This window comes from Stutzerimonas sp. FeSN7 (genome assembly GCF_030263795.1).
Lineage (GTDB): Bacteria > Pseudomonadota > Gammaproteobacteria > Pseudomonadales > Pseudomonadaceae > Stutzerimonas > Stutzerimonas stutzeri.
In genome coordinates, this window is the sequence record NZ_JARPMN010000002.1 from 1 (window position 1) to 55,380 (window position 55,380).

The following is a 55,380-nucleotide window of genomic DNA, read 5'->3' on the forward strand; positions in this document are numbered from 1 at the left end:
AAATACCAATTATCGATATAACCATTAACTCGAGGGAGCACTTTGTTTCGATTTCAGCATTTTTCTTTTTAATTACGGGCGTTTATATGAATTTTGCAGTAAAACGCTGCTGTTCATTAATAACAAGAATTGAAAATGAAGAATTTGCAGATGCCGCGAAAAGCTATCCCTCGATAGTTAATTCAAGCTTTCTTTACACAATAATCATGGTTGGATCTCTTGCTGGGGTTTGGGCTGCCGCGATCACCGAGGCTTACAACATAAAAGGTTTTTATGGTGTGATATTAGCAAATATAGTTATTACACTATATATCCATGCTGCGCGAAGCAGTAAAAAAATAACACCGACACATGGCTGACAATGCGATCAATTCAAAAAAAGGGGATAGATTTTTCAGGCGGCTAGCTCCATATCCCTTGAAACGTTCTTCGTCATAGCCCTCATGCCAACAGGAAGCACCCATGCAACTAACAACCCTCCTCATCCCAACCTACACCCAAATGCTCAAAACGCTCTCAGGCTGGCTAAAGAAGGCGCAGGCCCAGCTACCGGAAGCCGAGGCGCAGGCGTTGTTATCTGCGCGGCTGGCGCCGGATATGTTTCCGTTGTCGACTCAGGTGCGCTTTGCCTGTGTGCAGGCGCGGGAGGCCGTTTGCCGGCTGAGAGGCGAGGCCTTTCCGGCGGTGATCAACGAACTGTTGGAAGAGGGGCGGCACGCTGGCGAGCGGCCGGGCACGCTGGCCGATGCCTATGCCCGCATCGATGAAACGGTGGCGTTGCTCGACGGCCTCGCCGCCGATGCGCTGGATATGGAGGCGGACAAGCCAATCGCCCATGAGCTGGCGAATGGGATGATCTTCGACCTGACTGCGCAGCAGTACGCCCGTGACTGGACGCTGGCGCAGTTCTATTTTCACGTGATGACCGCGTATTCGATCCTGCGTAAGGAAGGGATCGAGCTGGGCAAGGCGGACTACGTGGCGCATATGCTGCCCTATCTGCGGCCGGAATCGGTTCCGAAGGGGTAATGGCTGCTCTGCCGTCCGAATGTCTCGGTGTAGCCGCGCAGGGCGCCGAAGCTCGTGTCACGCGTAATCCAGGCGATGGTGCATGCCCTTGAGCCGAGGTGGCCTGGACGTGACGCGTGGAAAAGGCTTCGCCGTTTTCCACCCTACGCGCTCATCGGTCACCGCTCACCGCAGAAGCGCTGTGCGCGCTTGGCGAGAGCAGCTGGCTGCGCTGCGCTGGCTTTTCGAGCCTGAGAAAAGCCCTGAGCTCGGCTTGCTTGGCCATGGCGTCCTGGTAACCCAGTTCGATCAGGTCACTGCAGTAGCCGGGTTCGAACAACAGGTAGCTCAGCAGCCCGCCGCCGCCTTCGCGCGTGCCGTCAGGGCCGCGCAGGAACAGGCGCATGGCGGCGGGTAGCTCTTTTCGATGGCGGGCGGCGATCCTGTCCAGCGGCTGGCTGGGGAAATCACCAGCACCTCGACGGGCGTCAGGCCGTAGGCGCGCTTGCGTTTTTCGGCCGGCACCAGTTGCCCCAGCAGGTTGAGGCGCTCCAGCAGTTCGATATCACTCTCGACGTTGTCGATGAAGGTGCTGTTGAGCATGTGTCCGGAGATTTGCGCCAGGCTGGGGCTGGCGCCGGTTGGCCGCGGTGTTGGAGCGGTCTCGCTCTGATCATCCACCGGATTGCCACTGACCCCGACCACCAGCACACGTGTGGCGCCCAGGTGCAGGGCAGGGCTGATGGGTGCGGTCTGGCGTACCGCGCCATCGCCAAAGTACTCGCGGTTGATCTTTACCGGCTCGAAGATCAGCGGAATAGCGGTGCTGGCCAGCAAATGGGGTATCCCCAGGCGGGTCGGCACACCTACCCGACGATGGCGCAGCCATGGATCGATGGCCGCATGCCCCTGATAGAACGTCACCGCCTCGGCCGACTCGTAGCCAAATGCCGTCACCGCTATCGCGCGCAGTTGCCGCTGGCGGAGGGCCGCGGCGATGCCGGAAAAATCCAGTTCACGCTCGAGCAGCCCGGCCAGTGGCGAACTGTCGAGCAGCGCCACGGGCACCTGCTTGCCGATACCGAGCACGCTGTGGCCGAGGAAGCGGCTGGCCTGGCGCAACACGCCGGGCCAGTCGCTGCGGTAGACCTGATCGGTATGAAAACTGCGCCAAACGCTGCTCAACCGCCGCACCGCCTCGCGAAAATGCAGGGCGCCGCAGGCCAGGCTGACGGCATTGATCGCGCCCGCCGAGGTGCCGACGATCACCGGAAACGGATTGCCCGACGAGTCGGGCAGCAGATCGGCGATGGCCGACAGCACACCAACCTGATAGGCCCCTCGTGCGCCGCCGCCGGAGAGGATCAGCCCTGTGGTATCTGGGTTTTTTACTGCGTCCTCGGTCATCGTCGATTCCAGTTCGAGGTTTTCGGTAGTGCCTGCGCTTGCCGCAGGAACAATGAACGGCAGGTCATCGAAAGGGGTCGGTCGCCTCGCTGGCGACGGCGGCAGAGATTATCAACAGGGCAATACGCTACCAATCAAAACACGCCGGTGTGTCGCGCCGCTGGGTTTTATTGGGGCGCTGTGTTTCGAACGTTCACCCGCGGCACTGCGGATGGCTGCCTTGCAGTCAGCGCGTTGGTGAGGTTGTTAAGAACGCCGTGCGCCTCTTATCTTGCTAACCTCATTCTGTAACCCGCGTGCCAGAGCATGTGGGTTTGCCTTCGCACACAGCACCTGCGCCTCCGGGGCGCTGTTCCATCGGCCGGCTTCGGCTGTCGACCGCTACACGCCAACCGCCCGCCCCACTCGCCAGAGCAGACCGTGCCCATGTTGTTCCGCCGTTTCGAAAACCTGATCGACGTCTTCAAACCCAGCCCGGACGTTGCGCCGCCGGCCGGGATGCTGCACTTCTATGCCCATTACCTGAGGCAGGTCTGGCCGTTGATGACGGCCGTGCTGGTGGTGGGCTTTTTCGCGGCGCTGATCGAGGTGGCGCTGTTCAGCTTTCTCGGCCAGTTGATCGATATGGCCCAGGCGACCGATGACGCGCGGACCTTCTTTGCCGAGCACCGCAACGCGTTGCTGTGGATGGCAGCGGTGGCGCTGGTCATCCGGCCGCTGGTATTCGGCCTGCACAACCTGCTGACGCATCAGGCGATCAACCCGGGGCTGACCAATCTGATCCGCTGGCAGAACCATCGCTACGTGCTCAAGCAGAGCCTGAACTTCTTCCAGAACGACTTCGCCGGGCGCATCGCCCAGCGGGTGATGCAGACCGGCCCGTCGCTGCGCGATTCGGCCATGCAGGTGATCGATGCACTGTGGCATGTGGTGGTCTATGCCGGCAGCGCGCTGTATCTGTTCGCCGCCGCCGACCTGCGCCTGATCGTGCCCTTGCTGCTGTGGATCGTCGGCTACAGCGCCGCGCTCTGGTACTTCGTGCCGCGTATCCGCGCGCGTTCGGCGGCGGCGTCCGCGGCGCGTTCGAAGGTGATGGGGCGGGTGGTGGACGGCTACAGCAACGTCGCCACGCTCAAGCTGTTCGCCCACTCGCGCGAGGAGGAGAGCTACGCCCGCGAGGCGATGCAGGAGTTGCTCGGCAAATTCCGCCTGCAGTCGCGGGTGATCACCAGCCTGGATTTCCTCATCACCTGCATGAACGGCCTGTTGATCGTCGGCACCGGCGCGCTGGCGCTGTGGCTGTGGAGCGAGGCGCTGATCACCACAGGCGCCATCGCCCTGGCGCTGGGCCTGGTGATCCGCATCAACAACATGGCCGAGTGGATCATGTGGGTGGTCAACGGCATCTTCGAGAACGTCGGCACCGTGCAGGACGGCATGAAGAGCATTGTCCGGCCGCGCGACGTGCTCGACCCCGAGGACGCCAGGCCGCTGCAGGTGGAGCAGGGCGGCGTGCGCTTCGAGGATGTGCATTTCCACTACGGCAAGCAGGGCGGGGTAATTAGCGGGCTGACCATCGACATTCGCCCGGGCGAGAAGATCGGCCTGGTCGGGCCGTCGGGTGCGGGCAAGTCGACGCTGGTCAACCTGCTGCTGCGCCTCTATGACCTGGAGAGCGGGCGCATCCTGATCGACGGGCAGAACGTCGCCGAGGTCAGCCAGGAAAGCCTGCGCGCCAATATCGGCGTGGTCACCCAGGACACGGCGCTGCTGCACCGTTCCATCCGCGACAACCTGCGCTACGGCAAGCCCGATGCCAGCGAGGAAGAACTCTGGGCCGCGGCGCGCAAGGCCCGCGCGGACGCGTTCATCAAGACTCTGGACGACAGCCAGGGCGGCAAGGGCTTCGAGGCGATGGTGGGCGAGCGCGGCGTGAAGCTCTCCGGCGGGCAACGGCAGCGCATCGCCATCGCCCGGGTGCTGCTCAAGGACGCGCCGATCCTGGTGCTCGACGAAGCCACCTCGGCGCTGGATTCGGAGGTCGAGGCGGCGATTCAGGAGAGCCTGGATACCCTGATGGAAGGCAAGACGGTGATCGCCATCGCCCACCGGCTGTCGACCATCGCGCGCATGGATCGGCTGGTGGTGATCGACCAGGGGCAGGTGATCGAGACCGGCACCCACGCCGAGCTGATCGCCCGCGGTGGCCTCTATGCGCGGCTGTGGCAGCACCAGACCGGCGGTTTTGTCGGGGTGGATTGATAGGAAACGGGCAAGCCAGGGGTTTTTCGTCCACTCTGCTTGTCGGCCTGTTGGAAGGCGCGGCGCGGCGCGGCAGCGCTGAGCTGTCCCGCCGTGTTCTCAATAACCAGGGGCGGGGTGGGCGAGCCTGAATCCAGTCGAGCGCAGAGGTGCATATGAACATTTTCCTGACATCCTCCTTTGCTGAAGTCGTGGACTTGTTTGTCAGGTTCACCAAGGGCGAGTGCAGCGATCGATGAACTCGAGGTTTCAACCGCAACTCAGGACGAAATCGTCAGCAAACTGGAACGCGGCGATTACATCTATGTGTCCGGCGGCAACACCTTCTTTCTGCTGCAGGAGCTGAAGCGCACAGGCGCGGACCTGCTGATCGCCGAACACGTCAGAGCCGGGAAGTGCTACATCGGCGAATCCGCCGGCTCCGCGATACTCGCCCCCAGCATCGAATACATAACGGCGCTGGACGATGTTTCTGCCGCGCCTGATCTCGAGTCCTTTGCGGCCTTGGGGTTGGTCGATTTCTACCCGCTGCCGCATTACCGAAACGAGCCGTTTGCCGAGGCTGTCGAGCAGGTGCTGAAAGAGCATGGGGATGCGCTGGATCTCCGGCCATTCAGCAATAACCAGGCGATCGCCTTGTCGGGCGGCCATGCCGAGCTTCAAACCCGTGGTGATTGAGTTTCATACCCGGCCCGAGCCTACTTGCGGCCCACCTTGGGCGACTCGGCGCAGGGCGTTTCGTCGTCGATTCATCTGAACCCTCCCACACTGCGTCCACTCGTACCTCTAGCCACAGCCAAAGAACCGAGAGGGAATCTTCCATGACCGATAAACAAGCCAGCGTCCGCCACGATGCTGCGCAGCAGCGCTATGAACTGCTGGTGGAGGGCCAGCCACTCGGCTTTGCTGCGTACAGCGAGCAGGGCGAGCGGATGGTCTTCACCCATACCGAGGTCGACCCCAGCCTGTCCGGGCAGGGGCTGGGTAGCGTGCTGGCCAAGGGCGCGCTGGACGATGCACGGCGGCGCGGCAAGCGCGTGGTGCCGCAGTGCGAGTTCATCGCCAGGTACATTGAGCGCCACGAGGAATGGCAGGACCTGGTCGATCCGCTCTGAGGTCGATATGCAGCGGCGGGCTTCAGCCCGCCAACGGTCGCGACCGGGGTGATGGTCGTGGTGTGCCGCCGCCTGGCTTAAGCAGAGGGCAATCGCGTGGATGGTCGAGAGTTTGTCTGGGCGCATTTCAAGCTCAATGCCGAGCAGCGCCTGCGGGGCTTCAACTTCTTCGTGGTGCTGGCGATCTTTGCCGATGGCGGTGTACTGGCGGCCCTGCAGCAGGGCTTCTCGCCGGGGCTGCTGATTCTACTGGGCGCCTTCACCGTCTTGCTGGCGCAGGTGTTCTGGCTGGTGGACGCGCGCAGCCGGCAACTGCTGGAGCTGACCATCGTCGCACTCAAGGAGATGGAGGCCAACTATCCCGAGAGTTACCGGCTGTTCGCCGCCGATGCGCTGGGGCAGAGCCGGGTGATCAGTTACACCTTCGCCATCCGCGCACTGCTGCTGGCGCAGATGGGCTTCGGCCTGGGTGTGGTCGGCTACGGACTCTGGCAATGGTGATGGCGCCGCGCGACCTGTGGCGGGTCACGCGGCGATGGCGCTGTAGCTCGTTGCAGCTACGCGGGGGATGGCGGGTGGGCTGACGCCCGGCCCTACGGGGTGTCGGCCTCGTTTGTTCCGGCTTCAATCCACCCGCTGGATACGCCCTCGACGCTGGCGCTGAACGGTTGCGGCAGGGCTTCGATGTAGCCCACCAGCGCATCCAGATCCACCGGGCCGACGACGCGGTTATGGCCTTCGTTGAGGATGGTGAAGTTGTCGCCGCCGCCGGCCAGGAAGGAGTTCACCGTGACGCGATAGGTTGCCGCCGGGTTGATGGGGGCGCCGCTGGCGTCGCGCATTTCGATCACGCGGTTGCCCTCGGGGCGGTTCGCGGCCCAGCTGTACAGGATGCCGGAAGGCTTGAGCAGGCGCGGGTAGCTCTGGCCGACCCACTGCTGTTCGAGCAGGGTCTTGATCTGCGCGCCGGTGAGGTCCATCGAGACCAGGTCGTTGGCGAACGGCTGGATGGCGAACAGTTCGCCCAGGTGACCTCGCCGCCGTCGAGGTCCGCGCGGATGCCGCCCGGGTTCATGAAGCTGATCTGCGCACCGGTGGCCACGCGCTGGGCGTCGGCAATCAGGTTGCCCAGTGCGGATTCACCGGCGGGCGTCTCGGTGCGGGTGATGGCCCCTTGCGCGAGGCCGACCACCCGCGCCACCAGCGGCTCGACGCGGGCATCGGCCTGGGCCACCAGCGCGGCGACTTGCGGGTCCGGCGTGAGGCCTGCGCCCTGGTCGGCCCAGGTGGTGAGGATCGCAGCGGATTTCTCGACGACGTCGCGGCTGCGGCGGCTGACCAGAAGCTCGATGTCGGCATAGGCGGTGCCCGCCGAGAAGGCCTGCGTCACCAGGATCGGCTTGCCGTTGGCGTTGGGTAGCAGCGCGTTGGTGAAGCCGTGGGCATGGCCGGAGATGACCACATCCACCTCGTCATCCAGGCGCTTGACGATATCGACCACCGGGCCGACCACGGTGTCCGCCTGGGCGTTGGTCGGGCCGTTGTAGCTGGTCTGCTGGCCGCCCTGGTGCAGCGCGACGATGATGGCGCGCACGCCCTGGCGGCGCAGTTGTGCCACCGAACGGTTGATGGCGGCCGCTTCGTCGATGAAGCGCAGGCCGGCCACGCCGCTGGGCGAGACGATGGAGGGGGTTTCCTTCAGCGCGGCGCCGATCACGCCGATGCGTACGCCGCCGGCGTTGTAGATGGTGTGCGGTGGCAACAGCGATCGGCCGCTCGACTGATTGATGACGTTGCTCGACACCGTGGGGTAGCGCGCGCCCTGCCAGTTATCTTCGAGGTAGGGACCATCGGCATGGTTGCCACCAGTGAGCTGGCGCAGCAGCTCATTCTTGCCATAGTCGAACTCGTGGTTGCCAAGGGTGCCGACCACGTTGCAGCGCTGCTGGGCGAGGTGCTGGGCGCTGCGGGCAGCTTCATCTGCCAGCTGAATGGACGGCAGAACGGATTGGCCAGCAGGTTGAGCAGGCTGATCGCAGGCTCGTCGCGCAGCAGGGCGGAGTTGGGTGGCGAGGCGCCGACCTGGTCGCCGTCGTGAACGATGAGGGTGTACTCGCGGCTGGCCGATCTGAGGTAGGACGCCAGCACCGCCGCGCCGCCTGCCGGCCTCCCGGCAACGGTGCGCGGCGACAGCTGACCATGGAAGTCGTTGATGCCGAGGATGTTCACCGACACCACCGGCTCGGGGCGCCAGTCCGGTGCGCGCCAGCGGCGTCGCTCGCTGGCCTGCTGCCGGGCCTGCAGTCCTTCCTGGCGCTCCTCGCGGTAGTCCTGCTCGGTGGAACCGTGCTCGGGCTGATTCTGGGTCTGGGCCAGCGTTGGGGCGGCAAGGCCGATCAGGCCTGCGGCGAACAACCAATCCAATACGCGCATACGCATTGTTGTTTTCCTCGGGTGCGGTGGGATGGGCAGGGACCGAAACTAGGAAGCTCAGGTGGCAGGTTGATGACGGCCGGTTTGCGTTATGACGAGCGCCGACGTGCGGCTTCGTAGCGAAGTGCCATGTCTGTCGCGCCCTGGTGTCGCCCGTCGATGCCCGGCAGATGGCGCCGAACGCCTGCTGCCAAAGGCCGGTCGGTATTAACAACCACCGGGAGATCTGATGATGTCGACTTCGAGCAATCTGATATGGGCCGCGCTGGCGATCGGGGCGGTGACGGGCATGCGCAGCATGCTGGCGCCAACGCTGGTCAGCCGGGCGTTGAGCGAGCGCGATGATCTTGCCGGGGCGGGGGAGGCCGCGCAGTTGCTCACATCGGATACGGCGCAGACCTTCCTGCCAGTGCTCGCGGCCAGCGAGATGATCGGCGACAAGATGCCCTTCGCGCCGGACCGCACCATCGTGCCGTCGATGATGTTCCGCGCGCTTTCCGGCGGTGCGAGTGCGGCGGCGCTGGCGGGTGTGCGCCGCGAGCCCGTGCTGCTGCCCGCGTTGCTCGGTGCGACGGCGGCGCTGGTCGCCGCCAGGGTCGGGCTGGGTCTGCGCAAGCCGTATCAGCCCAGGCCGCTGGTCAATGCCGCGCTGGGTGCAGTCGAGGAGTGCCTGGCGTTGACGGTTGGTCGAGCCGGGCTGCGGCGCGCATTGGGAGACGGCCGGGCGAACGTTGAGGCGTGCGAAAGGTGGAAACGGCGTTGCCGTTTCCCACCCCTGGGCTTTTGCCGGGCCTCAGTCGGCGCGGCGGCCGGGCTTGTGCGGGTTGCTGCCTAGCAGACGCGTGTTCGCATCCGGGTAGCGATAGGCAAAGAGGGCGTGCTGCTTGGCCAGTTCGGCCTGCATGGCTTGCTGCTCGTGGGCGGGCAGCTTGGCCAGGTATTTCCGGATGATGGCGTACTTGGCGAACATCAGTTCGTCGAAGGCTTCCTGCTGTTCGATCTCGTACGCTCTGGCGCGGCGCTCGCGCAGTGCGGCCTGGTCGGTGTGCATGTTGCCGCCCTCGTGCAATACGAACGCACGCTGCGAATCGCCTTCGGTCTGCTCCATGGCAAGCCGGGCGGCCCAGGCAGTCGGGACGAAGGATAGACAGAGCAGCAGGCAGACGGTGGTTCTCGGCGCAAGCATGGCGCGGCCCTCGGCAAACACGCGGCCGACGGGCCGCTCGAGGTGCAGATTACGCCAGCCCCGAGCTGCGCTTCACTCACGCTGGCTGATGCCAATCGCCGCAGGGTGGCAGCGGCGACGACAGGGTGGGCTGCAGCCCACCCACGCCGTTCCTCGCTCACGCCTGGCGACGACCGCTTCAGCTCGGTCGCTGGATCACGCAGATCCGGTCACGGCACAGCCCGGCTTCGCGCGTGCCGACGCCGGGCGCGATCTCCGGCGCATCGCTGTTGCTGCCGTGGCCGGTGATGCCGGCACCGGTCGGGTGGCTGGTGGCGGTGGTTTCCGGGTAGTCGGTGCCGGCGCGCTTGGCCGCGCTGCCGATGTCGTAGCGCCCGGTGTCGGCGGTGTTGCTGTCGTGGTAGGCGCTGGGGGTAGAGGCGTGGGCACCGACTTCAGCCGCAGCGCCGGTGCCGGCGTTGTCACCGAAGCGTTCGCTGGCCGAGTGCAGGCCGGCGCCGGTGGTGGCGCCCGTCGTTCCGCTTGTGGGTCGGGTGAAGTGCTTGTCCAGGTGGCTGTCGCCGCCGGTAGCGCCGGCGTAGGGGCTGCTGGGGCCGGGATAGCCGTCTGCCGTGCCGCTGCCGCCGTGCTCGTCGATATCGATGGCGCCGTTGTACTCCAGCGCGTCGCGCGCCCTGGCCAGCTGATCCTCGTCGACCACATCCACCGCGATCACCAGGGCGCCGCGGCGTACCGCGTCGGGATAGGCGGTCGCGTAATGCCGGTGCTGTTCATGTGGCTCGTGGCCGAACAGCGATTTGAAGAAGTGCGCGACCTTCGATTCGTGTTCGTGGCGGTCCACCGGGACGTCCGGGCTGGTGCTGTAGGGTGCGTCGTAGGCATGGATATCGGCGCTTTCGGCGCCCACCGCATGGATCTGCTCGCGGGGAATGCCCCGCGCCATCAGGTCGCCGCGGGTGCGATTGGCATCGGTCAGCGTGGCGAACGCTGCTACCAGTGTGTGTTTCATGGTTCACCTCACGTTGTGTCGAACAACCGGGTTTGCGAGCACGGCGGGGCATCGGCCAACGCGGCGCTCATAGAGGTTGGGTCGAGGCGTACCGGTAGAGTTCAGCGGTGGGTATCAGCGGTCGGCGCTGGGGGAGAAGGACGTGCGCACGTCCGGCGCATGTGGAACAGGCAGGCCGTTGCTGACCTGCACACCGATGCGGGTGGGCGACGCCGCGCCACCCGCAGGGAAGTGATCAGTCGAGGTCGGCGGCGCTGTGACGCTCGGGCGCCTGTTCGGATTCATCGCCCCAGGTGCGGTTGACCTTGCGTCCGCGGATGACCGCCGGGCGCTCGGCAATCTCGCGAGCCCAGCGCTGCACATGCTGGTACTCGTGCACCGAGAGGAACTCGCCGGCGCCGTACAGCTCGCCCAGCACCAGCCCGCCGTACCAGGGCCAGATGGCCATGTCGGCGATGCTGTAGTCGTTACCGGCCACGTAGCGATGCTCCGCCAGCTGACGGTCGAGCACGTCGAGCTGACGCTTGACCTCCATGGCGTAGCGGTTGATCGGGTATTCGTATTTTTCCGGTGCGTAGGCGTAGAAGTGGCCGAAGCCGCCGCCGAGGAAGGGCGCCGAACCCATCTGCCAGAACAGCCAGTTCAGCGTCTCGGTGCGTGCACGGACCTCAGTCGGCAGAAAGGCGCCGAACTTCTCGGCGAGGTAGACCAGGATCGAGCCGGATTCGAACACCCGCAACGGCTCGCCGTCGATGCTGCGATCCACCAGCGCGGGGATCTTCGAGTTCGGGTTGATCTCGACGAAGCCGCTGCCGAACTGGTCGCCTTCGCCGATGTTGATCAGCCAGGCGTCGTATTCGGCACCGCGGTGACCGAGGGCGAGCAGCTCCTCGAGCATGATGTTCACCTTCACCCCGTTGGGCGTGGCCAGCGAATAGAGCTGCAGCGGGTGCTGGCCCACCGGCAGCGCCTTCTCCTCGCGCGCACCGGCGGTCGGTGCGTTGATGCTGGCGAACTTGCCGCCCGACGGGGCGTCGTGGGTCCAGACCTTCGGCGGTACGTAAGGGGTATCAGGCATGGCGATCTCCTCGAACGGGAAACGGGGATGTGCCGGGCATGCTACGCGCTCTGCCGGCATGGTCGAAATCGAGCCGGTCGATATTGGTCATCGACGGCGGATGATTCGTTCGTCGTGAAGGCGCGGGCGAGCCCTCGGTTTACCGGTCCGATCTGGCCGTTTCGCTGAACTTCCGCGCTGCTTCGCGGGCCTCAGTCAGACAGGAAGCGTCATCAATCGAGCCGGAGGCTCCTCAGACCAGAAGGGGACATTCATGTCGGATCATCACACCTACAAGAAGGTTGAAATCGTCGGTTCCTCGCGTAACAGCGTCGACGAGGCGATTCAGAACGGTATCGCCGAGGCCTCCAAATCGCTGCAGAACGTCGAGTGGTTCGAGGTCGGCGAAATCCGCGGCCATGTCGAGAACGGCAAGGTCGGGCATTTCCAGGTCACCATGAAGGTCGGCTTCCGCCTCGCCAACAGCTGACCTGCCTGCAGGCGACCCGCGGCTGGCCAGTCGGCCGCGCGGGATGCCGTCTCAACCGTGGCGGGTAGGCGCCTGGCCACGGCTGCGTTCGTAGCGCCGCAGCAGCGGCTGGGTGCTGAGGCCGTGGATCAGGATGCTCAGCGCCACCACCGAGATCACCAGGGAAATGATCACTTCCGTCTCGTCCGGCAGCAGCCCGTGGGTGACCGCGTAGCTCAGGTAGTAGAGGCTGCCGATGCCGCGGATGCCGAACCAGCCGACCGTCAGGCACTGGCCACGATCCAGGTAGCGCCGTGGCATCAGCAGCCAGACGGCGAGCGGGCGGATCAGCAGGAACAGCGCCAGCGCCAGGGGTATCGCCCGCCAGTCCCAGTGCACCGAGACCAGCACGCCGAGCATGGTCACCAGCAGCACTTCCAGGCTGCGTTCCATCTGCCCGCCGAAGGTCAGGATGTCGCCCATCATCACCCCGGCGGCGACCTTGGGCTCGGCGATCTTCTGACCCTCCAGCGGCAGTTCCCGTGGCGACAGTCCGCCTTCGACCAGGTGCGGCACGGCGTGGGCGATCAGCTCTTCGGAGGGCGTGTCCGATTCGTGGGCGGCGTCCTTTTCCGCATGGCGCAGGCCGAGGCCGGCGGCGAACACCGCGAGAAAGCCCCAGGCACCGATCAGCTCGGCGCCGACGTAGGCCAGCGCGATCAGCGCCAGGGCCAGGGAGTCGTTGGGTGACATGGAGGTGTCGGCGTGCCGCGCGCGCAGGTAGATCGCCAGCTTGCCGATCAGCCGCCCGAGCAGGTAACCGAAGCCCAGGCCCGCCGGCACCGCCCACAGCAACCGGTGCAAGGCCCAGTCGCCGACCCAGCCGGACGACAGGCTGCCCTGTTCGATCAGCAGCAGGCCGAAGACGACGAAGGGAAAGGCGGTGCCGTCGTTGAAGCCGGCCTCGCCGGACAGCCCGTAGCGCACGTGGTCGCTGTCACGCGAGTTGTTGACCTGCACCAGGCTGGCGAGCACCGGGTCGGTGGGCGCGAGGATGGCGCCGATCAGCACGGCGATGCCCCAGGGCAGGCCGAAGAGGTAATGGCAGAACGCGGCTACCCCGGCGATGCAGGCCAGCATCACCGGCCCGGCCAGCACGTAGGCGCTCTTCCAGGCCGGGTGGCGCAGCGGCATGCGCAGCTTCAGGCCGCTGACGAACAGCGACACCAGCACGGCGATTTCGGTGAGGTGCTCCATCCAGCTGGCGATGTGCAGGAATTCCATTTCCCACAGGCCGACGCCGAGCTGGCCGATCAGTAGGCCGAAGCCCAGGTAGATCAGCGAGGTGGTGACCGGCAGCCAGCGCAGATAGGCCGATGCCAGCGCGAGGATCAGCAACAGGATGCCGAGAACGGCCATCCATTCGAGAAAGCTCATGGGGGATTCCGATGGCGGGGCGTGCAGTGCCCGGAGGCTGTGTAGCCATTGGAACGGAGGCCGGCGGCAGGGTTCGCCGCCGGCACCGAGGCAGGCCGCCGTCGGTCAGGTCGCGGGCGGTTACGTGCGCAGGCCGGCGACGATCTCGAAGGCGCGGTGGCGGTCGGCGGTCTCGTAGAGGTCGCAGGTGAAGATCAGCTCGTCGGCCTGGGTCTGCTCCAGCAACACGTCGAGGCGCGCGCGCACCTTTTCCGGGCCGCCGATCAGCGCGAGGCCGAGAAAATCGCCCACGGCCTGCTGCTCGTGGGGCAGCCACAGGCCATGCATGCTCTCCACCGGTGGGCGCAGCACCAGGGACTGACCGCGGATCAGCGAGAGGATGCGCTGGTAGACGCTGGTGGCCAGGTGTTCGGCCTGCTCGTCGCTGTCGGCGGCGATCAGCGGCACGCCGAGCATCACGTAGGGTTTGTCGAGCACGGCCGAAGGCTGGAAGTTGTCGCGGTAGAGCCTGATCGCCTGATGCATGTAGCGCGGCGCGAAGTGCGAGGCGAAGGCATAGGGCAGACCCTTGGCGGCGGCCAGCTGGGCGCTGAACAGGCTCGAACCGAGCAGCCAGATCGGCACGTTGCTGTCCACCCGGGCATGGCGATCACGCGCTGATTGGGCTGCCGCGGGCCGAGCAGCAGCTCCAGTTCCTCGACGTCCTGCGGAAAGTCGTCGGCACTGCCCATACGGTCGCGGCGCAGGGCGTGGGCGGTGAACTGGTCGGCGCCCGGTGCACGGCCAAGGCCCAGGTCGATGCGGCCGGGATACAGCGCCTCCAGCGTGCCGAACTGTTCGGCGATCACCAGCGGCGCATGGTTGGGCAGCATTACCCCGCCGGCACCGAGGCGGATGCGCGTGGTGTTGGCCGCCAGATAACCGATCAGCACGGCGGTGGCGGCGCTGGCGATGCCGTCCATGTTGTGGTGTTCGGCGACCCAGAAACGCTGGAAGCCGAGCCCTTCCACGTGCCGCGCCAGCGCCAGGGCGTTGTGCAGCGCCTGGGCCGGCGTGCCGTCGTCACGGATCGGTGCCAGGTCGAGGGCGGAAAAGCGGGTCTGGGCAATGCGGGACATCGGTAACCTCATGCGGATGGCGGACCTGGACGCGCGCGTTCAGGTTCGGTCGGTTGGCGCTGGCGTGCCGGCTCTAGCGGCAGTGCTCGGCCTTGGCTTCGACCAGCACGTTGCGCTCCTCGTCGAGCAGCCAGCCCTGCGGCGTGAAGCCCAGCGAGCGGGCCTGGAACAGGTAGCGCTTGCCCGCTTCGAACTGGTCGTAGCGCACCACCATGGTGCAGCGCATGGTCTGGGTTTCGGCGAACAGGTTCGGCCCGCCGCCACTGACTTCGAATTCATAGTTGGCTTCGAGTTCATGGCTGCCCGGCGGAACCTGGAAGTAGCGGCCGTCGTGGGTGCGCTTGCCATCCAGGCGATCGGACATGAATACATCGATGGTCTGCGCGCGCAGGTCGACCCAGGCCATGTTCGGGTCGTGTTGCGGCAGGGGCCCGGCACAGCCCGCCAGAAGCAGGCTGAACAGAGCGAGGGAAAGTGGCTGGCGCATGGCTGGATTTCCTCGGCGGCTGGGCGAGGGGCTCTCGGCGCCTCACCTCTACTGCCGAGCGTGCGCCAGATGGCGGCGCATTTCAACGCGGCTCAGCGGCCGGCGAGGTCGCCGCAGCCCTTTTCCTCGGCACGGGCCAGCACGTACTGGTGCTGGTCATAGAGCTTGGCCCAGGGGCGGAAGCCGTAGCCGCCGGCCACCAGGCGATAGCGCGCGCCGGCGGTGAACTGGTCGTATTCCAAGGTCAGCTTGCAGTCGCGGGCCAGCGAGCTGCTGCCGGGGCCGATGTTGGCGCCGTCGACGTCGAAGCGGTAGCGCATCTCCAGGCGGCGGCTGCCGGGCGGGACCTGGAAGAAGCGGTCGTCGTCCAGTGTCCTGCCGTCCACGGCCACGGCCTGCAGCGTGGTTTGGCCGTTCGGGTCGAGGTCGACCCAGGCCTGTTGCGGGTCGGGCTTGGGCATCCAGGACGAGCAGCCAGCGAGGAGGGCGATCAACGGGACAAGAACGAAACCGCGCATGTGAGAAGCTCCGGCCGCAACCATCCGGCCCGGTGAGAAATCGAAGTGGAGGCGCATGCTGCCGCGGTTGCATTGCACGGCAGGGCCTTTGTAGGGTGCGCCAAGCGCGCCGGCGCCAGCCCCGACCACCGACCGGTTCATCCGATGACCAAGCCCAACGCCGCCTTGATCGACAGCCGCACCCTGCGCTGGGTTCCCCTGCTGCTTGCCGTCTGTCTGAATGGCTGCGCCTATTACACCCAGCTGGCGGTCGGCCAGGTCGAGCTGCTGCGCCAGCGGGAAGCGATCGAGACGCTGCTGGCCGACGAGTCGCGCGATCCGTCGCTGCGCCAGCGCCTGGCTGGGGTGCTCGAGGCGCGGCGCTTCGCCAGCACCGCGCTGGGCCTGCCGGACAACCGCAGCTATCGCGTCTACGCCGATATCCAGCGGCCCTATGTGGTGTGGAACCTGTTCGCCACCGAGGCCTACTCGGTCAAGCCGGTGGAACATTGCTTCCCGATCGCCGGCTGCGTCGCCTACCGCGGCTACTTCCGCCAGGGCGCCGCCCGCGGCGAGGCGGCGCGCCTGCGCATGGCCGGGCTGGACACCCACGTCGCCGGCGTCGAGGCCTATTCCACCCTCGGCTGGTTCGCCGACCCGCTGCTCAGTTCGATGCTGCGGCGCAACGACGAGCAGCTGGCCGCGCTGGTGTTCCACGAACTGGCGCACCAGCAGCTGTACCTGCCCGGCGATACAGCGTTCAACGAGTCCTATGCCACCTTCGTCGAGCGCGAAGGGCTGCGGCAGTGGCGCGCCAGTCGAGGCCTCGCCGAACCGGACGAGCAGGGTCGCGAGCGTTATCGGCAGCTGGTGCAACTGCTGCTCGACACCCGCGAGCGTCTTGCCTCGCTGTATGGCTCGGGGCGGCCGGCGGCGGAACTGGAGGGCCTCAAACAGGCCGAGTTCGCTGCGCTGCGCCAGCGCTATCGCACCCTACGTGATGGTTCGTGGGGTGGCGACGCGCGTTTCGACCGCTGGTTCGCCCAGCCGCTGAACAATGCCACCCTGGTGCCGTTCGGCCTGTACGACCGCTGGGTGCCGGCCTTCGCCGCGCTGTTCGACGCGAATGGGCGCGACTGGGAACGTTTCCACGAGGCGGTCGCGGCACTGGCCAAACGCCCTGCCGACGAGCGGGAACAGGCGCTAACGCAACTGGCCGACTGAACAAGCGAAACGGCGCGCCCGGCAACCGCGCGGGTTACGTCGCCTGATGCCCTGTGTTTCGAAAATCTGCAATTTACCGTTCATCGGCTGCGATCTGGTGACCCGCTGAACGGCGCGAATCATTTTTCAGCCCGTCCGGTCCCCTCTATAGGTCGCGCAATTTTCACGCGGCGATCCACCTATGCCTGATTCCCACGCATAACAACGGAGGCTCCATGGAGACCATTTCCGGAATTCTCGATAACAAAGGCACGCCACTGGAGAAGCAGAAGTTCACATGGAAGGAAATGGCCGGCAAGCCGATCAGCAAACTCGATGACGATGCGTTTACCCGTGTGCGCATCATCCTCATGAACGGCGTCGAGACCGACGCCCTGCGCCTCAAGCACGGCATTGCGCGCTTCAACAAGGAGCTGCGCCTGCCGCTGGCCGAGATCCGCCGCGTCGAGCAGCACCAGGCAACCATGGTCAACTGGCTGATCGGCGCCGACCACTCGCCGCTGGAAACCACGGTGGCCTACGAGCAGGTAGCCATCGAGGTGACCGCCGCCGTGGCGCAGAACGAGCCCGACCCCTACCAGGCGCAGACCTATCGCTTCGGCCTGCTGGAAGACTTCGATCACCTGTACCGCTACTCGGCGATGCTCGATCGCCTCGAGGGCAAGGATGCCAACAACATCCTGCAGGGCTATACCGACATCGTGCCCGGGCGGAAAACATCGGAGCACCATCGTCATCCGGAAAACGACATCCGTGACAACTACGAGAAGAACTCCGCCGCGCTCATCACCAAGATCCACGCAGCGCTGATCACCGGCGCGGAATACCAGACCCACGACTACTACATGAACATCGGCCCGCTGTTCGCCGACCCGCTGGCGCGCCAGCTGTATGCCGAGATCGCCTCGGTGGAAGAGCAGCACGTGACCCAGTACGGCTCGCTCTCCGACCCCAGCGAAAGCCATATGGAGAAGTGGCTGGTGCACGAGGCGATGGAGGTCTACATGTACGCGAGCTGCGCCGAGCAGGAGACCAACCCGCGCATCAAGGCCATGTGGGAGCGCTTCCTCGACTATGAGCTGGGCCACTTGAATGTCGCCTGCGAATGGTTCAAGAAGCTCGAAGGCCGCGACCCGGCCGAGGTGCTCGCCGGCCCGCTGCCGAAGATGGTCGAGTTCAAGAGCCAGCGCGATTTCGTGCGCCAGGTGCTGGCCGCCGAGGTCAACCTGCGTACCGCCGGCCCCGCCTACGTGGACAAGGCCAAGGAGCCGCAGTCCTCGCTGGATTACCGCAACCACCTCGCCTCGGAAGGGCTCGCCTCGGACATCGTCTCGGCGGGCTACCAGTGGGCGCCGGGTGGCGAACTGATGCGCAAGGCTTCCTGAGGAGACGATCATGGCTACAGCAGCGAAAGTGGGTTCCAACTTCACCGGCGTGCAGATGTCCCCGAAGGACACCAAGCGCCTGCTCGACGCGGTCAACGAGATTCATCCGGACGTGCCGGGTGATGAGCGCGGCATGCTGGTCGAGCGCACCGAACGCGCCGCCGAGGCCGACCGCATCGGCTCCGTGCCGGTGCCGGGTTCGGCCAAGGGCATGCTCAAGACCGGCTTCGACATGATGCGCGGCAAGAGCCCCGAGGTGTTTCTCGACAAGCTGGGCGAGCGCCTGGCCTACGAGCGCAACGGGGTGCGTCTTTACGAAGCGATGATCGCCAAGGTCAAGGCGCTCGACACGCCGGACACCGCCCTGGTCGATACGCTCATGCACATCCGCAACGAGGAGCACGAGCACATGATGCTGGTGCACCAGGCGATCGAAACCCTCGGCGCCGACCCGACCGCGCAGACCCCTTGCGCCGATGTCGTCGGGGCCATGTCCCTGGGAATCGTCAACGTGCTGACCGACCCGCGGACTAACGTCGACCAGTGCCTGAATGCGCTTCTGACCGTGGAGCTGACCGACAACGCGGCCTGGGAGCTGTTGATCGAGCTGGCGCAGGCGGCGGGACATCCGAACATTGCCGATAGCTTCACGAAGGCCAAGACCCAGGAAGACGACCATCTGGTGAAGATCAAGACGCTGATGCGCCGCGATCTGATCATGCAGACCAAGTAATAGCGTGCGAGCGGGACGCTTTGGCGCACACCACCGAAAGGGGTGTGCGTCTTTTTTATGGGCTCAGGAATGTGGTGAATGAACGTTTTTAGCCCTTGCCGATTAGCGAGCTGCTTGAGGGTTTAGTTTCGCCCTGCTGGGCGAGTTTCTTTGGCAGTCGCCCCAAAAGAAACCAAAAGGTCTTGCCCCTCCATCCGGGTCTCGCTGCGCTCGACTTCCCTCGTTCCATCGTTGCTCCGGGGGCCGGCGTACAAGGGCCATCCATGGCCCTTTACGCCTCTCGCGGCATCCATGCCGCTCGCTCCCTCCGCAACGATTCCACTCGGCCTCCTGAAAGGGGCGAATGGCATCGCCTGATAGCGTGTGCACAGGAAACCAAGTAAAGCGGACGACGGTGGTCACGCTTCTGCCTGAGCATGCCGTAGAGATGTTCGCGCCCTTGATGCAAGTACGAGGGTGAGCCCGCGCACGCATATGAACGTGGAGCTTTGGAGCCAAGTGAACATCTGAACGCCGGGTAAATCGGTCCATCTGTTCATCTTGCACAGCCTACCAGACGACTCCAAACGCCCCTTCAGGAGGGTGAACGGAGCCGTCGCGCAGAGGGGCGAGCCGCAGGGATGCGGCGAGAGAACTGGGCGTCCCCCCGTAAAGGGCCATGGATGGCCCTTGTACGGCGACCCTCGGAGCGGCGGCGTAGTGAACGCACCCGGAGCGAAGCGCAGGGCCGGATGCAGGGGCAAAGCGTTTTTGGTTACTTTTTCGGCGTTTGGAAAAAGTGACTCGCCCATCAGGGCGAAACCAGGCCTTCAGGCGACTCGCCAATGATCATGAAGCAAAAAATTTCATTCAACGCAGCATGTCGCTGATGAAATGGTGAAAAACCAAAAGAAAAAGGGGTGCCGCCTGCGCGAACACCCCTCCTCAACGATCACCGGCGAGCCGGTCAATCGTTCCCGACACTCGCCGTTTGCACGGTACAGCCCCAGACTTCCAGCGCCGGCTGGTCCGCTTGTGGCGGGCCGAGCCATTCGCTCATGGCGTGGCAACGCTGGTCAAAACACAGTTGGTAATCCCCTGCCTCGGGGGTTCGCCCCAGGCGCAGGAGTGGCAACGCAGGCATCTGGCGCTGGTAGTGCCAGGCCCCGTCGCGCAGTCCGGCGTCATCCGGGATTTCCATCCGGCACCAGAACCCTTGACCCGCGCTTCGCCGAGCAGCAGCCCGTCCGGCGTCACGCGGTAATCCTCTTCCCAGCGGATCTTCTCGATGGTGTGGTTCCACGCCAGGGTGAAGGCGGGGGTGGGCACTTCGGCCCACACCACGCCTGCCAGCCCCAGGCACAGACCGATCACGCCGCCGCCGGCTCGGCGCGACGGGCGCGCCAGAAGTGCTGGATAAGGAACAGCGCGCCCAGGCCGAAGCCGATTTCATCGCTGATCGGCATCGCCAGCACCATCGAGGCGGCTGCGGCGAAGGCGAGGACCTTCTCCCACAGCGCCATGGGCCGTTGCAGGTAACCGGTGAACACGGCACCCACAGGCCGACGGCGAAGGCCGCCTTGAACAGCATGTACAGCGTGGCGCCCCAGTCGCCGCCCTGCATCATCAGCGCCGGGTTGTACACCGCCATGAACGGCACGATGAAACCGGCGATGGCGATGCGGATGGCCCACATGCTGATCTTCAGGCCCCTCTCCTTGGCGATCGGCGCGGCGGCGAAGCAGGCCAGCGCCACCGGCGGGGTGAGGTCGGCCATGATGCCGAAGTAGAAGACGAACATGTGCGAGACGATCAGCGGCACACCCAGGTCCAGCAGCGCGGGCGCGGCAATCGAGCTGGTGATGATGTAGTTCGGGATCGTCGGGATGCCCATGCCCAGCACCAGGCAGGTCAGCATGGTCAGCAGCAGCGAAAGGAACAGGTTGTTCTCGCCGACGGCCAGGATGTAGCCGGCGAAGGTCGAGGCCACGCCGGTCAGCGAGACCACGCCGATGATCACGCCGACCAGGGCGCAGGCGATCCCCACCGGCACCGCATGGCGCGCGCCTTCCACCAGCGCGTGCAGGCAGATGACCAGGGTGTCGCGACCGCCCTTGATGAACCAGCACACCACCACCAGCGCGGCGATGACGCCGAAGATCACCCCGATGCCGAGCTGGAAGAACCCGGCGCAGAGCAGGCCGAGGGCGATCCAGAAGGCAATGCGCAGGCCGAACGACGAGACCTTGAGGATGATCGCCGAGCCGAGGATGACGATGGCTGTCAGCGACAGGCCAATGGTGCCGGCGAACATCGGGGTGCGCCCGGAGAACAGCAGCCAGACCAGTACCAGCAGCGGGATCAGCAGGTACCAGCGCTCCTTCACCGCGGCCCAGGCACTCGGGCACTCGTCTTTCGGCAGGCCCTTGAGACCGGCGCGCTTGGCTTCCAGATGGACCATCCAGAACACCGAGCCGAAGTACAGCAGCGCCGGAATCAGCGCGGCCTTGGCGATCTCGACGAAGGGCACGTTGATGGTCTCGGCCATGATGAAGGCCACCGCACCCATCACCGGCGGCATGATCTGGCTGCCCATCGAGGACGTGGCCTCGACGCCGCCGGCGAAGGCCGGGCGATAGCCGAAGCGCTTCATCAGCGGGATGGTGAACTGGCCGGTGGTGACCACGTTGGCCACGCCGGAACCGGTGATGGTGCCCATCAATGCCGAAGACACCACCGACACCTTGGCCGGGCCGCCCAGCTTGTGGCCGAACAGGCCCATGGCGAAGTCGGTGAACAGCTTGATCATGCCCGCCTGCTCGAGGAACGAGCCGAACAGGATGAACAGGAAGATGTAGGTCGCCGAAACGTAGGTCGGGTGCCGTACAGGCCTTCGGTGCCGAACGACAGCTGGTTGACGATCTGATCCAGGTAATAGCCGCGGTGCGCGAGATCACCGGGCAGGTACTCGCCGAACAGGCCGTAGGCGAGGAACAGCCCGCAGATGATCGGCAGCGCAATGCCCATGACGCGGCGTGCGGCCTCGAACACCAGCACGATCAGCGTCAGGCCGACCACCATGTCGGTGGTGGTCATGTCGCCGGAGCGCTGGATCAGGTCCGCCTCGAAATACCACTGGTAGAAGAAGGTGGCGAAACCGGCCAGGCCGAGCACCCAGGCCACTGGCTGGAACGGCTTGCCGGTGCCGCGCGCCGGGTAGCAGAGAAACACCAGCAGCAGCAGGAAACCGACGTGACCGGCGCGCAGCACCTGGCTGGACACCGGATGGAAGGCGGCGGTGACGATCTGATAGATGGAGAACAGCAGGGCGACGTAGAACAGCGCCCTCGGCCATTCGCTGGGGCTGGCATGCAGCCCTTGGCTTTCGCTCATGGGTATCACTCTCTCACTGCAAGGGGATGCCTGTAGAAGCAGGCTTGCCAACGAGGCGACGCGGGCAAGCCTGCTGCTACAAGGAGCGGGCTGGAGCAGGCGCTGGGCCTGCTCAGCCCGTCGTTCAGCGCTGGGTTACTTGAGAACCCCGGCTTCCTTGTAGAAGCGCTCGGCGCCCGGGTGCAGCGGGATCGGCAGGTTCTTGGTGGCGTTTTCCAGCTTGATGTCCTTGGCAGCGGAGTGGGCGTTACCCAGGGCGGCCAGGTTGTCGAACATCAGCTTGGTCATCTGGTAAGCCACTTCATCGGAGACCTTTTCGTGGGTCACCAGAATGTTGGTGATGGCCACGGTGGGAACGTCGGCGTCCTGACCGTCATAGGTGCCGGCCGGATCACGCCCGCCAGGTAGGCATCGCTCTCGATCTTCTCGACCACGGCGGCCGGAATCTCGACGAAGGTCACCGGCATGGTGCTGGCCAGGTCGCGGATGGCGGCCATGCCCAGGCCCGAGGACTGCAGGGTGGCGTCGAGCTGGCGGTTCTTGATCAGCTCGACCGACTCGGCGTAGGGCAGGAACTCGACGCGGCCCATGTCCTTGTAGTCCAGGCCGGCGGCCTTGAAGATCGCGCGGGCGTTCAGCTCGGTGCCGGACTTCGGCGCGCCGACGGAGATGCGCTTGCCCTTCAGGTCTTCCAGGGTCTTGATGCCGGATTCGGCGCTGGCGACGATCTGGATGTAGTTGTTGTAGGTGCCGGCAATGGCGCGCAGGCGCTTGAGCGGGGCCTTGAAGCCGGCATCCTCGACACCGTTCCAGGCATCTTCCACCGAGTCACCCAGGGAGAAGGCCAGCTCGCCGCGACCGGCCTGCAGCAGGTTGAGGTTTTCTACCGAGGCCTTGGTGGCCTGTACCGAAGTCTTGGCGCCGTCGATCTTGTTGTACTGCTGCGACAGGGCCACGCCGATCGGGTAGTACACGCCGCTGGTGCCGCCGGTGAGGATGTTGATGAAGGTCGGTGCAGCGACGGCCGCGGTGCTGGCGGTGAAGGCCGCAGCGGCAGCGAGCAGGCCCAAGCGTTTGGTCAGTCTCATGGATGGATCTCCGTTTCGTTTTTATTGATTGGCGCAGCATGTTGACGATAGACGATGCCGCGTTCGGGGAACGCGCCAGACGTACAAGCAGAGGGGCGATGACACCGGGGCCGGGCCCGGGAGGTGGGTATCGCTGGCAGCTCTTCTTGTCGTTGGAATCGCATCGAGCACATTGCCAGTAGCAGAAGGCGTGCCAGCCTGTGCGAGCCCCCTGCTACAGGGGCTGTTGCCTCCCTGAAGGGAAGCGTTAGGCAAGAATCCGCCTATCGGATGAACGGTATAGGCAAGAAACCGCTCATCAGGACTCAGGCAAGGGGGAAACTTGCCCGAAAGCACGGCTTCGAATGCAGACAATCGTTCGAGGGGAGGGCGCCTGATGAGCGCGGAAATCAGCGCCAAAGATCTGGGCATCGACATGGCCGACGGCGAGCCCGCGCTGTTCAAGTGGTTCGTCGCCAGCTTTCTGTTCGGCAAGCGCATCCAGCAGGACATCGCCGCCGAGGCGTATCGCGTCATCGTCGACAAGCACAAGCGCGATACGCCGCGAAAACTGGGCAACTGCAGCTGGCAGCAGCTGGTGAACATGCTCGGCGAGGGGCGCTATGTACGCTACGACGAATCCACCGCCGAGCGACTGCTCAAGCTCTGCGAGAAGCTCAACCACGAGTATGGCGGCAAGCTCGGGCGCATCCATGAGCTCAGCGAGAACCGCAAGGAGCTGGAGCGGCGGCTGGCGGAGTTCGAAGGCGTCGGGCCGAAGACCGTGGAGATCTTCATGCGCGAGGCGGCCAGGGTCTGGTACTGAGCGCGCCGGACGGCGCTTGCCATGCACGGCGGATGAATTACAGTGGCGCCATCGTTCCGTCGAACACCGCCATGCGCACTTTCCTGACCGCCTTCTGCCTGCTCCTGTCCGTCGCCGCCAGCGCTGCGCCGGCACCCTATTACCGTTGGCAGAGCATCGTCGACGGTACTGTCATCTGCCGCCAGACGTCGCCCGGCGAAGGCTGGCAACGGCTCGACGACCAGCCCTTTCGCGACCTCAACTGCAGCATGCCGGCCGCCCGTGTCGACCGCCCGAGCGGCGTACCGGGTTTTCGTCCGCAGCCGGGGCGGTGAGGCAGCGCATTCAGGGGTGGCTCTGGTTGACGCCGGGTAGTGCTGTGAGGCCCACCGGGGCGCCACGCTCAGTCCCTCGGCACATGCTCATCGATCAACGCCAGCAGGCGTTCGACGCTTTCAGTCAGCGGCGTCGAGTTGTCCAGGCGGATGTAGTCGTCCAGTTCGCCGGCGAACAGCGCGTTGCGCGCCAGCCGTGACTCGATCTGTTCCGCCGTCTCCCGCCCGCGTGCATGCAGGCGCTGGCGCAATACGTCCTGCTCGACGCTGAGCAGCACCGCCAGCAGGTCTGGATAACGCTCCCGTGCCGTTGCCAGGTAGCCGCGCGAACCATTGACCAGCACCTGCTCGCCGGACGCCAGCCACTCATCGATCTCTGCCGGAATGCCATACGCCAGACCGTTGGCCCGCCAGCTGAGGGCAAAGGCGCCCTGCGCCTCGAGACGCTCGAATGCCTGCGGCGACACCGAATGCGCCGCCTCGCCGACGGCTTCGGCCGAGCGGGTGATGACCCGTCGCGCGATGCGCACACCACGGCCAGCCAGCAACTCGCGGGCGGCGTCCAGCAGGCTGTCCTTGCCGGCACCGGATGGCCCGATCAGGTAGATCAAGCGGCCTCGCATCATTGGGCTCCTGATTTCGGGCAGATGGGCGCGAGTATAAGGCGGCTGCGCGACGGCGGCATGGCCGCATTTCGGGCGATCAGCGCACGCCGTGCTTTGCCTGGCGCAGCAACGCCCCCTAAGCTGGACGCCGTCACTGCGCCCCTGTGCCGCGTCGCCTACACGACAGCTGGCATTTCAGAGAAAGAGGAAAAGCATGAAACAGAAGATCGTATTCATCACCGGCGCCACCTCCGGCTTCGGCCGTGCCACCGCCCGCCGCTTCGCCGAGGCGGGCTGGGCGCTGGTGCTCACCGGGCGGCGCAGCGAGCGTCTGGAAGAACTGAAGGGCGAGCTGTCGGCGAAGGTGCCGGTGCATATCGCCACGCTCGACGTGCGCCAGGCCGGCGCGGTGCAGGAGGTGGTGGCGCAGCTGCCGGCCGAATTCCGCCAGATCGATTGCCTGGTCAACAACGCCGGCCTGGCACTGGCACCGCAGCCGGCGCAACAGGTTGATCTCGCCGACTGGCACACCATGATCGACACCAACATCACCGGCCTGGTCAACGTCACCCACGCGCTGCTGCCGACGCTGATCGCCACCGGCAAGGGCGCCAGCATCGTCAACATCGGCTCGGTGGCCGGCCACTGGCCGTATCCGGGCGGCCACGTCTACGGTGCGACCAAGGCCTTCGTCGAGCAGTTCGGCTACAACCTGCGCTGCGACCTGCTCGGCACCGGCGTGCGCGTCACCGACATCGCGCCGGGAATGGCCGAAACCGAATTCACCCTGGTGCGCACCAAGGGCGATCAGGCCGCCAGCGACCGGCTGTACCGCGGCACCACGCCGCTGACCGCCGAGGACATCGCCGAGCAGATCTTCTACGTTGCCACCCTGCCGGATCACATCAACATCAACCGCCTGGAAGTGATGCCCACCCGCCAGGCCTGGTCGCCGTTCAATATCGATCGCGACAAGTAACGGGCTCCAGGAGGCGTGGCGTGCAACGCGCCGCGCCTGCTGCATGCCTCGCGAACCGGCCGTTCAGACGTATCGTTAACCTGACCGTAACGATTGCATCCGCTGCTTGATTGATGACCCTTCGGTCACGTCCCTACTGTGCGCTCCACAAGCGGAAAAACTGTGGAGTCGCCATGACAACAACAATCTCCCCACCGCCGCAGTGGTCGCGTCGTCGCGCTGAAAAAGCCCGTCGTCTCGATCAGGTGCAGAGCCTCGCCGATGGCGTGGTACTGCCCAGCGAGCGGATCGTCGAGGCCCTGGAACTCTTGATCGCCCCGGTGATCGCGTGGTGCTCGAGGGCAACAACCAGAAGCAGGCGGACTTCCTCTCCCGCTCCCTGGCCAAGGCCGACCCGGCAAGCTGCACGACCTGCACATGATCATGCCGAGCGTCAGCCGCGCCGAGCACCTGGATCTGTTCGAGCGGCAGATCGCGCGCAAGCTCGACTTTTCCTTCGCCGGTCCGCAGAGCCTGCGCATCAGCCAGCTGCTCGAGGACGGCCTGCTGGAAGTCGGCGCCATCCACACCTACATCGAACTCTACTCGCGCCTCTTGGTGGACCTGATCCCCAACGTCGCGCTGGTCGCCGGCTTCCAGGCCGATCGCCACGGCAACATCTACACCGGCCCCAGCACCGAAGACACCCCGGCGCTGGTCGAGCCGACCGCCTTCAGCGACGGCATCGTCATCGTCCAGGTCAACGAGATCGTCGACGAGCTGCCGCGCGTGGACATCCCGGCGAGCTGGGTCGATTTCGTCGTGGTGGCCGACAAGCCCTTCTACATCGAGCCGCTGTTCACCCGCGACCCGCGCCACATCAAGCCGGTGCACGTGCTGATGGCGATGATGGCGATCCGCGGCATCTACGAAAAACACAACGTGCAGTCGCTCAACCATGGCATCGGCTTCAACACCGCGGCCATCGAGCTGATCCTGCCGACCTACGGCGAATCCCTCGGCCTGAAAGGCAAGATCTGCCGCAACTGGACGCTCAACCCGCACCCGACGCTGATCCCGGCGATCGAGACTGGCTGGGTCGAGAGCGTGCATTGCTTCGGCACCGAGCTGGGCATGGAGAACTACATCGCCCAGCGCCCGGACGTGTTCTTCACCGGCCGCGACGGCTCGATGCGCTCGAACCGCATGATGTGCCAGCTGGCCGGGCAATACGCCGTGGACCTGTTCATCGGCGCCACCCTGCAGGTCGATGGTGATGGGCATTCCTCCACCGTCACCCGCGGGCGCCTGGCCGGTTTCGGCGGTGCGCCAAACATGGGCCACGACCCGCGCGGTCGCCGCCATCCGACCCCGGCCTGGCTGGACATGGCCATGCCCGGCGGCGAGGCCCCGGTGACCATGCTCGAGCGCGGCAAGAAGCTCGTGGTGCAGATGGTCGAGACCTTCCAGGAAGGCGGCAAACCCACCTTCGTCGAGCAGCTCGACGCGGTGGAGGTGGCGAAGAAGAGCGGCATGCCGCTGGCGCCGATCATGATCTACGGCGACGACGTCACCCACCTGCTCACCGAGGAAGGCATCGCCTACCTGTACAAGGCCCGTTCGCTGGAGGAACGCCAGGCGATGATCGCCGCGGTGGCCGGCGTCACCAGCATCGGCCTGCGGCACAACCCGAAGGACACCGAGCGCATGCGCCGCGAAGGGCTGATCGCCCTGCCGGAAGACCTCGGCATCCGCCGCAACGACGCCACCCGCGAACTGCTCGCCGCCAAGAGCATCGCCGAGCTGGTCGAGTGGTCCGGCGGCCTCTACAACCCGCCTGCCAAGTTCAGGAGCTGGTGATGAGCGCACTCATTGCACGACAGGCGCCGACCGCGGCCGAGCGCCTGGCTGATCTGGCGGTGCAGGCGCTGGTCGACGAGGCCGACCTGTCGCCCAAGCCGGGGCTGGTCGACCGACGCGGCAGTGGCGCGCACAGCGATCTGCACCTGGGGCTGATGCACGCCTCGGCGCAGTCGCTGTGGCCGGCGTTCGCCGCCATGGCCGATGCCGCGCGGAGCGAAGGTCGGGTCAGCCAGGCGCTGCGGGAAACCCTCGGGCAGCTGGGCCGCGACGGCGAAGCGGAGATGCTGCGCGTCACCGCAGGGGTCAACACCCATCGCGGCGCGATCTGGGCGCTGGGGCTGCTCAGCGCGGCGGCCATGCTGGAAAGCGGCGCTTCGGCCGGCGGGATCGCCGCCAGCGCGGCCGCCCTGGCGCGGCTGGACGACCCGGCCGCGCCGCACAACCCGGACAGCCATGGCGCGCGGGTCTGCCGTCGCTACGGCGTGCTCGGCGCCCGCGAACAGGCGCAGCACGGCTTTCCCGCGGTCATGGAGCACGGCTTGCCGCAACTCCTGGCCAGTCGCCGCGCCGGCGCCGGCGAGCAGAACGCCAGGCTCGATGCACTGCTGGCGATCATGAGCAGCCTGACCGACACCTGCGTGCTGCATCGCGCCGGTCTTGAAGGGCTGACCCGCATGCAGGCCGGTGCCCGCGCCGTGCTCGAAGCCGGTGGTGCCGCCAGCCTCGCCGGTCGTCGCCAGCTGCGCCTGCTCGATCGCGACATGCTCGCCCTCAACGCCTCGCCGGGGGGCGCCGCCGACCTCCTGGCCGCCACCCTTTTCCTCGACCGTCTGGCGCCGCATGCGCCGGCGCCGACTGGGAGCAACTGAACATGGAAACCCTGTCTTTCGAATTCGCCGCCGGGCAACCCGCCCGCGGCAAGGCCCTGGTCGGCGTGGTCGGCTCGGGCGACCTGGAAGTGCTGCTGGAACCCGGCCAGGCCGGCAAGCTGGCGATCCAGGTAGTCACCTCGGTCAATGGTGCCGAGCAACGCTGGAAGAGCCTGTTCGAGCGGATGTTCCGCGAGCAGACGCCACCGGCATTGAACATCGATATTCACGATTTTGGGGCCACGCCCGGCGTAGTGCGTCTGCGCCTGGAGCAGGGACTGGAGGAAGTCGGCCATGACTGATGTGTCCGCTAACACCGTGGCCCGTTTACTCGAGTCGCGCAGCTTCGTCGAACTCGGTGCCCGCCAGCGTGCCCGCGCACTGCTGGACGAGGACAGCTTCCGCGAATTGCTCGATCCGTTCGATCGCGTCACCTCGCCCTGGCTGCCGAAGCAGGGCATCGTCACCCAGGCCGACGACGGCGTGGTGGTCGCCAAGGGCACCCTTGACGGCCAGCCAGCGGTGATCGCCGCCATCGAAGGCGCCTTCCAGGGCGGCAGCATGGGGGAAGTCGGCGGCGCGAAGATCGCCGGCGCACTGGAACTGGCTGCTGAAGACAACCGCAACGGCATCCCGACCCGCGCCGTGCTCCTGCTGGAAACCGGCGGCGTGCGTCTGCAAGAAGCCAACCTGGGCCTGGCTGCCATTGCCGAGATCCAGGCGGCCATCGTCGAGCTGCGCGACTACCAGCCGGTGATCGGCGTGGTCGCCGGTTCCGTCGGCTGCTTCGGTGGCATGTCCATCGCCGCCGGGTTGTGCAGCTACCTGGTCGTCACCCGCGAAGCCCGCGTCGGCCTCAATGGCCCGCAGGTGATCGAGCAGGAAGCCGGGCTCGACGAGTACGACTCGCGCGACCGGCCCTTCATCTGGAGCCTGACCGGTGGCGAGCAACGCTATGCCTCGGGTCTGGTGGACGCCTACGTGGCCGACGACACCGACGCCATCCGCGCGCAACTGCACGAACTGTTCGCCCTCGGCAAGCCGCTGCAGCCGCGCAGCCGCCGCCACGCCTGGTACCTCCAGCGCCTGGCCGACGTCGACACCCGCACGCAGCTCGATGCTGCCGCCGTGCGAGCCCTCTACGAAGGAGATGCCCAATGAGCCGTGGACTGAACTGGTTGCAAGCCCTGGCCGGCGGTCAGGCACTGGCGGGCTATCCGGCCTCGGTGAAGGTGGTCGACGGCACGCTCGGTGAGCGCGCCGCCCGCTATATCGCCGTGGTGCCGGACGCCGAGAGTCCCTTCCCGCGCGCGCGCAATGGCGAGGTCGGTCTGCTCGAAGGCTGGGCTCTGGGCCAGGCGCTGGACGAGGTGATTGCGGCCGATCGCGACAAGGCGGACAAGCGTGTGGTGGTCGCCGTGGTCGACGTGCCGAGCCAGGCCTATGGCCGCCGCGAAGAAGCCCTCGGCATTCATCAGGCCCTCGCCGGCGCGGTGGATGGCTATGCCCGCGCACGGCTGGCCGGGCACCCGGTGATCGCGCTGCTGGTGGGCAAGGCCATGTCCGGCGCCTTTCTCGCTCATGGCTATCAGGCCCAGCGGATCATCGCCCTGCGCGATCCGGGCGTGATGGTGCATGCCATGGGCAAGGCCGCCGCGGCGCGCATCACCCTGCGCAGCGTCGAGGAGCTGGAAGCCCTGGCCGAATCGGTGCCGCCAATGGCCTACGACATCGACAACTACGCGACCCTCGGCCTGCTCTGGGAAACCCTCGCCGTGGACAGCATCGAGCAGCCCTCGGCGGATGACCTGGCGCGTGTGCGCGACTGTCTCGCCAAGGCCGTCGCGGACATCGGCGGCAGCAGCGATCTGCGCGGCCGTCTCGGCGCGCCGAATCGCGAGGCGTCGTCGCGGGTGCGCGAACTGTTGCGCGCGCAATGGTAGCGAACACCTGAGCGGCGTATTCGCCGAACCCGTCAGCGACTCGACAACAACAATCACGAGGAGGCTGTAGATGCACGACACACCTCGCCCCCACGACCTGCTCTGGGGTATGCGTCCCGAGCAGTTGCCGGCCGATGCCCCGGCCTGGGCGGTGGCCGTGCTCGCCGCTGGCCAGCCGGTGGTGGTGCGTCGTGCCGTCGTCGCGCCAGGGCAGGTAGCGGTCGGCCTGCGTGGGGCCACGCGAGACCAGCGTCTGGCCGCGCTGATGCCGATCGCCGCGATCAGCCATCGGCTGACGCCGGAGCAGCTGCTCGATCGTCGCGCCAGCGAAGACCTGCCGGTGTTCCGCGTGCTGGCTGGCCTGCGTCCGCTGCTCGATGCCCTCGGCCATGCCTGGGGTGTCACCGGCTCGGCCGGCTTCCAGCTCGCCACCGGCTTGTCGGCGGCGCATCCGGACAGCGATCTGGACCTGCTGCTCAGGGCCGAACGGCCGCTGCCGCGCAGCGAGGCGCGCCCGCTGCTGCAGCTGCTCGAAGGCCGCGCCTGCCGTGTCGACCTGCAACTGGAAACCCCGCTGGGCGGTGTGGCGCTCGGCGAATGGGCCGGTGGCGCCGCACGGGTGCTGGTCAAGACCGCCGAAGGACCGCGTCTGGTGAGCGATCCCTGGGCTGCGGAGCGGGCCGCATGAGCAGCCTGTTCGCCTTTCCCGGTCAGGGCGCGCAAAAGCCCGGCATGTTGCAACGGCTGCCCGAGGCGCCGGAAGTCGCCGCGACCCTGGCCGAGGCCAATGCCGTGCTCGGCGAGGATGCGCTGCTGCTCGATTCGGCCGAGGCGCTGCAATCGACCCGCGCGGTGCAGCTCTGCCTGCTGATCGCCGGTGTCGCCGGAGCGCGCCTGCTGATGCGCGATGGCCAGCGGCCGGACTACGTCGCCGGGCTGTCCATCGGTGCCTATGCCGCGGCGGTTGTCGCCGAGTCGCTGACGTTCGCCGACGCCCTGCGCCTGGTCGCCCTGCGCGGCGAGCTGATGCAGCAGGCCTATCCCGAGGGCTACGGCATGACTGCCATCCTCGGCCTGGCGCTGGGCACGGTCGAGTCGCTGCTGGCCGAAGCCGAGGGCCCGGTTCACCTGGGCAACATCAACGCCGACAACCAGATCGTCATCGCCGGCAGCGATGCCGCCATGGCCACGGTCGCGGCGCGGGCCAAGGCGCTGGGCGCCTCCTGCGCGCGGCGCCTGGCGATGAGCGTGCCCTCGCATTGCGCGCTGCTCGAGCAGCCGGCACGGCGGCTGGCGGATGCCTTCGCCGAGGTGGAGGTGCGCGCCCCGCGGATTCGCTACCTCAGCGGCTCGTCGGCGCGTCCGCTGTTCGACGCTGAGCGCCTGCGCGACGACCTGGCCTTCAACATGTGCCGCGTCGTCGACTGGCACGGCACCCTGCGCACCGCCTACGAGCGCGGGGTGCGGCTGCACATCGAACTGCCGCCAGGCCAGGTGCTGACCGGGCTGGCACGGCGGGTTTTCGAACAGGGTACGCTGGTTGCCTTCGACGGCGCCCGGCTGGACACACTGGACGCCTTGCTGCGTCAGGAGGGCAGCCAGAGCCGATAGACCGCGTGCACATTCAGCGCGAGCAAGCCTTAACTCGCCGGCTGATCGATGGATAAAAACAACTACCTCGACAACACGCGCTCAGCCCTCTGCAAGCTGCAGCGCAACCAAAAGGACAAGAACAATGATCATCTTTGGTGTGGCCTTTCTGGCCTTGTGTACCCTCACCGGCATCTTTGTCGGTGAGCTGCTCGGCAAGGCGATCGGCGTGCCGGCCAACGTCGGCGGCGTGGGTATCGCCATGGTGCTGCTGATCCTCATCGGCAGCTATCTGAAAAAACGCGGTCTGTTCAATCCGGAGTCCGAGCAGGGCATCAAGTTCTGGAGCGCCGTGTACATCCCGATCGTGGTCGCCATGGCCGCGCAGCAGAACGTTTACGGCGCCCTGGCTGGTGGCCCGATGGCGATCCTCGCCGGCGTCGCCGCGGTTGCGCTGGCCTTCGCCCTGGTGCCGGTACTGGACCGGATCGGCCGAAAAAAGCTTGAGGCCGCCCCGTCCGATCCGAGCGATCCGGTGGATCAAGCCAAGCCGCTCACCAGCAGCGCACGGGGGTAACGGCCATGTACGAATCCCTCATGAAAGTGATCACCGGCTATGGCCTGATCAGCGGCTTCGCCATCATCGGCGCGACCATGTGGATCTCCTACTGGCTGTCGGACAAGCTCACCAAGGGCCGTCTGCATGGCTCGGCGGTGGCGATCCTGATCGGCCTCCTGCTGTCGTACATCGGCGGCGTGGTCACCGGCGGGCAGAAAGGCCTGGTGGATATCGCCCTGTTCTCCGGCATCGGCCTGCTCGGCGGCGCCATGCTGCGTGATTTCGCCATCGTCGCCACCGGCTTCGGCGTCAGCGTGGAAGAGCTCAAGCGGGCCGGGATGGTCGGCGTGCTCGCGCTGTTCATCGGCGTGCTCGCCTCGTTCGTGGCAGGCGTGGCGGTGGCCATGGCGTTCGGCTACACCGATGCGGTCAGCCTGACCACCATCGGCACGGGCGCTGTGACCTACATCGTCGGGCCGGTCACCGGGGCGGCGATCGGCGCCAGCTCGGAAGTGATGGCGCTGTCGATCGCGGCGGGGCTGGTCAAGGCGATCGTGGTGATGGTCGCCACGCCCTTCGTCGCGCCTTACATCGGGCTGAACAACCCGCGCTCGGCGGTGATCTTCGGCGGCCTGATCGGCACTTCCAGCGGCGTGGCCGGCGGCCTGGCGGCCACCGATCCGAAGCTGGTGCCCTACGGCTGCCTGACCGCGGCGTTCTACACCGCACTGGGCTGCCTGCTCGGGCCATCACTGCTGTTCTTCGTCATGCGCGGGCTGCTCGGCTGAGCCGTTCCCGTCGTCACTTGCCGTCATCCGCAACGCGCCCCCATCGGGGCGCGCTTGCGTTCATCAAGGAAGGTCGAAAGATGAACACTCTCAAGGTCAGCCACAAACTGGCCCTCGGCTTCGCCGCCGTTCTGGCGCTGACCCTGGCCGTCGCCCTGATCGGCAGTTACGGCATGGACGCGCTGATCTCCCGCAGCGACAGGGCGCAGAGTGCGGCCCGCCTGCTGGATGAGGCCAACCGGATTCGCTACGCGCAGGTCAGTTTCGAAACCCGCGGCGATCCGCTGCATGTCGAAGCGGTGGAGCAGTCGGTCGCGCGCATCGTCGAACTGGTGCAGCAGCAGAAGGGGGAATTCAGCGATCCACAGGATCTGCAGCGCCTGCAGGCGATCGCCGCCGACGTGCAGCATTACCGCCAGCGCTTCCTCGATCTGGCGGCGCTCTGGGAGCGCAAGGTGAAGACCCGCAGCAGCTGGGTCGAAGCCGGCAACACCTCGGATGCGCTGATCGCCGCGCTGGAGGCACGCTGGGCCGGCACACCGGACGCGCCGGTCCTGCATGAGGATACTCGTAGCGCAGCCATCGGCCTGCAGGCCGGAGAAGTCTCCAAGCACAACCGCATGGTGCGCTTCATGGTGCGCGGCTATCTGATGACCGAGACCGAGCAGTCGCTGCAGCAATTGCAGCAACAGTTCAGCACGTTGCAGGCGGCGGTCGACAGGCTCGATGCCCAGCTGGCCGGCTCACCCGGCGTGGACCTGCAGCCGTTGCGTGACTCGGTGGCGACCTACATCCGCCAGTTCGGCCAGCTGCCGCCCATCGTCGCCGCTCAGGTGCAGGCGCGTCAGGAGATGCAGGAAATCTTCGACAGCATCTACCGCAACACCAATGAAATCGTGCAGTCGCAGACCGAGCGACGCAGCGCCGAAGCCGGCGAGAAGAAGGCCCTGCTGCTTGCCATCACGCTGCTGGCGATAGCCCTGGGGCTGGTCATCAGCTGGCTGATCGTGCGTCAGCTGACGCAACCGCTGGCGCAGGCGGTACGCATTGCCGAGCGCATCGGCGCAGGCGATATGACCGAGCAGCCGCGGCAGCCGCGCAGCGACGAGTTCGGTCAGCTGCTCGATGCGCTGGAGCGCACCCGCGGCAGCCTGCGCGACCTGATCGGCCGGATCAGCGCCATCACCGGCCAGCTGGCCAGTGCGGCGCAAGAGCTGTCCACGGTGACCGAGCAGACCAGCGCCGGTATCCAGAGCCAGCGCTTGGGGACTGATCAGGTCGCCACTGCCATGCACGAGATGGCAGCGACCGTGCAGGAGGTGGCGCGCAACGCCGACGAGGCCTCCAGTGCCGCCCAGCACGCCGACCGCCAGGCGGCTCAGGGCGACATTGTGGTGCAACGGGCGTTGGCGCAGATCGACCGGCTGTCCTCCCAGGTGGGCCTGTCTGCCGAAGCCATGGCCCAGCTGAACCGCGAGACCGCAGGGATCAGCACGGTGCTCACGGTGATCAATGGCATCGCCGAACAGACCAACCTGCTGGCACTGAACGCGGCCATCGAGGCGGCCCGTGCTGGTGATGCCGGGCGTGGTTTCGCCGTGGTCGCCGACGAGGTGCGCAGCCTGGCGCAGCGTACCCAGCAGTCCACGGCGCAGATCGAGGAGCTGATCGGCAACCTGCAGAAGGGTGCGCTGCATGCCTCGTCGCTGATGGACAGCAGCCGCGGGCTGGCCGACGAGACGGTCAGCCTGGCGCGGGATGTCGGCGAGGAGCTGCAGGCCATCACCCGCACCATCTCCACCATCCAGGCGATGAACCTGCAGATCGCTACCGCGTCGGAGGAGCAGAGTTCGGTGGCCGAGGACATCAACCGCAGCGTGCTCAGCGTGCGCGATGTGGCTGACCAGTCGGCCGCCGCTGCCCAGCAGACCGCGGCCTCGACCGTGCAGCTGGCCCGTCTGGGCGGCGAGCTGCAGGCCCTGGCGGCGCGCTTCCGGGTCTGAGGGCGCGGCGCGACCGCTCGGCATTCTCGTCGCGAGCGGACTGGCGGCCGGCATTCGGGGGGTTACAGCGGCGCTTTTTTCTGGCAGGGTGTCACCTGCGATGCGCGACCATTTGCCACAGTTGGCCAGTGGCGCGCATCGATGGGCTAGCGGGAGAGACTGCCGTCAGGGCAGCGCCGAAGGAGCAACCGCCCCGGAAACTCTCAGGCAAAAGGACCGCTACCACCGCTGAAACTCTGAAGAGCCGCCCGGTTTTCGTCGCCGGGCGCACCGAAGGAGCAAGCGAGCCGTCATGCGCTCGTGAATCTCTCAGGTCCAGAACAGAGGGGGCGCCCGCCGCGCGTTGGGCGCACGGGCTATGACCCCTCGACGTTCTGGAGCGCAACAATGAAAACAATCGCAGTCATCGGTGGCGGCATCACCGGCGTCACCACCGCCTATGCCCTGGCCAAGCGCGGCTTCTCGGTCACCCTGCTGGAAAAGCACCGCTACGCGGCCATGGAGACCTCGTTCGCCAATGGCGGCCAGCTGTCGGCGTCCAATGCCGAGGTCTGGAACCACTGGTCGACGATCGTCAAGGGCCTCAAGTGGATGCTCAAGAGCGACGCGCCGCTGCTGGTCAACCCCAAGCCCAGCTGGCACAAGCTCTCCTGGTTCGCCGAGTTCATCGGCTCGATCCCCAACTACCGCAAGAACACGGTCGAGACCGCTCGGCTGGCCATCGCCGCGCGCGAGCATCTGTTCGCCTGGGCCGAAGCCGAAGGCATCGACTTCGACCTGAAGAAGAAAGGCATCCTGCACATCTACCGCGACAAGGCCGGCTTCGATCATGCCGCTGAGGTTTCGCGCCTGCTCGCCGAAGGCGGCCTGCCGCGGCGCAGCGTGACGCCCGAGGAGATGCGCGCCATCGAGCCAACCCTGGCTGGCAGCTACTACGGCGGCTACTACACCGAATGCGACTCCACCGGTGATATCCACAAGTTCACCCACGGCCTGGCCACCGCCATCGAGCGGCTTGGCGTGCGCTGCCGCTACGGTGCCGACGTGAAGTCGGTGGCCAGCGACGGCAAACGTGCCAGCGTGATCCTCGCTGGCGTTGGCGGTGACGAGCGGCTGGAGTTCGACGGCCTGGTGGTTTGCGCCGGCACCGCCAGCCGTGCATTGGCAGCCCAGCTCGGCGACCGGGTGAACATCTACCCGGTCAAGGGCTACTCGATCACCGTCAACCTGACCGACGAGGTCAGCCGCGCCTCGGCTCCGACCGTCAGCCTGCTGGACGACGAAACCAAGCTGGTCAGCAGCCGCCTGGGCGACGACCGCTTCCGCGTCGCCGGAACCGCCGAGTTCAACGGCTACAACCGTGACATCCGCGCCGATCGCATCCGCCCGCTGGTGGAGTGGGTCAACCAGTGCTTCCCCGGCGTCAACACCCGCAGCGTGGTGCCCTGGGCCGGCCTGCGCCCGATGATGCCGAACATGATGCCCAAGGTCGGCCGCGGCAGCTCGCCCTGCGTGTTCTACAACACCGGCCATGGGCACCTGGGCTGGACGCTGAGCGCGATTACCGCGGATATGGTTGGCGACGTGGTGGCGCAAAGCCTGGGCCGGCCGGCTCCGGTGGCATCCGGGCAGACAGCCGTCGCCTAGTCATGCAGTCGTAGGGTGGAAGACGGCGAAGCCTCTTCCACCACTGCGGCGCCGATCATGCCGATCCGGCTGGCCATATGCCAACACGTGGAAAACCGCTGCGCGGGTTTTCCACCCTACGTCGTTTCAGGCTTGGCATCCTCGTTCTGCTCCAGCGCGCGCCGGGCATACATCCGGCATTCGGCGAGCAGCGCCAGCAGGTTCGGGTCGCGCTCCTTGGCCTTTAGAAACACCACGCCGATGTGCTGCTGCAGGTGATAGCGCGCCTGCAGCGGTATCAATCGCACCCGCGATTCGTAGACCATGCCCACCCGCCCCGGCAGCAGCGCGTAACCGACCCCGGAATTGACCATGCTGAGCAGCGTGAAGATGTCGTTCACCTGCATCGCCACCTTCGGCTCGAAACCCGCTAGCTGGAACACCCGGTTGCCGTCCTGATGGGTGGCGAAGCCTTGGGACAGGGTGATGAAAGTGGCGTCACGCAGATCGCTGAGATCCACTTCGCTCTGGTTGGCGAACGGCGAGTCGGCTGGCGCGGCGAGGAAAATGTCGTCGGAAAACAGCTGCACCTGGGCACAGTCCGGGTCGGCGACGCTCTCGTTGAGTGACACCAGAATGGCGTCCAGCTCCATGTTCTTCAGCTTGTAGAGCAGGTCGACGTTGGAGCCCAGGATCAGGTCGATGTTGAGCTCGCTGCGGCGCAGCTTCAGGCCCATGATCAGCTGCGGCACGGTCTTCACCGTCAGCGAGTAGAGCGCACCGAGCTTGAAGCGCTCGGCCGAGAAACCGGCCGCTTCGCGGGTACGCCGCACCGTCTCGAGCACGTCCTTGACCAGCTGCTGGGCACGCTCTTCGAGTACATAGGCACTTTCCAGCGGAATCAGGTTGCGCCCCTCGTGCTTGAACAGCGGGCATCGCAACGCGCTTTCAAGCGAGTGGATGGCGCGATGCACGCTGACGTTGCTGGTGTTCAGCTCGACCGCGGCCTTGCCCAGATTGCCGCTGCGCATGAAGGCCAGAAACACTTCCAGCTTCTTCAGGGTCAGCTCTTCGTCGATCTGCATGGCCGTTGCTCCGCGGTCGGGCAGACGATTATGCCGAACTCGTACTCAGGCGGGGCGCGAAAGCGGAGCAGTGCAGGCGATCAGGGCAGGGCGAGTTCTTCGTCTTCCGGAATCTCGTCCGTGACGTACACGCGTGCGTGTTCGCTCTGGGCGTCCTCGATACGCAAGCCGAAATAGGTTTCGTCATTGGCATCCCAGAACGCCTCGACCTGCTCAAGCGAGGCCTGCTCCAGCAGGACCTGCCCGGAGTGTTCGAGGATGATGGAATAGCGGCGATTGGCGGGCATGTGAGTGACTCTGATCATCGAAAGGCTGCAGGCGCAGCTGTGATGTCATTTTGTCACTTCAGCGGGCTTAATCCGCGCCCGTTCATCGGCCGCCAGCGTTTGGCTGCCGAACGGTTACCCCGCACATCCGTTCGCGGAGTCAGCTCCTAGACAGCTAGTACTGCATGACTAAGCGACTCTTCAGCGCGCGGGGATTGCGGTGACGGATACGCCCAACAGGTGCTGCTGGCCCGGCTGCAAGACCACGGCGTCGTCCAGCACGTTGGCTGTCTCGATGCAGGCCATGCGCTGCCAGGCGTCGTCGGCGAAGCTGGACAGGCGCTTGGCCTTGTCGATCCAGGGGTTCCACAGCACCGCTGATCGCGAGCCTCGGGTGGTCAGCTGGATGCTGCGTTTCCATGCCGGGTCGACGAGCCTCAACGTTGTCGGGAGCTGCAAGTAGATGCGGTCGGTTTCGCCGTTGAACGCCAGGTCTCCGTTCTGCTGCTGGCGCTGCTGCCAATCCAGCAGCGTATCGATGTAGGCGCAGCCGGCCAGGCCTTCGACGCGAACCTGATGGATGTCGCCGACGGCGAAGTAGCTGTGCAGGGCCTGGCTGATGGTGACTGCCTGCGTGCTAACGTTGCGGCTGCTGAGGCTGAGCTCCAGCTCGTCGGCCAGGCGGATCTGCAGTGTCAGTTCGACCCGGTGAGGCCAGCCCGGCAGTGCGCCGAGCGCCTGCGGGCAGTGGAACTCGAGAATCGCCGTATCGCCTTCGCCGCGCTGCTCCCGCAATTGCCAGGGCAGGGCGCGCACCAGGCCGTGGAAGGGCGCGGGTTGCTCGCCGTGGTAGCTCGCCTGGACCTCTTGTGGGTTGCGCGCCAGATCGCCGAACCATGGCCAGCACACGGGTACGCCACCGCGTACCGATTGGCCCTGTTCGAAGGCGGCATCCTCGCTGAGCCAGATGATCGGCGGCGCATCGCCCTGGCGATAGCTGAGGATCTGCGCGCCCTGTTCGGCGATCAGCAGTTCGTCCTCACCGCGGCGTACTCGCCAGCAGGCGAGCTGGTTCATTTCGATGCGTTGGATATCGACAGGCATGGGGAATCTCGTAAGGGTTCGGGATCTGAGTCTGACCGCAGAGTAAAGGCGGGATTCAGAAAGGGTCACTGCCTCCTTGCGCAAGGAGGCAGTGCGGGAATCAGCGTCCCTGGCAGGCGTCGACCCGCAGCCAGCGCTCCAGCAGTTTGAAGCCCTGCATCAGCACGAAGGCGATCAGCAGATAGATCAGGCCGGCGGTGAGGAACATTTCCTCGTGCAGGTAGGTGCGGGCGGCGATCTTGCGCGCCATGCCGGTCAGTTCCAGCAGGGTGATGGTGCTGGCCAGCGCGCTGGCCTTGAGCATCAGGATCACCTCGTTGCTGTAGGCCGGCAGGCCGATGCGCGTAGCGCGCGGCAGGATGATGTGCAGCAGTGCCTGGCTGCGCGACATGCCCAGCGCGCGGGCGGCTTCGACTTCGCCATGGGGCACGTTCTGGATCGCGCCGCGGATGATCTCGGCGATGTAGGCCGCGGTGTGCAGCGTCATGGTGATGATCGCGCACCAGTAGGGGTCACGCAGGTACGGCCAGAGCGCGCTTTGGCGCACGATGTCGAACTGCGCCATGCCGTAGTACACGAGAAACAGCTGGACCAGCAACGGCGTGCCGCGGAAGAAGAAGATGTAGCCGTAAGGCAATGCCCGCACCGCCAGGTGCCGGGAAGAACGGGCAATGCCCAGCGGTACGGCGAGGATCAGTCCGGTGATGACCGACACGCCGACCAGTTGCAGGGTCAGCCAGGCGCCGTCGATGAAGCTCGGCAGCCATTTGATGAAGATTTCCCAGGTCATGCTGCGCTCCGCACGAAGCCGCGGCCGGCACGTTTTTCGAGGAAGTGCATGCCGATCATGGCAACGATGGTCAGGCACAGGTAAATGAAGGCCGCCACCAGGAAGAAGGTGAAGGGTTCCTTACTGGCGGTCACCGCGATCTGCGAGCGGCGCATGATCTCCTCGAGACCGATCACCGAGACCAGCGCGGTGTCCTTCATCAGGATCATGAACAGGTTGCCGAGGCCCGGCAGGGCCAGGCGCCACATCTGCGGCAGGATCAGCCGCAGGAAGATACGGCGCTTGCCCAGGCCCAGCGCCAGGCCGGCTTCACGATGGCCCTTGGGAATGGCCAGCAGCGCACCGCGGAACACCTCGGTGGCATAGGCGCCAAAGCACAGGCCGAGGGCGATGGTGCCGGCGGCAAACGGGCTCAGGGCCAGGTTGGCGATGCCGAACAGTTCGCCAAGGCCGCGAATCAGGTTGATGGTGCCGAAATAGATCAGCAGCACCCAGAGCAATTCGGGTACGCCGCGCACGATGGTCGAGTAGGTGCCGCCGATCCAGCGCAGGGCGCTGTAAGGCGACGTCTTGGCCAGCGCGCCGAGCAGGCCGAGCACCAGCCCCAGCGCCAGGGAGGCGAGGGCCAGTTGGATGGTCATCCAGGTGCCGGCGAGCAGGGCCGGACCGAATCCGTGAAGGTCAGGAATCATAGAAGCTCAAACACCGAAGCCCGGTCGGCCAGAAGGCTGGCGACCGGGCTTCGGCTCGGTTGGATCAGTAAATGCTGAACGGGAAGTACTTGTCGTTGATCTGCTTGTAGGTGCCGTCAGCGATGATCTCCGCCAATGCCTTGTTCAGCCGCTCGCGCAGTTCATCGTTGCCCTTGCGCACGGCGATGGCGATCTTGTCGTCATCGAATACCGGCTCGCCCTTGAACTCGAAGTTCTTGCCGGCATCGCTCTTGAGCCATTCCCACTGCACGAAGGTGTCAGCCAGGATGCCGTCGACGCGACCGGAGGCCAGGTCCAGATAGGCGTTTTCCTGGGTGTCGTAGAGCTTGATGTCGACGACGCGATCCAGGTTGTCTTCCAGCCAGGTGCCGGCGATGGTCGCGCGCTGCGCACCGATCACTTTGCCTTTCAGGTAGCTCTCGTCGGTCTTGAAGTCGACGTTCTTCGGCGCCACGAACTGCAGCTTGTTGGTGTAGTAGTGGTCGGTGAAGTCGACGGCGTTCTTGCGCTCTTCGGTGACCGACATGGAGGCGGCGAGGAAGTCGAACTTGCCGGCGTTCAGCGCCGGAATGATGCCGTCCCAATCAGAGGTAACCACCTCGCACTCGACCTTCATCTTGGCGCACAGCGCGTGGGAGATATCCAGATCGAAGCCGACCACCTTGCCGCTGGCGTCGATCAGGTTGAAGGGTGGGTAGGCGCCTTCGGTACCAATCCGTAGTTTTTCCGCCGCGAATGCCTGGGTGCCGATGATCAGCGAGGCAGCAGCGGTCAGCAGGATCTTCTTATAGCTCTTCATGCGGTGTTGCTCCATTAGCGATGGCTGGACATGAATTGTTTACAGCGCGCCGATTGAGGATTGTCAAATACCTGCTCGGGCGTTCCCTGCTCCTCGACCAGACCCTGGTGGAGGAACACCACTTCGCTGGATACCTGCTTGGCGAAATTCATTTCGTGGGTGACGAGCAGCATAGTCCGGCCTTCCTCGGCGAGCGACCGGATCACCGCAAGCACTTCTTGTACCATTTCCGGGTCCAGCGCCGAGGTGGGCTCGTCAAACAGGATCACCTTGGGCTGCATCGCCAGCGTGCGGGCGATCGCCGCGCGCTGCTGCTGGCCACCGGAAAGCTGATTGGGGTAGACGTGGCGCTTGTCGGCGATGCCGACCTTGGCCAGCAGGGCTTCGGCCACCTCGGTGGCTTCGGCCTTACTCTGGCCCAGCACGCGGCGCGGCGCCTCGATGATGTTGTCGAGGATGGTCATGTGCGGCCAGAGGTTGAAGTTCTGGAACACGAAGCCCAGCTCGCTGCGAATCCGGTTGAGCTGCTTGCCGTCGGCGGCGACCAGGTCACCCTGCTTGTCGCGCTTGAGCTTGAGCTGCTCGCCGGCCACCAGGATCTCGCCCTCGTGGGGGTTTTCCAGAAGGTTGATGCAGCGCAGGAAGGTGGACTTGCCGGAGCCTGAAGAGCCGAGGATGGAAATCACATCGCCGTCACGGGCGGTCAGCGAGATGCCTTTGAGAACTTCCAGATCGCCGTAGCGCTTGTGCAGGTTGCGGATTTCCAGTGCAGGGATGGCCTCGGCCATGAAGGGTCCTCTTTCAGACCGGCGATGGCCGCCAGGGTCCGGATATTCTGTTGGTGCGCTCCGCGCGAACTGCTCGCCATCCTGGCGAGGCGCAAACCTAGCATGCACCGCGGCATGCGCCAAGCGCCGATAAAGCGAGGCGCACGGGCTGTGGGCATCGAAAAGCTGCCATCTGTCGTCAACCACCGTTTTCGCTGGCGGCTTCGTATCGTCTGCGCCGGGCCGCCGTCGACCGGCCCCTACTGCGGCGCGACCTTCGGCGGCTCCGATTCGTTACCAAGCATTTCGTCGTGTTCGTCCATCTTCCACGGCAGGCTGCCGGGCGAGATATGCAGGAAGTGCAGGTACTTCTCGAACTGATCGAGGATGTCGCTGATGATCTCTGCCTGGTCATAGCCATAAATGTCATAGGACTGCCCACCACGGCGCAGGAACACCTCGGCGCGGTAGTAGTGCTCGTCGCCGTCCGGGCTTTGTGGCTGGGCGAAAGCCGGCATGGCGTAGCTGATCAGGCGGATCTCGTAGACGAAGTCGAGCTGGTCGTCCTTGATCACCTCCAGATACAGGCGCGAATTGGCTTCGTCTACCTGGACCTCGGCCGGCCAGCCCTGCTCGGTCAGACCACGCTGCACGCGGCGCATGCCCTTGAGCACGGTACTGGCCATGAAACCTTCCACCTCCTCGCGGCTGGGAAAGGTGACCAGCCCGGCCAGGCGCTTCTTCCACACGCCCGGGCCGGCTGCTGCGCTCTGCCGGTTGGCGGTCTGCACGTGGGTCTGCAGGCTCAGCTGATGCCCCTCGATCACCAGCGCCCGCCACATGCCCAAGGCGATCAGCATCATCAGGATGCAGAACGGCAGGCCGGCAGCGATGGCCATGGTCTGCAGCGCGCTGAGGCCTCCGGCGAGCAGCAGCACGGAGGCCACCACGCCTTCGATCGTCGCCCAGAACACGCGCTGCCAGGTCGGCGTATGGATGGCGCCGCCGGCGGCGATGGAGTCGATTACCAGCGAGCCGGAGTCCGAGGAGGTGACGAAGAAGGTCACGATCAGCAGCACCGCGAGGATCGAGGTCAGTGTGGTCCAGGGCAATAGCTCGAACAGCTTGAACAGCGCCACCGCGTGGTCGGCCTGCACATCCTGGATCAGCGTGTTGTACCCCTCGACCATGATCAGGTGCAGGGCCGTGTCGCCGAACACCGAGAACCAGAAGAAGGTGAACATGGTCGGCACGATCATCACGCCGAAGACAAACTGGCGGATGGTCCGACCACGGCTGATCTTGGCGATGAACAAGCCGACGAAGGGCGACCAGGAGATGGTCCAGCCGAAGATGAACAGCGTCCAGTTGCCGATCCAGTCGCTGCGGCTGTAGGCCTGCAGGTTGAAGGTGCGCTCGACGATGTTGTTCAGGTAGCTGCCGGTGTTCTGCAGAAAGGTCTCCAGGATGAAGATGGTCGGGCCGACTGCGAGCACGAACAGCATCAGCACCGTGGCCAGCACGATGTTGAGCAGCGACAGGTTCTTCACCCCCTTGTCGAGCCCGGCGACCACCGAGGCGATGGCCATGCAGGTGATGATGGCGATGGTGATCACCTGCACCGTGATGTCCACTGGTACGTCCCACAGATAGTTCAGGCCGGCGTTGATCTGGGTGACCGACAGGCCGAGCGTGGTGGCGATGCCGAACAGCGTGCCGAGGATTACCAGCACGTCGACGAAATGGCCGATCGGCCCGTAAATGCGTTCGCCGATCAGCGGATACAGCGCCGAGCGCAGCGACAGCGGCAGACCATGGCGGAAGGCGAAATAGGCCAGCGCCAGGCCGACGATGCCGAAGATGCCCCAGATGTGAAAGCCCCAGTGGAAGAAGGCGATCTGCATGGCCTGCTTGGCGGCATCCACCGTCTCCGGCGCGCCGGCCGGTGGCGTCGAATAATGCAGCACCGGCTCGGCGACACCGAAGAACAGCAGGGCGATGCCGTAGCCGGCGGAGAACAGCATGGCGAACCAGGCAGGGAAACTGTACTGCGGCTCGGAGTGGTCCGGCCCGAGCTTGATGTTGCCCCATTTGGTCAGGGCGATGCCGACGATGAACACCAGGAAGAACGCCACCGACAGCATGTAGAACCAGCCGAAGGTGCGGGTGATGTATGCCAGCACCGAATCGAACAGCTCGCCGGCCAGTTCCGGATTGCTCGCCGTGCCGATCACCAGCAGCAGCGTGATCACCACCGCAGGAATGAACACGGGAAACAGAATGATGGCCTTGGGCAATTTCCTAGCGGCGTCCATGGGCGGTCAGCCTCCGTTTGAGCGGGTGATGAGCGGGATGTACGCGGCGAAACCTCCGGATTGCCCGAACGCTGCCTTCTGGGTAGACGGCCCGAAGCGCCGAATGATTCAGCGAAAAGATGCGATGGAAGGTCGATCGGGGCGGCCGTGGCCGCTAGAGGGCAGGCTGCAGCCCGTGTCGGCGCAGGATGCGCGCGATGCTGCCATCGGCGATCAGTGCCTCCAGGGCATCGTCGAAACGCTGGAAGCGTGTCTCGCTCACTGCCACGCGGGAAAGCCCGATGGCGTAGGAAACGCTTTGCAGCTCACCCGCTTCGTGGATATCCACCAGCCGCTCCTGCTCGATCAGGTGCCAGGCCACATCCTGGTTGACCACCGCCACGCCCTGTCCGCCAAAGCGTCCGGCCTGCAGCATGCGCATCAGGCGGCGGTTGTCCGACTCCAGAATCATCTGCACGTCGTCCACCTGGGCCAGATGTTCGCTCAATACGAACGAGGTACCGGATGGGCCGTACACCGCAACGGTGCGGCCAGCCAGGTCTTGTGCGCGATGAAACACGAAGCCGCTGGCGCCGCGTGCATACACGCCGTAGCGCGAGGTCGCCAACATGCGGGTGAGGTGGAAGGCGCGTTCGCGTTCCGGCGAGCGGATCACGGTGAAAATGCCGTCCACCTCACCCGCCTCGGCCAGGGCCAGCGCGCGGCGCCAGGGCAGCAGCTGGATCGGGCAGTCGATACCCATCCGCGCGCAGACGGCTTCGACGATCTCGACGAAGGGCCCGGCGGCCCTGTCGTTGTCAGTCTTATGCGTGGCTGCGTAGGTGAATGGCGGGAAGTCTTCGGTGACGAAGCGCAGCTGTTCGGCATGGCTGTCGCCGACTGCCAGGGCTAGCGCCATCCAGAGTGCAATTCGGCGTATGGCCATGGTCGAGGTTCCCGGCGCGGCGACAGCAGCAGGTGCGCTCCGTCCGTGAGCGTCAGGCTAGCGCGTCGGGCGCCACAGCGCGACCCCCGGTGACGGTGTCGCGGATCGAGCGGCCGGGGCGAGTCTGCGGGTTACGCCGGTTTGCGAGGTGCGGGTTGTCTAGCGCCTGGCGCTGCGCATTTCCTTGCGCCATTCCCATGGCGGTTGCTGTTCGGTCTTGTGCAACGCCCAGAGGCCCCGCTTGAACTCCCGGGCGACCGCCTCGAGATCGAGCAGGGCGCGGTCCTTCAGTTGAGCACGATATGCCCAGGCAGTGCCGGTTCGGACCATCTCGGCGTTGACGTCGGTGTCCCCGGCCCTGACGCGAGCCAGGGTTCGCCCCTGGTCGTCGCGACCCTGGACCGTGAGCTGAACGTTCTTGCCGAACACATAGCCGGAAAGTGCCTGACGGGCCTGGGCGCCATACGGCTGCTTGAGCTCCGGTGCATCGATCTCGGCCATCCGTACCCTGAGCCGATCGCCCTCGGCGGTACGGCAACTGAAGACGTTGCCATCGGCAATGCCGATCACCCGGCAGTCGGTTGTTTGCGCGGACGCGGGAAGGGCGGTGAGCAGCAGGGCGGCGAGTACACAGCGCAGCATGGGAGCGATCGCTTCGGTTGGGGCCGGCGAGGGTAACAGGCTGATCACCGGCCGAACCGGAGCCAGGTCTCAGATGGTCACGTTGGGCCCCGGCGGCAGCTGCGCGGAAGAATTCCATTGGCTGTGCAGCCGATTCGGCTGAATTGCAGGCAACAAAAAAAACCCGCACTAGGCGGGCTTCTTGTGGGCTTTCGGGTGATGCTGACACCACCTGAAAACGAAAGGTGGTGCCCAGGGACGGAATCGAACCGCCGACACGGGGATTTTCAATCCCCTGCTCTACCGACTGAGCTACCTGGGCAACGGGGCGCTATTAGACGGATTTGCCTTTTGCCTGTCAAGCGCGGCCCGGAAAATATTTAATCCGGACGGGCGCTTAGCGCAGCCGGGCGGTTATTCGCTGGGTGGCACGTAGCCTTCGGCCTTGGCGTAGTCCTCGCCGGAGAAGAACTTGTCCATCTCGCCCTGGAGAAACTTGCGGTCCTCGGCGTTCATCATGTTCAGGCGGCGCTCGTTGATCAGCATGGTCTGGTGTTTCTGCCAGTCGTCCCAGGCCTGCCTGGAGATGTTGTTGTAGATGTCCTCGCCTTTCTGGCCCGGAAACGGCGGGCGCTCGAGGCCGGGGAGTTCCTGGTTGTACTTGCGGCAGTTCACGGTGCGGGTCATGAGGTCTCTCCTGCATTCAATTCAGCGGCGGCGCGCTTGAGCAGTGTCTTTACCGGCGCGGCAAGGCCGAGGCGCGGCGGGGTGGCGAGGTTATACCAGAGCCAGTCCGCCTCGGCCACGGCGTCGGGCGCGGTCTTGACCCTGATCAGCCAGGGTTCGATGGCCAGCTGGAAATGGCTGAAGGTGTGGGTCAACCCTGGCAGTTCGCGACGGTCTTCCAGCTGCAGCGCATGCCGTTCGGCCAGAGGATCGAGGGCAGCGAGGTCGTCCAGTTCCGGCAGGCTCCAGAGCCCGCCCCAGAGCCCGCTCGACGGGCGACGGTAGAGCAGGATGGCGCCGTCGCGATTGGCCAGCAGCGGCATCAGCGTGCGCTTTTGCGGCAGCGCCTCGCGCGGCTTGGGTACCGGGAAGTCGGTTTCGCGCCCGAGCAGATGGGCGCGGCAGCCGTCCTTGAGCGGGCAGAGCAGGCAGCTCGGGCGGCTGCGCGTGCACAGCGTGGCGCCAAGGTCCATCATCGCCTGGGTGTAATGGTTGACCCGCTGCCGGGGGGTGAGGCGCTCGGCCACCTCCCACAGCTGGCGGGCCACGTTCGGCTCGCCGGGATAACCGTCCTGGGCAACGTAGCGGGCCAGCACGCGTTTGACGTTGCCGTCGAGAATCGGCGCGCGCAGACCCATGCTGATGCTGGCGATGGCGCCGGCGGTCGATCGGCCTATCCCGGGAAGCTCGGCGAGCTTGTCGACATCCGCGGGGAATATGCCGCCGTATTCGGTAACCACGCGCTTGGCGGTCTTGTGCAGATTGCGTGCGCGGCTGTAGTAGCCGAGGCCCGTCCAAAGATGCAGCACTTCATCTTCCTCGGCCGCGGCGAGCGCCTCGACGGTAGGCAGCGCTTCCATGAAGCGGTCGAAGTAGCCGAGCACGGTGCTGACCTGGGTCTGCTGCAGCATGATCTCCGACACCCAGACCCGGTACGGCGTGATGTTCTGCTGCCAGGGCAGGTCCTTGCGGCCGTGGCGGTCGAACCAGTCGAGGACCGCCGCGCCGAACTGCTCCGGGCTCATCGCTTGAACAGGCCCTTGAGGGCGTCCTTGAGTTCCGGGCTGACCTTGTCGCCGAGCTTCTCCTCGATCTTCTCGTTGAGCCTTTCGCCGGCCAGCCTGGCGGCGATCTTGCCGAGGGCGTCATTGTCGAAACGGCAGGCCTTGGCGCCCAGCTCCAGCGGGCCGCGACAGCGCAGGGGCCACTCGATGCCGACGTAGCGCTCGTTGACCTGACAGGCAGGGTCCGGCATGGCGCCCTTGTCGCCTTCGATGACTATGCCGACGCGATAGTCCATGCCCAGCACGCGCAGGTCGACATCGCCGTTGCCATTGACCGTCAGGCCGGGGATGCTGGCCTTGAGGTCGGGGTTGCTGGCCAAGCCGTTGCGCAGGGTCAGGTTGCCCTTGAGTTCGCGGAAGGGGGTGTCCTTGCTGCGTGGCTCGCTGGACAGCGGCTTGCGGTTGAGCGTGGCGATGGCGCGGCAAAGCTGCTGCTCGAGGTTGGCATCGACCAGCACGCCGTTGTCGATGATGAAGCCGACCTTGCCGTTGAGGTTGTCGACCCAGGCCTTCTGGCTGTTGCCCTGGGTGCGCAGGTCGGCATCCAGGTTCAGCAGACCCTTGACCACCACCTCTTCGCCCTGGCTTTCCAGCAGGCGCTCGATTGGCACGCCGTTGAAGCGGTTCTGCAGCGTCAGCAGCGGCTGGGCCTGGCGCACGTCGAGGCTGGCGCTGCTGTCCAGGCGTCCGCCGTAGAGGCCGCCGCGCAGTTCCTGCAGGTTCAGCTGGCCGTTGCGGGCTCGGGCCTTGAGGTTGAAGCCCTCCAGTGGCAGTTGCATGGCGGTCAGGCTGCCGATGGCCAGGCTGACCTCGCTGTCGAGCTTGCGCAGCTGATCCAGCGGCAGCACCGAGGCCTCGCTCCAGGCCTGCTGGGTCGGTGCGTTGGGCAGCGGGGTGCTGCCGCTGCCGACCGCGGCGGCCTGGGTGTTCTTCACTTCGCTCTTGCGCGCGGCGCCGGCCGGCTCGTCCTTGCTTGGCGGCGGCAGGTAGCGGTCGAGATTCAGCCGATCACCCTTGAGATCGACGCGCAGCGCCTGGCGGGCGAAGTCGCTGATGGCGATGCGGCCGGTGAAGGTGCTGTCATCGAGCTTGAGGGTAAGTTCTTCCAGCGCCAGGCTGTTGGCCGTACCGCTCAGCCGGCTGACCAGCTCGGCCCTGTTCAGCGCATTGCCATCGGCCATGGCCGGCAGTTTCTGGCCGGTGCCCTGGAGGAACTCGCGCAGGTTGAACTGCGCGACCGTCAACGCGCCGCTGATCTTCGCTTCCTTGTCGAGATCACGCGCCTTCAGCTCACCCAGCCCGCGCAGCTGGTTGGCGGTGAACTTGAGGCTGTTCCATTCGGCGATCTGCGCGGCGAGATCGACCAGCAGCTGGCCCTGGGCGCTGAAGGTCAGCGTCTGCCCTTGCAGCGGTTCGCCGGAAGCCTCGCCGGACAGGCGCATGTCTTCGAACTGGTAACGCTTGAGCTGGTTGTCGAAGCGCAGTGCACCTTGCAGCTCGGTACGCGCGCGCATCACCGGCTGGTTGCTGCCGAAGAACGCGTTGAGCTTCACCGGGATCGAGCTGCCCTCGCGGATCGCGCCGGTCGTGAGCTCGATGCTTTCGGCGCTGTATTGCTGGCCGGTCTTGGCGTCGTGGTAGGTGACCCGTGCATCGCTGACGGTAAGACTGTCGATATCCAGCGTGAGCGGCTTGCGTGCAGGCGATGCCTCTTCGCGCTGTTCGGTTTGCGGCTCGGCAGCTTTCGGGGTTTCGCCAGCCTGTTCGCTGCGACCGGTCGGCTGGCCGACGCCTTCCCAGTTGCCGCGACCCTGTTCATCACGGCTGAGCGTCAGGTTCAGGCCGTTCACCTTGATATCGCTCATCTGCACTTCGCGGCTGAGCAGCGGCATCACCCGCACGGAGAGACCGAGCATGCGTAGATCGGCGAACGGTTGCGCGGGTGTCTGCGCACTGGCCAGGGTGGTCTCGTGCAGTTCCAGGCCGAGCCAGGGGAACAGGCTCCAGCCGATGTCGCCCTTGATGTCCAGTTCGACGCCGGCCTTGCTGCGTGCCAGGTCGCGGATCTCGTCCTTGTAGTCGTTGGGATCGAACAGGTGGGTCAGGGCGAAGCCTGCCGCCACCAGGATCAGCAACAGCCCGAGAAAGACCAGACCCAGGATTTTGCCGAGCGATTTCATGGACGAGTCCTTGTAGATGAGCGATCTGAAAGGTGCCGAGTATAGCCCCGTGCCTGCACTTGTCGGGAACGCGGTCGGCGTTGGAGTACCGTTGCGGGTGCGGGTTCCGCAGCTGGCCGCCGTACAGGGCAGGTGCGCCCTGTGGCAGTGATCAGGCCTGACGCCGCGAGCGCCGGGTAGCCAAGGAGTGGCTCAGAGCGGGTCCAGCGGCAGATGCGTACGCGCGGCCAGGGCGCTGGCTTCCAGATGACCGGCCGGAGCCGCCAGGCGCAACGGTTTGCCGGCTTCACTGGCCTGACGCTGGGTCTCCTCCAGCAGCCGGCGGCCGACGCCGCGCTTGCGGGTGAGCTTGCGTACGCACAGGTGTGACAGGCGCCAGGCATCGTCGCTGCGCTGCAGCAGGGCGGCGCCGAGCAGACGGTCATTGAAGCGCCCGGCGATCAGGCTGCCATCGGCCAGCGCCGCCGCGATCAGCGCTTCGGCGCTGGCATAGGGCGTCAGCAGCCATTCGGGGGCATCGGCGTAGATTTTCGCCAGATCGGTTAGATCCTGCGGGCTGGGCTGGGTGACGGATTCGACGTAGACGGGCATGGCGACCTTGCGACGGCTGAGCAGAAGTGCCGGCAAGGATACGCCGAACCGCCGCCAGCGCACGAGACGCCGGCGGTGGGTGCACCCGCTCAGTGCAGGCGATGGCGCTCGTGGAGAAAGCTCAGCACCGCACGGCGGTAATGGTTGTACTCGGGATCATCGGCCAGGGCGATGCGGTCGCGCGGGCGCGGCAGTTTCACGTCGAGGATCTCGCCGATGGTCGCCGAGGGGCCATTGGTCATCATCACGATGCGGTCGGAAAGCAGCACGGCTTCGTCGACATCGTGGGTGATCATCATCATGGTGTTGCCCAGGTCCTTCTGGATCTTCATCACTTCGTCCTGCAGGTGCGCGCGGGTGAGTGCATCGAGGGCGCCGAACGGCTCGTCGAGCAGCAGCACCTTGGGCTTCATCGCCAGCGCGCGGGCGATGCCGACGCGCTGCTTCATGCCGCCGGAGATTTCCTGCGGATACTTGTTCAGCGCGTGGCTCATGTTCACCAGCGCCAGGTTGTGCTCGATCCAGTCGCGCCGTTCGCGCTTGTTCATGCTGCGCTTGAACAGCTTGTTCACCGCCACTTCGACGTTCTCGTAGACGGTCAGCCAGGGCAGCAGCGAGTGGTTCTGGAACACCATGCTGCGGTCCGGGCCGGGGCCGCGGACTTCCTTGCCGTCGAGGATCACGCCGCCGAGGCTGGGGTCGAGCAGCCCGGCGACGATGTTCAGCACCGTCGACTTGCCGCAGCCGGAGTGGCCGATGATGGAGATGAACTCGCCCTTGGCGATGTTCAGGTTGATGTCCTTGAGCACCTGCGAGGCGAGGTTGCCGCGCACGAAGCTCTTGTCCAGGTGTTCGATGGAGAGATAGCTCATGGCGTTGCTCCTCAGTTGGCCGGAATGCCGCGGGTGATGCGCTGGCCGACGAAGGCCACCAGGCGATCGAGCACGAAGCCGACCACGCCGATGTAGACGAGCGCGAGGATGATGTCGCTGATGCGCGAGGCGTTCCACGCATCCCAGATGAAGAAGCCGATGCCGACGCCGCCGATAAGCATCTCCGCGGCGATGATCGCCAGCCACGACAGGCCGACGCCGATACGCAGGCCGGTGAAGATGTAGGGCGCGGCGGCCGGCAGCATGATGGTCTTGAAGTATTCGAAGCCATTGAGCTGCAGCACCTGGGCGACGTTGCGGTAGTCCTGCGGGATGTTGCGGATGCCCACTGCGGTATTGATGATGATCGGCCAGATCGCGGTGATGAAGATGACGAACAGCGCCGAGGGATGGCTGTCCTGAAAGCCCGCCAGCGACAGCGGCAGCCAGGCCAGTGGCGGCACGGTGCGCAGCACCTGGAAGATCGGATCGAGGCCGCGCATGGCCCAGTCCGACTGGCCGATCAGCACGCCGAGGCCGACCCCGGCGACCACCGCCAGCAGATAACCCACCGCCACCCGTTCGAGGCTCGCCAGCAGTTGCCAGGCCAGGCCCACGTCATTGCCGCCGTTGTCGTAGAACGGATCGACGATCAGCTCCCAGGTTTCCGCGATCACCTGCGAAGGCGGTGGCAGCGCGGCATCGGCACCGGAGCAGAGCATCTCCCAGATCACCCCGAGCACCAGCAGGATGACCAGGGGCGGCAACAGCTGCTGCACCGCGTAGCGGCCGCTACGCTGCATCAGTGCAGCGGCTCTGGATGGGCGGACAATGGACACCGGCTCGGTGCTGGCGGGCTGCAGTTTGACGTTGGCATTCATGGGCTTTTCCTCGCGGGTTGCGGTTATCAGGCCATGGCCTTGATGGTCAGGCTGTCCAGGTAGGCTTGCGGGTTCTCGGGGTCGAACACCTTGCCGTCGAAGAACTTCTCCACGCCGCGGGAGGTGGAGGTCGGGATCAGCTCGGCGGGCAGGTTCAGCTCGCCGGCTGCGGCGCGCCAGATGTCTTCGCGGTTGACCTTGGCGATCAGCGCCTGGCTGTCGAAGTCGGCCGGCAGGTAGCCCCAGCGCTTGTTCTCGGTGAGGAACCAGAGGTCGTGGCTCTGGAACGGATAGGAGGCGTGGTCGTCCCAGTAGCGCATCTGCTCGGGATGGTTCTCGATGACCTTGCCGGTGCCGTAGGCGAAGTTGCCCTTCATGCGGTCGACGATGTCCTTGTAGGGCGCGCCGATCCACTTGCGTTGCGAGCAGATCTTCGCCACTTCTTCCTTGTTCTCGGCCTTCTCGCAGAACTGTTGGGCTTCCATGATCGCCATGGTCAGCGCGCGGGCGGCGTTGGGGTTGGCGGCCACGTAGTCGCTGCGCAGGGCGAAGGCCTTTTCCGGGTGGTTGTGCCACAGCTCGCCGGTGGTGTTGGCGGTGTAGCCGATCTTCTGGTTGATCAGCTGGGCGTTCCACGGTTCGCAGACGCAGAAGGTGTCCATGCTGCCGACCTTCATGTTGGCGACCATCTGCGCTGGCGGCACGACGATGGTGTTGATGTCGGCGTTCGGGTCGATGCCGCCGGCGGCCAGCCAGTAGCGCATCCACAGGTCGTGGGTGCCGCCGGGAAAGGTCACCGCGGCGCTGACCTTCTTGCCGCCGGCCTTCTTCGCCTCCAACGCCGCCTTGAACGGCGTGCTGTCGAGGCCGATCTTCAGATCGCGATACTCCTCGCCCACCGAGATGCACTGCCCGGCCAGGTTGAGCCGCGCGAGGATCGACATGGGCACCGGCTGGTTGTTCGGCGTGACGATGCCGGCACTGATCAGGTAGGGCATGGGCGTGAGGATGTGCGCGCCATCGATGCCATTCTTCGCCGAGCCGAGCACCAGGTTGTCGCGGGTGGTGCCCCAGGAAGACTGCTTGAGCACCTCGACCTCGGTCATCCCGTACTTGGCGAAGAAGCCTTTCTCCGCGGCGACGAACAGCGGTGCGGCGTCGGTCAGGGCGATGAAGCCGAGCTTGGCCTTGCTGGTTTCCACGTCGCCGCCCGCAGCCCAGGCGGCCGAACGCATGCCCAGGGACATGCCGCCGAACAGGGCGACCCCGCTGGCGGCGATGATCGAATGCTTGAGGAAGCTGCGGCGCGAGGCCAGGGTCAGGTCGCTGGGCTGGTCATTGTTCGGCTTGTCGGTCATGGTCGAATTTCCTTTGGGCGAAAAAAAACGGCGCCACACCGCCCGGCTGGAGCCGGAGAGCGTGGACACCGTTGTCCTGAAAGTCAGTTGTGGAAGCCGAGCGATCCGGCCTTGAACAGGTCATTGCGAAAGCTGTGCCAGGGTGCACTGGAGGCGCCCGTCGGCGCCGCCGGAATGCTCGAGCGACAGGCTGGTGGGCAGGTAAATCAGGCACTTGGCTCGCGCAGTCGAGGCGCAAGGCCGGCGCGCTGGGGAGGCGGGTCGCCGCCGTCGGCGAGCTGAATGGGCAGGCTGGCTTGCGGGTCGCTGCACAGTCGCGGGGCAGGGCGGGCCCCTGGGCGGCACGGCGTGCCTGTTTTCAGTGCCGGCAACGCTGGCCGCGTGCGGCCGTGTTCGCCGAACCGTCCAACGCCAGCAGGCGCTGGGCGACTTCCTCCAGGCGCAGGCCCTGGTTCATGGCTGCCTGACGCAGCCGGCCGTAGGCCTCGCCTTCCGAGCAGCCCTGCTGGCGCATCAGCTGCTGCTTGGCACGCTCCACCTGCTTGCGCTCGTCCAGCGCCTGGCGTGCCTCGCGCAACTCCTCATTGAGGCCCTGCAGGCGCACGCTCTGGGTCAGCAGCAGCTCCAGCGTCGAGCGCGCCACCATCGCGGTCATGCCATCCGGCGGTGGCGTGTCGAGGTCGCTGGCCTGCACGCTGAACAGCTTGGCCTGCTCGGCGGCGGCGTGCATGTCGGCGATGCCGTCGAGCAGCTTGCGATGGCTCTGCAGGTCCTTGCGGATGCGCTCGATGCTCTGCCGGCACTGCTGCAGCAGGTCCTGCTCCAGGCGCGTCTCGACATGTTTCATGGCGTCGATGCGGCCGGTGTGCAGCTCGAACCAGAGTTCGCCCAGCTGCGCCTCGACCGCCGCGCCCGGGCTGGTCCGGCGGGCGATGTCGCGCAAGCGGCAGGCGTTGATATTGGTATCGCTGGCACACAGGGCTTGCCATAGCGCCTGCGCCGCCGGGCTGGCGAAGCGGCTGAAGGTGTCGAAGCAACGCTCCTGCCCTTCCAGCAGGTGCTCCAGGCGCTCCAGCATGTCGGCGCGGAAATAGCCGCTGGCGAAGCCGACTA

Annotated in this window: 48 protein-coding genes, 1 tRNA gene, 8 pseudogenes and 1 riboswitch (1 of these 58 only partly in view); of the genes and pseudogenes, 25 read left to right on the forward strand and 32 right to left on the reverse strand. The window is 65.7% G+C overall.

The window, feature by feature from the left end:
• Positions 1-359, forward strand: a 359-nt coding sequence (locus tag P5703_RS22825) for a hypothetical protein (RefSeq protein WP_285590386.1), incomplete at its 5' end; no start/stop codon positions are given.
• A gap of 103 nt (positions 360-462) precedes the next feature.
• Positions 463-1,029, forward strand: coding sequence for a DUF1993 domain-containing protein (locus tag P5703_RS22830; RefSeq protein WP_125882349.1), 567 nt, complete (start codon positions 463-465; stop codon positions 1,027-1,029).
• A 151-nt stretch (positions 1,030-1,180) separates the two neighbouring features.
• Here P5703_RS22830 and P5703_RS22835 read toward each other — a convergent pair.
• Positions 1,181-2,415: pseudogene (locus P5703_RS22835) on the reverse strand (patatin-like phospholipase family protein).
• Positions 2,416-2,841: 426 nt separating this feature from the next.
• Between P5703_RS22835 and P5703_RS22840 the strand changes: the two are divergent.
• From P5703_RS22840 to P5703_RS22855, 4 genes are all read left to right on the forward strand, one after another.
• Positions 2,842-4,677 (forward strand): ABC transporter ATP-binding protein, encoded by a 1,836-nt coding sequence (locus P5703_RS22840; RefSeq protein ID WP_111482084.1) that lies wholly within the window; start codon positions 2,842-2,844, stop codon positions 4,675-4,677.
• A 180-nt stretch (positions 4,678-4,857) separates the two neighbouring features.
• Positions 4,858-5,355 (forward strand): Type 1 glutamine amidotransferase-like domain-containing protein, encoded by a 498-nt coding sequence (locus P5703_RS22845; protein ID WP_279645592.1) that lies wholly within the window; start codon positions 4,858-4,860, stop codon positions 5,353-5,355.
• 143 nt (positions 5,356-5,498) lie between these two features.
• The gene (locus tag P5703_RS22850; RefSeq protein WP_013984482.1) at positions 5,499-5,792 is read left to right on the forward strand and encodes a GNAT family N-acetyltransferase; all 294 of its coding nucleotides are present in this window, start codon (positions 5,499-5,501) and stop codon (positions 5,790-5,792) included.
• A 96-nt stretch (positions 5,793-5,888) separates the two neighbouring features.
• A complete protein-coding gene (locus tag P5703_RS22855) occupies positions 5,889-6,293 on the forward strand; it encodes a hypothetical protein (RefSeq protein WP_279645593.1) in 405 nt (134 codons plus the stop codon).
• A gap of 123 nt (positions 6,294-6,416) precedes the next feature.
• Here P5703_RS22855 and P5703_RS23990 read toward each other — a convergent pair.
• Positions 6,417-8,231 (reverse strand): annotated as a pseudogene (locus P5703_RS23990) (bifunctional metallophosphatase/5'-nucleotidase).
• Positions 8,232-8,457: 226 nt separating this feature from the next.
• On the opposite strand from P5703_RS23990, the pseudogene P5703_RS22870 reads away from it, so the two are divergent.
• Positions 8,458-8,949 (forward strand): annotated as a pseudogene (locus P5703_RS22870) (DUF4126 domain-containing protein); the annotation flags it as partial.
• 69 nt (positions 8,950-9,018) lie between these two features.
• Here the strand turns inward: P5703_RS22870 and P5703_RS22875 are convergent.
• From P5703_RS22875 to yghU, 3 genes are all read right to left on the reverse strand, one after another.
• Positions 9,019-9,411 (reverse strand): hypothetical protein, encoded by a 393-nt coding sequence (locus P5703_RS22875; protein WP_011915139.1) that lies wholly within the window; start codon positions 9,409-9,411, stop codon positions 9,019-9,021.
• 178 nt (positions 9,412-9,589) lie between these two features.
• Complete coding sequence (locus P5703_RS22880) at positions 9,590-10,420, reverse strand: hypothetical protein (RefSeq protein ID WP_041755851.1); 831 nt, start codon at positions 10,418-10,420, stop codon at positions 9,590-9,592.
• Positions 10,421-10,655: 235 nt separating this feature from the next.
• Positions 10,656-11,498: a glutathione-dependent disulfide-bond oxidoreductase gene (gene yghU, locus P5703_RS22885; RefSeq protein ID WP_045633672.1), complete on the reverse strand. Its 843-nt coding sequence runs from the start codon at positions 11,496-11,498 to the stop codon at positions 10,656-10,658.
• Positions 11,499-11,751: 253 nt separating this feature from the next.
• On the opposite strand from yghU, the gene P5703_RS22890 reads away from it, so the two are divergent.
• Entirely contained in the window at positions 11,752-11,967 is a 216-nt protein-coding gene (locus tag P5703_RS22890; RefSeq protein WP_011915136.1) for a dodecin, read from the forward strand.
• Between the two features lie 51 nt (positions 11,968-12,018).
• On the opposite strand, the gene P5703_RS22895 is transcribed toward P5703_RS22890, so the two are convergent.
• The 4 genes and pseudogenes from P5703_RS22895 to P5703_RS22910 all read right to left on the reverse strand — a co-directional run bounded on the left by P5703_RS22895 (position 12,019) and on the right by P5703_RS22910 (position 15,506).
• Positions 12,019-13,383 carry a cation:proton antiporter gene (locus P5703_RS22895; RefSeq protein ID WP_017244211.1) on the reverse strand — a complete coding sequence of 455 codons (1,365 nt, stop codon included), beginning with the start codon at positions 13,381-13,383 and terminating at the stop codon, positions 12,019-12,021.
• A gap of 120 nt (positions 13,384-13,503) precedes the next feature.
• Positions 13,504-14,501 (reverse strand): annotated as a pseudogene (locus P5703_RS22900) (LLM class flavin-dependent oxidoreductase).
• Between the two features lie 73 nt (positions 14,502-14,574).
• Entirely contained in the window at positions 14,575-14,988 is a 414-nt protein-coding gene (locus tag P5703_RS22905) for a PA0061/PA0062 family lipoprotein (protein WP_045159487.1), read from the reverse strand.
• Positions 14,989-15,080: 92 nt separating this feature from the next.
• On the reverse strand, positions 15,081-15,506 hold the full coding sequence (locus P5703_RS22910) for a PA0061/PA0062 family lipoprotein (RefSeq protein ID WP_013984473.1): 426 nt from the start codon (positions 15,504-15,506) through the stop codon (positions 15,081-15,083).
• 144 nt (positions 15,507-15,650) lie between these two features.
• On the opposite strand from P5703_RS22910, the gene P5703_RS22915 reads away from it, so the two are divergent.
• From P5703_RS22915 to P5703_RS22925, 3 genes are all read left to right on the forward strand, one after another.
• A complete protein-coding gene (locus P5703_RS22915) occupies positions 15,651-16,709 on the forward strand; it encodes an aminopeptidase (RefSeq protein WP_111482089.1) in 1,059 nt (352 codons plus the stop codon).
• A gap of 215 nt (positions 16,710-16,924) precedes the next feature.
• On the forward strand, positions 16,925-18,094 hold the full coding sequence (locus P5703_RS22920) for a hypothetical protein (RefSeq protein ID WP_084903888.1): 1,170 nt from the start codon (positions 16,925-16,927) through the stop codon (positions 18,092-18,094).
• A 10-nt stretch (positions 18,095-18,104) separates the two neighbouring features.
• Positions 18,105-18,827: a ferritin-like domain-containing protein gene (locus tag P5703_RS22925; RefSeq protein ID WP_019405993.1), complete on the forward strand. Its 723-nt coding sequence runs from the start codon at positions 18,105-18,107 to the stop codon at positions 18,825-18,827.
• A 946-nt stretch (positions 18,828-19,773) separates the two neighbouring features.
• On the opposite strand, the pseudogene P5703_RS22930 reads toward P5703_RS22925, so the two are convergent.
• The 3 pseudogenes from P5703_RS22930 to P5703_RS22945 all read right to left on the reverse strand — a co-directional run bounded on the left by P5703_RS22930 (position 19,774) and on the right by P5703_RS22945 (position 23,287).
• A pseudogene (locus P5703_RS22930) lies at positions 19,774-20,180 on the reverse strand (DUF1850 domain-containing protein).
• Positions 20,177-22,199: pseudogene (locus P5703_RS22940) on the reverse strand (TRAP transporter permease). The pseudogenes P5703_RS22930 and P5703_RS22940 overlap by 4 nt, the downstream one beginning before the upstream one ends.
• A gap of 135 nt (positions 22,200-22,334) precedes the next feature.
• Positions 22,335-23,287: pseudogene (locus P5703_RS22945) on the reverse strand (TAXI family TRAP transporter solute-binding subunit).
• A 376-nt stretch (positions 23,288-23,663) separates the two neighbouring features.
• On the opposite strand from P5703_RS22945, the gene P5703_RS22950 reads away from it, so the two are divergent.
• A complete protein-coding gene (locus P5703_RS22950; RefSeq protein ID WP_048330284.1) occupies positions 23,664-24,092 on the forward strand; it encodes a DNA methylase in 429 nt (142 codons plus the stop codon).
• Positions 24,093-24,163: 71 nt separating this feature from the next.
• Entirely contained in the window at positions 24,164-24,406 is a 243-nt protein-coding gene (locus tag P5703_RS22955; protein ID WP_026006479.1) for a hypothetical protein, read from the forward strand.
• A 68-nt stretch (positions 24,407-24,474) separates the two neighbouring features.
• On the opposite strand, the gene phnN is transcribed toward P5703_RS22955, so the two are convergent.
• Positions 24,475-25,029, reverse strand: a complete 555-nt coding sequence (gene phnN, locus P5703_RS22960; protein WP_045159619.1) for a phosphonate metabolism protein/1,5-bisphosphokinase (PRPP-forming) PhnN — start codon at positions 25,027-25,029, stop codon at positions 24,475-24,477.
• 196 nt (positions 25,030-25,225) lie between these two features.
• Here phnN and P5703_RS22965 point away from each other — a divergent pair, with 196 nt between their 5' ends.
• From P5703_RS22965 to P5703_RS23020, 12 genes and pseudogenes are all read left to right on the forward strand, one after another.
• Positions 25,226-25,990, forward strand: coding sequence for an SDR family oxidoreductase (locus P5703_RS22965; protein WP_013984463.1), 765 nt, complete (start codon positions 25,226-25,228; stop codon positions 25,988-25,990).
• 173 nt (positions 25,991-26,163) lie between these two features.
• A pseudogene (mdcA, locus tag P5703_RS22970) lies at positions 26,164-27,829 on the forward strand (malonate decarboxylase subunit alpha).
• A complete protein-coding gene (locus P5703_RS22975; RefSeq protein WP_285590410.1) occupies positions 27,829-28,701 on the forward strand; it encodes a triphosphoribosyl-dephospho-CoA synthase in 873 nt (290 codons plus the stop codon). Before mdcA ends, P5703_RS22975 begins: the two are co-directional and overlap by 1 nt.
• 2 nt (positions 28,702-28,703) lie before the next feature.
• Complete coding sequence (locus P5703_RS22980; RefSeq protein WP_003281886.1) at positions 28,704-29,003, forward strand: malonate decarboxylase subunit delta; 300 nt, start codon at positions 28,704-28,706, stop codon at positions 29,001-29,003.
• Positions 28,996-29,862, forward strand: coding sequence for a biotin-independent malonate decarboxylase subunit beta (locus P5703_RS22985; protein WP_111481507.1), 867 nt, complete (start codon positions 28,996-28,998; stop codon positions 29,860-29,862). Before P5703_RS22980 ends, P5703_RS22985 begins: the two co-directional genes overlap by 8 nt.
• Positions 29,859-30,644: a biotin-independent malonate decarboxylase subunit gamma gene (gene mdcE, locus P5703_RS22990; RefSeq protein ID WP_264886941.1), complete on the forward strand. Its 786-nt coding sequence runs from the start codon at positions 29,859-29,861 to the stop codon at positions 30,642-30,644. Before P5703_RS22985 ends, mdcE begins: the two co-directional genes overlap by 4 nt.
• A gap of 70 nt (positions 30,645-30,714) precedes the next feature.
• Positions 30,715-31,332, forward strand: a complete 618-nt coding sequence (locus P5703_RS22995) for a malonate decarboxylase holo-ACP synthase (protein ID WP_013984458.1) — start codon at positions 30,715-30,717, stop codon at positions 31,330-31,332.
• Entirely contained in the window at positions 31,329-32,255 is a 927-nt protein-coding gene (gene mdcH / locus P5703_RS23000; protein WP_111481505.1) for a malonate decarboxylase subunit epsilon, read from the forward strand. Before P5703_RS22995 ends, mdcH begins: the two co-directional genes overlap by 4 nt.
• A gap of 124 nt (positions 32,256-32,379) precedes the next feature.
• On the forward strand, positions 32,380-32,811 hold the full coding sequence (gene madL, locus P5703_RS23005; protein ID WP_111481504.1) for a malonate transporter subunit MadL: 432 nt from the start codon (positions 32,380-32,382) through the stop codon (positions 32,809-32,811).
• Positions 32,812-32,816: 5 nt separating this feature from the next.
• Positions 32,817-33,581, forward strand: a complete 765-nt coding sequence (gene madM / locus P5703_RS23010; RefSeq protein ID WP_020308811.1) for a malonate transporter subunit MadM — start codon at positions 32,817-32,819, stop codon at positions 33,579-33,581.
• Positions 33,582-33,661: 80 nt separating this feature from the next.
• The gene (locus P5703_RS23015; protein ID WP_111481503.1) at positions 33,662-35,584 is read left to right on the forward strand and encodes a methyl-accepting chemotaxis protein; all 1,923 of its coding nucleotides are present in this window, start codon (positions 33,662-33,664) and stop codon (positions 35,582-35,584) included.
• A gap of 140 nt (positions 35,585-35,724) precedes the next feature.
• Positions 35,725-35,813: riboswitch (glycine riboswitch) on the forward strand.
• Between the two features lie 158 nt (positions 35,814-35,971).
• Positions 35,972-37,231, forward strand: coding sequence for a D-amino acid dehydrogenase (locus P5703_RS23020; RefSeq protein ID WP_011915112.1), 1,260 nt, complete (start codon positions 35,972-35,974; stop codon positions 37,229-37,231).
• 116 nt (positions 37,232-37,347) lie between these two features.
• Here P5703_RS23020 and P5703_RS23025 read toward each other — a convergent pair whose 3' ends face one another.
• The 19 genes from P5703_RS23025 to P5703_RS23115 form a co-directional block, all read right to left on the reverse strand.
• Positions 37,348-38,295, reverse strand: coding sequence for a LysR family transcriptional regulator (locus P5703_RS23025; protein WP_011915111.1), 948 nt, complete (start codon positions 38,293-38,295; stop codon positions 37,348-37,350).
• Between the two features lie 80 nt (positions 38,296-38,375).
• Positions 38,376-38,582, reverse strand: coding sequence for a hypothetical protein (locus P5703_RS23030; protein ID WP_013984451.1), 207 nt, complete (start codon positions 38,580-38,582; stop codon positions 38,376-38,378).
• Positions 38,583-38,762: 180 nt separating this feature from the next.
• Positions 38,763-39,665, reverse strand: a complete 903-nt coding sequence (locus P5703_RS23035) for a D-hexose-6-phosphate mutarotase (protein WP_264886931.1) — start codon at positions 39,663-39,665, stop codon at positions 38,763-38,765.
• A gap of 100 nt (positions 39,666-39,765) precedes the next feature.
• Positions 39,766-40,455 (reverse strand): ABC transporter permease, encoded by a 690-nt coding sequence (locus P5703_RS23040; RefSeq protein ID WP_011915108.1) that lies wholly within the window; start codon positions 40,453-40,455, stop codon positions 39,766-39,768.
• A complete protein-coding gene (locus P5703_RS23045; RefSeq protein ID WP_011915107.1) occupies positions 40,452-41,147 on the reverse strand; it encodes an ABC transporter permease in 696 nt (231 codons plus the stop codon). The genes P5703_RS23040 and P5703_RS23045 overlap by 4 nt, the downstream gene beginning before the upstream one ends.
• 64 nt (positions 41,148-41,211) lie before the next feature.
• Positions 41,212-41,967, reverse strand: coding sequence for an ABC transporter substrate-binding protein (locus P5703_RS23050; RefSeq protein ID WP_011915106.1), 756 nt, complete (start codon positions 41,965-41,967; stop codon positions 41,212-41,214).
• A 14-nt stretch (positions 41,968-41,981) separates the two neighbouring features.
• Positions 41,982-42,755 (reverse strand): ABC transporter ATP-binding protein, encoded by a 774-nt coding sequence (locus P5703_RS23055; protein ID WP_003281313.1) that lies wholly within the window; start codon positions 42,753-42,755, stop codon positions 41,982-41,984.
• Positions 42,756-42,994: 239 nt separating this feature from the next.
• Entirely contained in the window at positions 42,995-45,049 is a 2,055-nt protein-coding gene (locus P5703_RS23060) for a BCCT family transporter (RefSeq protein ID WP_011915104.1), read from the reverse strand.
• 154 nt (positions 45,050-45,203) lie between these two features.
• A complete protein-coding gene (locus tag P5703_RS23065; protein WP_011915103.1) occupies positions 45,204-45,947 on the reverse strand; it encodes a substrate-binding periplasmic protein in 744 nt (247 codons plus the stop codon).
• A gap of 186 nt (positions 45,948-46,133) precedes the next feature.
• The gene (locus P5703_RS23070; RefSeq protein ID WP_041755844.1) at positions 46,134-46,616 is read right to left on the reverse strand and encodes a thermonuclease family protein; all 483 of its coding nucleotides are present in this window, start codon (positions 46,614-46,616) and stop codon (positions 46,134-46,136) included.
• Between the two features lie 225 nt (positions 46,617-46,841).
• Positions 46,842-46,917, reverse strand: a tRNA-Phe gene (locus P5703_RS23075).
• Positions 46,918-47,009: 92 nt separating this feature from the next.
• Entirely contained in the window at positions 47,010-47,282 is a 273-nt protein-coding gene (locus P5703_RS23080; protein ID WP_011915101.1) for an oxidative damage protection protein, read from the reverse strand.
• Entirely contained in the window at positions 47,279-48,346 is a 1,068-nt protein-coding gene (gene mutY / locus P5703_RS23085; protein WP_197861069.1) for an A/G-specific adenine glycosylase, read from the reverse strand. The genes P5703_RS23080 and mutY overlap by 4 nt, the downstream gene beginning before the upstream one ends.
• On the reverse strand, positions 48,343-50,565 hold the full coding sequence (locus P5703_RS23090; protein ID WP_285590432.1) for an AsmA family protein: 2,223 nt from the start codon (positions 50,563-50,565) through the stop codon (positions 48,343-48,345). The genes mutY and P5703_RS23090 overlap by 4 nt, the downstream gene beginning before the upstream one ends.
• Positions 50,566-50,757: 192 nt before the next feature.
• Positions 50,758-51,156: an aspartate 1-decarboxylase autocleavage activator PanM gene (panM, locus tag P5703_RS23095; RefSeq protein WP_026006473.1), complete on the reverse strand. Its 399-nt coding sequence runs from the start codon at positions 51,154-51,156 to the stop codon at positions 50,758-50,760.
• A gap of 89 nt (positions 51,157-51,245) precedes the next feature.
• Positions 51,246-52,028: an ABC transporter ATP-binding protein gene (locus tag P5703_RS23100; protein ID WP_017244174.1), complete on the reverse strand. Its 783-nt coding sequence runs from the start codon at positions 52,026-52,028 to the stop codon at positions 51,246-51,248.
• Positions 52,029-52,039: 11 nt separating this feature from the next.
• A complete protein-coding gene (gene ntrB, locus P5703_RS23105; protein ID WP_013984430.1) occupies positions 52,040-52,909 on the reverse strand; it encodes a nitrate ABC transporter permease in 870 nt (289 codons plus the stop codon).
• A 26-nt stretch (positions 52,910-52,935) separates the two neighbouring features.
• The gene (locus P5703_RS23110) at positions 52,936-54,267 is read right to left on the reverse strand and encodes a CmpA/NrtA family ABC transporter substrate-binding protein (RefSeq protein WP_017244173.1); all 1,332 of its coding nucleotides are present in this window, start codon (positions 54,265-54,267) and stop codon (positions 52,936-52,938) included.
• Between the two features lie 358 nt (positions 54,268-54,625).
• Positions 54,626-55,380 carry the 3' portion of a nitrate regulatory protein gene (locus tag P5703_RS23115; RefSeq protein WP_026006472.1) on the reverse strand. Its footprint extends 547 nt past the window's final position, so the window shows 755 of its 1,302 coding nt (coding positions 548-1,302); the start codon falls outside the window, past its right edge; it ends in the stop codon at positions 54,626-54,628.

Bases quoted from the DNA above. Each gene is read 5' to 3' on its own strand.
- P5703_RS22980 (WP_003281886.1), top strand. From the start codon at position 28,704: ATGGAAACCCTGTCTTTCGAATTCGCCGCCGGGCAACCCGCCCGCGGC.
- P5703_RS22880 (WP_041755851.1), bottom strand. From the start codon at position 10,420: ATGAAACACACACTGGTAGCAGCGTTCGCCACGCTGACCGATGCCAAT.
- P5703_RS23030 (WP_013984451.1), bottom strand. From the start codon at position 38,582: ATGCCCGCCAATCGCCGCTATTCCATCATCCTCGAACACTCCGGGCAG.
- P5703_RS23015 (WP_111481503.1), top strand. From the start codon at position 33,662: ATGAACACTCTCAAGGTCAGCCACAAACTGGCCCTCGGCTTCGCCGCC.
- P5703_RS22985 (WP_111481507.1), top strand. From the start codon at position 28,996: ATGACTGATGTGTCCGCTAACACCGTGGCCCGTTTACTCGAGTCGCGC.
- P5703_RS23100 (WP_017244174.1), bottom strand. From the start codon at position 52,028: ATGAGCTATCTCTCCATCGAACACCTGGACAAGAGCTTCGTGCGCGGC.
- P5703_RS22955 (WP_026006479.1), top strand. From the start codon at position 24,164: ATGCGCACTTTCCTGACCGCCTTCTGCCTGCTCCTGTCCGTCGCCGCC.
- P5703_RS23110 (WP_017244173.1), bottom strand. From the start codon at position 54,267: ATGACCGACAAGCCGAACAATGACCAGCCCAGCGACCTGACCCTGGCC.
- panM (WP_026006473.1), bottom strand. From the start codon at position 51,156: ATGCCCGTCTACGTCGAATCCGTCACCCAGCCCAGCCCGCAGGATCTA.
- P5703_RS23070 (WP_041755844.1), bottom strand. From the start codon at position 46,616: ATGCTGCGCTGTGTACTCGCCGCCCTGCTGCTCACCGCCCTTCCCGCG.
- P5703_RS23050 (WP_011915106.1), bottom strand. From the start codon at position 41,967: ATGAAGAGCTATAAGAAGATCCTGCTGACCGCTGCTGCCTCGCTGATC.
- P5703_RS23060 (WP_011915104.1), bottom strand. From the start codon at position 45,049: ATGGACGCCGCTAGGAAATTGCCCAAGGCCATCATTCTGTTTCCCGTG.
- mdcE (WP_264886941.1), top strand. From the start codon at position 29,859: ATGAGCCGTGGACTGAACTGGTTGCAAGCCCTGGCCGGCGGTCAGGCA.
- P5703_RS22840 (WP_111482084.1), top strand. From the start codon at position 2,842: ATGTTGTTCCGCCGTTTCGAAAACCTGATCGACGTCTTCAAACCCAGC.
- P5703_RS22905 (WP_045159487.1), bottom strand. From the start codon at position 14,988: ATGCGCCAGCCACTTTCCCTCGCTCTGTTCAGCCTGCTTCTGGCGGGC.
- P5703_RS23025 (WP_011915111.1), bottom strand. From the start codon at position 38,295: ATGCAGATCGACGAAGAGCTGACCCTGAAGAAGCTGGAAGTGTTTCTG.
- P5703_RS23065 (WP_011915103.1), bottom strand. From the start codon at position 45,947: ATGGCGCTAGCCCTGGCAGTCGGCGACAGCCATGCCGAACAGCTGCGC.
- mutY (WP_197861069.1), bottom strand. From the start codon at position 48,346: ATGAGCCCGGAGCAGTTCGGCGCGGCGGTCCTCGACTGGTTCGACCGC.
- yghU (WP_045633672.1), bottom strand. From the start codon at position 11,498: ATGCCTGATACCCCTTACGTACCGCCGAAGGTCTGGACCCACGACGCC.
- P5703_RS23040 (WP_011915108.1), bottom strand. From the start codon at position 40,455: ATGACCTGGGAAATCTTCATCAAATGGCTGCCGAGCTTCATCGACGGC.
- P5703_RS22890 (WP_011915136.1), top strand. From the start codon at position 11,752: ATGTCGGATCATCACACCTACAAGAAGGTTGAAATCGTCGGTTCCTCG.
- P5703_RS23080 (WP_011915101.1), bottom strand. From the start codon at position 47,282: ATGACCCGCACCGTGAACTGCCGCAAGTACAACCAGGAACTCCCCGGC.
- P5703_RS23045 (WP_011915107.1), bottom strand. From the start codon at position 41,147: ATGATTCCTGACCTTCACGGATTCGGTCCGGCCCTGCTCGCCGGCACC.
- P5703_RS22830 (WP_125882349.1), top strand. From the start codon at position 463: ATGCAACTAACAACCCTCCTCATCCCAACCTACACCCAAATGCTCAAA.
- P5703_RS22965 (WP_013984463.1), top strand. From the start codon at position 25,226: ATGAAACAGAAGATCGTATTCATCACCGGCGCCACCTCCGGCTTCGGC.
- P5703_RS22995 (WP_013984458.1), top strand. From the start codon at position 30,715: ATGCACGACACACCTCGCCCCCACGACCTGCTCTGGGGTATGCGTCCC.
- P5703_RS22895 (WP_017244211.1), bottom strand. From the start codon at position 13,383: ATGAGCTTTCTCGAATGGATGGCCGTTCTCGGCATCCTGTTGCTGATC.
- P5703_RS22920 (WP_084903888.1), top strand. From the start codon at position 16,925: ATGGAGACCATTTCCGGAATTCTCGATAACAAAGGCACGCCACTGGAG.
- P5703_RS22875 (WP_011915139.1), bottom strand. From the start codon at position 9,411: ATGCTTGCGCCGAGAACCACCGTCTGCCTGCTGCTCTGTCTATCCTTC.
- P5703_RS22850 (WP_013984482.1), top strand. From the start codon at position 5,499: ATGACCGATAAACAAGCCAGCGTCCGCCACGATGCTGCGCAGCAGCGC.
- P5703_RS22950 (WP_048330284.1), top strand. From the start codon at position 23,664: ATGAGCGCGGAAATCAGCGCCAAAGATCTGGGCATCGACATGGCCGAC.
- P5703_RS22915 (WP_111482089.1), top strand. From the start codon at position 15,651: ATGACCAAGCCCAACGCCGCCTTGATCGACAGCCGCACCCTGCGCTGG.
- mdcH (WP_111481505.1), top strand. From the start codon at position 31,329: ATGAGCAGCCTGTTCGCCTTTCCCGGTCAGGGCGCGCAAAAGCCCGGC.
- P5703_RS22925 (WP_019405993.1), top strand. From the start codon at position 18,105: ATGGCTACAGCAGCGAAAGTGGGTTCCAACTTCACCGGCGTGCAGATG.
- phnN (WP_045159619.1), bottom strand. From the start codon at position 25,029: ATGCGAGGCCGCTTGATCTACCTGATCGGGCCATCCGGTGCCGGCAAG.
- P5703_RS23020 (WP_011915112.1), top strand. From the start codon at position 35,972: ATGAAAACAATCGCAGTCATCGGTGGCGGCATCACCGGCGTCACCACC.
- P5703_RS23055 (WP_003281313.1), bottom strand. From the start codon at position 42,755: ATGGCCGAGGCCATCCCTGCACTGGAAATCCGCAACCTGCACAAGCGC.
- P5703_RS23090 (WP_285590432.1), bottom strand. From the start codon at position 50,565: ATGAAATCGCTCGGCAAAATCCTGGGTCTGGTCTTTCTCGGGCTGTTG.
- madL (WP_111481504.1), top strand. From the start codon at position 32,380: ATGATCATCTTTGGTGTGGCCTTTCTGGCCTTGTGTACCCTCACCGGC.
- P5703_RS22975 (WP_285590410.1), top strand. From the start codon at position 27,829: ATGAGCGCACTCATTGCACGACAGGCGCCGACCGCGGCCGAGCGCCTG.
- ntrB (WP_013984430.1), bottom strand. From the start codon at position 52,909: ATGAATGCCAACGTCAAACTGCAGCCCGCCAGCACCGAGCCGGTGTCC.
- P5703_RS23035 (WP_264886931.1), bottom strand. From the start codon at position 39,665: ATGCCTGTCGATATCCAACGCATCGAAATGAACCAGCTCGCCTGCTGG.
- madM (WP_020308811.1), top strand. From the start codon at position 32,817: ATGTACGAATCCCTCATGAAAGTGATCACCGGCTATGGCCTGATCAGC.
- P5703_RS22910 (WP_013984473.1), bottom strand. From the start codon at position 15,506: ATGCGCGGTTTCGTTCTTGTCCCGTTGATCGCCCTCCTCGCTGGCTGC.